At 34.0% G+C, this 57,671-nt stretch carries 48 protein-coding genes, 1 tRNA gene and 1 other RNA gene (1 of these 50 running past the window's edge); 38 read left to right on the top strand and 12 right to left on the bottom strand.

Features of this window, described 5'->3' with window-relative positions:
- Nucleotides 1–1,638, bottom strand: partial view of a S9 family peptidase gene (locus R2782_RS00290; protein WP_371266043.1) — the 5' portion only. The gene continues 423 nt to the left of window position 1, outside the view; the window shows 1,638 of its 2,061 coding nt (coding positions 1–1,638); its start codon is at nt 1,636–1,638; the stop codon falls past the left edge of the window.
- Between the two features lie 141 nt (nt 1,639–1,779).
- Here R2782_RS00290 and R2782_RS00285 point away from each other — a divergent pair, with 141 nt between their 5' ends.
- Together R2782_RS00285 and R2782_RS00280 are read left to right on the top strand one after the other, a co-directional pair.
- On the top strand, nt 1,780–2,106 hold the full coding sequence (locus R2782_RS00285) for a YbaB/EbfC family nucleoid-associated protein (protein ID WP_371266042.1): 327 nt from the start codon (nt 1,780–1,782) through the stop codon (nt 2,104–2,106).
- Between the two features lie 22 nt (nt 2,107–2,128).
- On the top strand, nt 2,129–2,515 hold the full coding sequence (locus R2782_RS00280) for an RDD family protein (RefSeq protein WP_371266041.1): 387 nt from the start codon (nt 2,129–2,131) through the stop codon (nt 2,513–2,515).
- Nucleotides 2,516–2,556: 41 nt separating this feature from the next.
- Here R2782_RS00280 and R2782_RS00275 read toward each other — a convergent pair whose 3' ends face one another.
- Entirely contained in the window at nt 2,557–3,582 is a 1,026-nt protein-coding gene (locus tag R2782_RS00275) for a low specificity L-threonine aldolase (RefSeq protein ID WP_371266040.1), read from the bottom strand.
- Nucleotides 3,583–3,694: 112 nt separating this feature from the next.
- Here R2782_RS00275 and prfB point away from each other — a divergent pair.
- Together prfB and R2782_RS00265 are read left to right on the top strand one after the other, a co-directional pair.
- A protein-coding gene (gene prfB / locus R2782_RS00270; RefSeq protein WP_371266039.1) for a peptide chain release factor 2 occupies nt 3,695–4,790 on the top strand; the annotation gives its coding sequence in 2 pieces (ribosomal slippage) (nt 3,695–3,757 and nt 3,759–4,790; 1,095 coding nt in all).
- Between the two features lie 163 nt (nt 4,791–4,953).
- The gene (locus tag R2782_RS00265) at nt 4,954–5,880 is read left to right on the top strand and encodes an AraC family transcriptional regulator (protein WP_371266038.1); all 927 of its coding nucleotides are present in this window, start codon (nt 4,954–4,956) and stop codon (nt 5,878–5,880) included.
- A 5-nt stretch (nt 5,881–5,885) separates the two neighbouring features.
- Here R2782_RS00265 and R2782_RS00260 read toward each other — a convergent pair whose 3' ends face one another.
- Both R2782_RS00260 and R2782_RS00255 read right to left on the bottom strand, forming a co-directional pair.
- Nucleotides 5,886–6,266 (bottom strand): DUF779 domain-containing protein, encoded by a 381-nt coding sequence (locus R2782_RS00260; protein WP_371266037.1) that lies wholly within the window; start codon nt 6,264–6,266, stop codon nt 5,886–5,888.
- Between the two features lie 75 nt (nt 6,267–6,341).
- The gene (locus tag R2782_RS00255) at nt 6,342–7,844 is read right to left on the bottom strand and encodes an aldehyde dehydrogenase family protein (RefSeq protein ID WP_371266036.1); all 1,503 of its coding nucleotides are present in this window, start codon (nt 7,842–7,844) and stop codon (nt 6,342–6,344) included.
- Nucleotides 7,845–8,096: 252 nt separating this feature from the next.
- Between R2782_RS00255 and R2782_RS00250 the strand changes: the two genes are divergently transcribed.
- The 3 genes from R2782_RS00250 to R2782_RS00240 all read left to right on the top strand — a co-directional run bounded on the left by R2782_RS00250 (nt 8,097) and on the right by R2782_RS00240 (nt 13,140).
- Complete coding sequence (locus tag R2782_RS00250) at nt 8,097–9,725, top strand: acyl-CoA carboxylase subunit beta (RefSeq protein WP_371266035.1); 1,629 nt, start codon at nt 8,097–8,099, stop codon at nt 9,723–9,725.
- Nucleotides 9,726–9,772: 47 nt separating this feature from the next.
- The gene (locus tag R2782_RS00245) at nt 9,773–11,443 is read left to right on the top strand and encodes a pseudouridine synthase (protein ID WP_371266034.1); all 1,671 of its coding nucleotides are present in this window, start codon (nt 9,773–9,775) and stop codon (nt 11,441–11,443) included.
- 647 nt (nt 11,444–12,090) lie between these two features.
- Entirely contained in the window at nt 12,091–13,140 is a 1,050-nt protein-coding gene (locus tag R2782_RS00240; RefSeq protein WP_371266033.1) for a hypothetical protein, read from the top strand.
- Nucleotides 13,141–13,229: 89 nt separating this feature from the next.
- On the opposite strand, the gene R2782_RS00235 is transcribed toward R2782_RS00240, so the two are convergent.
- Nucleotides 13,230–13,829, bottom strand: coding sequence for a transposase (locus R2782_RS00235; protein WP_371266032.1), 600 nt, complete (start codon nt 13,827–13,829; stop codon nt 13,230–13,232).
- Nucleotides 13,830–14,311: 482 nt separating this feature from the next.
- Here R2782_RS00235 and R2782_RS00230 point away from each other — a divergent pair, with 482 nt between their 5' ends.
- From R2782_RS00230 to R2782_RS00215, 4 genes are all read left to right on the top strand, one after another.
- Nucleotides 14,312–17,092 (top strand): hypothetical protein, encoded by a 2,781-nt coding sequence (locus R2782_RS00230; protein WP_371266031.1) that lies wholly within the window; start codon nt 14,312–14,314, stop codon nt 17,090–17,092.
- 199 nt (nt 17,093–17,291) lie between these two features.
- Complete coding sequence (locus tag R2782_RS00225) at nt 17,292–17,936, top strand: trans-aconitate 2-methyltransferase (RefSeq protein WP_371266030.1); 645 nt, start codon at nt 17,292–17,294, stop codon at nt 17,934–17,936.
- Between the two features lie 111 nt (nt 17,937–18,047).
- Nucleotides 18,048–18,662, top strand: coding sequence for a trans-aconitate 2-methyltransferase (locus R2782_RS00220; protein ID WP_371266029.1), 615 nt, complete (start codon nt 18,048–18,050; stop codon nt 18,660–18,662).
- Between the two features lie 120 nt (nt 18,663–18,782).
- Nucleotides 18,783–20,072 (top strand): T9SS type A sorting domain-containing protein, encoded by a 1,290-nt coding sequence (locus R2782_RS00215; protein WP_371266028.1) that lies wholly within the window; start codon nt 18,783–18,785, stop codon nt 20,070–20,072.
- Between the two features lie 215 nt (nt 20,073–20,287).
- Here the strand turns inward: R2782_RS00215 and ffs are convergent.
- Nucleotides 20,288–20,386, bottom strand: an RNA gene (ffs, locus tag R2782_RS00210) — signal recognition particle sRNA small type.
- A gap of 87 nt (nt 20,387–20,473) precedes the next feature.
- Here ffs and R2782_RS00205 point away from each other — a divergent pair.
- On the top strand, nt 20,474–21,547 hold the full coding sequence (locus R2782_RS00205) for a glutaminyl-peptide cyclotransferase (protein WP_371266027.1): 1,074 nt from the start codon (nt 20,474–20,476) through the stop codon (nt 21,545–21,547).
- A 29-nt stretch (nt 21,548–21,576) separates the two neighbouring features.
- On the opposite strand, the gene R2782_RS00200 is transcribed toward R2782_RS00205, so the two are convergent.
- Nucleotides 21,577–21,909, bottom strand: a complete 333-nt coding sequence (locus R2782_RS00200; RefSeq protein WP_371266026.1) for a tRNA-binding protein — start codon at nt 21,907–21,909, stop codon at nt 21,577–21,579.
- Between the two features lie 94 nt (nt 21,910–22,003).
- Here R2782_RS00200 and R2782_RS00195 point away from each other — a divergent pair, with 94 nt between their 5' ends.
- From R2782_RS00195 to R2782_RS00185, 3 genes are read left to right on the top strand one after another with little or no spacing between them, the layout of a single operon-like run.
- Complete coding sequence (locus tag R2782_RS00195; RefSeq protein WP_371266025.1) at nt 22,004–22,561, top strand: thioredoxin family protein; 558 nt, start codon at nt 22,004–22,006, stop codon at nt 22,559–22,561.
- Nucleotides 22,562–23,977 carry a glycogen synthase gene (locus tag R2782_RS00190; RefSeq protein WP_371266023.1) on the top strand — a complete coding sequence of 472 codons (1,416 nt, stop codon included), beginning with the start codon at nt 22,562–22,564 and terminating at the stop codon, nt 23,975–23,977.
- Nucleotides 23,978–23,981: 4 nt separating this feature from the next.
- The gene (locus tag R2782_RS00185) at nt 23,982–25,256 is read left to right on the top strand and encodes a glucose-1-phosphate adenylyltransferase (protein ID WP_371266021.1); all 1,275 of its coding nucleotides are present in this window, start codon (nt 23,982–23,984) and stop codon (nt 25,254–25,256) included.
- A gap of 84 nt (nt 25,257–25,340) precedes the next feature.
- Here the strand turns inward: R2782_RS00185 and R2782_RS00180 are convergent, their stop codons facing one another.
- Entirely contained in the window at nt 25,341–26,612 is a 1,272-nt protein-coding gene (locus R2782_RS00180) for a dicarboxylate/amino acid:cation symporter (RefSeq protein WP_371266020.1), read from the bottom strand.
- A complete protein-coding gene (gene aroC, locus R2782_RS00175; protein ID WP_371266019.1) occupies nt 26,609–27,679 on the bottom strand; it encodes a chorismate synthase in 1,071 nt (356 codons plus the stop codon). The genes R2782_RS00180 and aroC overlap by 4 nt, the downstream gene beginning before the upstream one ends.
- Nucleotides 27,680–27,840: 161 nt before the next feature.
- Between aroC and R2782_RS00170 the strand changes: the two genes are divergently transcribed.
- Together R2782_RS00170 and R2782_RS00165 are read left to right on the top strand one after the other, a co-directional pair.
- Nucleotides 27,841–28,671 (top strand): UDP-2,3-diacylglucosamine diphosphatase, encoded by an 831-nt coding sequence (locus tag R2782_RS00170; protein ID WP_371266018.1) that lies wholly within the window; start codon nt 27,841–27,843, stop codon nt 28,669–28,671.
- 97 nt (nt 28,672–28,768) lie between these two features.
- Nucleotides 28,769–29,263, top strand: a complete 495-nt coding sequence (locus tag R2782_RS00165) for a hypothetical protein (RefSeq protein ID WP_371266017.1) — start codon at nt 28,769–28,771, stop codon at nt 29,261–29,263.
- Nucleotides 29,264–29,300: 37 nt separating this feature from the next.
- Here the strand turns inward: R2782_RS00165 and R2782_RS00160 are convergent, their stop codons facing one another.
- The 3 genes from R2782_RS00160 to R2782_RS00150 all read right to left on the bottom strand — a co-directional run bounded on the left by R2782_RS00160 (nt 29,301) and on the right by R2782_RS00150 (nt 31,418).
- Nucleotides 29,301–29,723 carry a protease complex subunit PrcB family protein gene (locus tag R2782_RS00160; RefSeq protein ID WP_371266016.1) on the bottom strand — a complete coding sequence of 141 codons (423 nt, stop codon included), beginning with the start codon at nt 29,721–29,723 and terminating at the stop codon, nt 29,301–29,303.
- 1 nt (nt 29,724) lies between these two features.
- Nucleotides 29,725–30,873, bottom strand: coding sequence for an N-acetyl-alpha-D-glucosaminyl L-malate synthase BshA (gene bshA / locus R2782_RS00155; protein WP_371266015.1), 1,149 nt, complete (start codon nt 30,871–30,873; stop codon nt 29,725–29,727).
- Between the two features lie 83 nt (nt 30,874–30,956).
- The gene (locus R2782_RS00150) at nt 30,957–31,418 is read right to left on the bottom strand and encodes an Lrp/AsnC family transcriptional regulator (protein WP_371266014.1); all 462 of its coding nucleotides are present in this window, start codon (nt 31,416–31,418) and stop codon (nt 30,957–30,959) included.
- 160 nt (nt 31,419–31,578) lie between these two features.
- Here R2782_RS00150 and R2782_RS00145 point away from each other — a divergent pair, with 160 nt between their 5' ends.
- The 21 genes from R2782_RS00145 to R2782_RS00045 form a co-directional block, all read left to right on the top strand.
- Complete coding sequence (locus tag R2782_RS00145) at nt 31,579–32,805, top strand: aminotransferase class I/II-fold pyridoxal phosphate-dependent enzyme (protein WP_371266013.1); 1,227 nt, start codon at nt 31,579–31,581, stop codon at nt 32,803–32,805.
- A gap of 91 nt (nt 32,806–32,896) precedes the next feature.
- Entirely contained in the window at nt 32,897–34,378 is a 1,482-nt protein-coding gene (nhaC, locus tag R2782_RS00140; protein WP_371266012.1) for a Na+/H+ antiporter NhaC, read from the top strand.
- A gap of 282 nt (nt 34,379–34,660) precedes the next feature.
- Nucleotides 34,661–35,299 carry a peroxiredoxin gene (locus R2782_RS00135; RefSeq protein WP_371266011.1) on the top strand — a complete coding sequence of 213 codons (639 nt, stop codon included), beginning with the start codon at nt 34,661–34,663 and terminating at the stop codon, nt 35,297–35,299.
- Nucleotides 35,300–35,327: 28 nt separating this feature from the next.
- On the top strand, nt 35,328–35,642 hold the full coding sequence (locus R2782_RS00130; RefSeq protein WP_371266010.1) for a thioredoxin family protein: 315 nt from the start codon (nt 35,328–35,330) through the stop codon (nt 35,640–35,642).
- Nucleotides 35,642–35,899, top strand: a complete 258-nt coding sequence (locus tag R2782_RS00125; protein WP_371266009.1) for a hypothetical protein — start codon at nt 35,642–35,644, stop codon at nt 35,897–35,899. The genes R2782_RS00130 and R2782_RS00125 overlap by 1 nt, the downstream gene beginning before the upstream one ends.
- Nucleotides 35,900–36,011: 112 nt before the next feature.
- Nucleotides 36,012–36,509, top strand: a complete 498-nt coding sequence (gene tpx / locus R2782_RS00120) for a thiol peroxidase (protein ID WP_371266008.1) — start codon at nt 36,012–36,014, stop codon at nt 36,507–36,509.
- Between the two features lie 6 nt (nt 36,510–36,515).
- On the top strand, nt 36,516–36,899 hold the full coding sequence (locus R2782_RS00115; protein WP_371266007.1) for a diacylglycerol kinase family protein: 384 nt from the start codon (nt 36,516–36,518) through the stop codon (nt 36,897–36,899).
- Nucleotides 36,900–36,946: 47 nt separating this feature from the next.
- The gene (locus tag R2782_RS00110; RefSeq protein WP_371266006.1) at nt 36,947–39,400 is read left to right on the top strand and encodes a DNA translocase FtsK; all 2,454 of its coding nucleotides are present in this window, start codon (nt 36,947–36,949) and stop codon (nt 39,398–39,400) included.
- Between the two features lies 1 nt (nt 39,401).
- A complete protein-coding gene (locus tag R2782_RS00105; RefSeq protein ID WP_371266005.1) occupies nt 39,402–40,043 on the top strand; it encodes an outer membrane lipoprotein carrier protein LolA in 642 nt (213 codons plus the stop codon).
- Nucleotides 40,044–40,050: 7 nt separating this feature from the next.
- Entirely contained in the window at nt 40,051–41,514 is a 1,464-nt protein-coding gene (locus R2782_RS00100) for an LptF/LptG family permease (protein WP_371266004.1), read from the top strand.
- Nucleotides 41,515–41,520: 6 nt separating this feature from the next.
- A complete protein-coding gene (gene ribB / locus R2782_RS00095; protein WP_371266003.1) occupies nt 41,521–42,651 on the top strand; it encodes a 3,4-dihydroxy-2-butanone-4-phosphate synthase in 1,131 nt (376 codons plus the stop codon).
- Nucleotides 42,652–42,820: 169 nt separating this feature from the next.
- Nucleotides 42,821–42,905, top strand: a tRNA-Ser gene (locus R2782_RS00090).
- Nucleotides 42,906–43,168: 263 nt separating this feature from the next.
- On the top strand, nt 43,169–44,410 hold the full coding sequence (locus R2782_RS00085) for a site-specific integrase (RefSeq protein WP_072780933.1): 1,242 nt from the start codon (nt 43,169–43,171) through the stop codon (nt 44,408–44,410).
- Nucleotides 44,411–44,453: 43 nt separating this feature from the next.
- A complete protein-coding gene (locus R2782_RS00080) occupies nt 44,454–44,780 on the top strand; it encodes a DUF6660 family protein (protein WP_227658696.1) in 327 nt (108 codons plus the stop codon).
- A 97-nt stretch (nt 44,781–44,877) separates the two neighbouring features.
- Nucleotides 44,878–49,194 (top strand): CusA/CzcA family heavy metal efflux RND transporter, encoded by a 4,317-nt coding sequence (locus tag R2782_RS00075; RefSeq protein ID WP_371266002.1) that lies wholly within the window; start codon nt 44,878–44,880, stop codon nt 49,192–49,194.
- An 11-nt stretch (nt 49,195–49,205) separates the two neighbouring features.
- The gene (locus tag R2782_RS00070) at nt 49,206–50,474 is read left to right on the top strand and encodes an efflux RND transporter periplasmic adaptor subunit (protein WP_371266001.1); all 1,269 of its coding nucleotides are present in this window, start codon (nt 49,206–49,208) and stop codon (nt 50,472–50,474) included.
- Nucleotides 50,475–50,496: 22 nt separating this feature from the next.
- A complete protein-coding gene (locus tag R2782_RS00065) occupies nt 50,497–50,862 on the top strand; it encodes a DUF3703 domain-containing protein (protein WP_072780921.1) in 366 nt (121 codons plus the stop codon).
- 6 nt (nt 50,863–50,868) lie between these two features.
- Nucleotides 50,869–52,860: a heavy metal translocating P-type ATPase gene (locus R2782_RS00060; protein ID WP_109569979.1), complete on the top strand. Its 1,992-nt coding sequence runs from the start codon at nt 50,869–50,871 to the stop codon at nt 52,858–52,860.
- Nucleotides 52,861–52,932: 72 nt separating this feature from the next.
- Entirely contained in the window at nt 52,933–53,289 is a 357-nt protein-coding gene (locus tag R2782_RS00055; protein WP_371266000.1) for a hypothetical protein, read from the top strand.
- A 186-nt stretch (nt 53,290–53,475) separates the two neighbouring features.
- Nucleotides 53,476–53,817: a heavy-metal-associated domain-containing protein gene (locus R2782_RS00050; protein WP_072780912.1), complete on the top strand. Its 342-nt coding sequence runs from the start codon at nt 53,476–53,478 to the stop codon at nt 53,815–53,817.
- Nucleotides 53,818–53,943: 126 nt separating this feature from the next.
- The coding region (locus R2782_RS00045) for an efflux RND transporter permease subunit (RefSeq protein WP_371265999.1) at nt 53,944–57,671 on the top strand (3,728 nt) is incomplete at its 3' end.

Below are 57,671 nucleotides of genomic sequence, written 5' to 3'. Positions count from 1 at the left end.
AGCTCCCATCAATAAACCACCCGCAGAACCGCCTTGTGCATATAAATGTTTGGAACTTGTATATTTCTGATCAATCATAAATTTTGAACAGTCAATAAAATCCGTAAATGTATTTTTCTTTTTTAACAATTTTCCGTCTTCATACCATTGTCTGCCCATATCTTCTCCCCCACGAATGTGTGCAATAGCATAAATAAATCCTCTGTCTAACAAGCTTAAAATAGTGGAGTCAAAATTTGGTTCCATTGAATAACCATACGAACCATAAGCATATAACAACAAGGGGTTGTTTCCGTCTTTTTGAATTCCTTTGCGGTACACTACGGATATCGGTATTTGTGTACCATCAGCAGCTGTAGCCCAAACTCGCTCTTCTTCGTAATTGTTTTTATCAAATTTTCCACCCAATACCTCATACTCTTTTTTGATTTCTTTGGTTTTGGTTTTCATGTTAAAATCAATCACTGAATAAGGAGTGGACAACGATTGATAACCAAAACGTAATACTTCAGTATCAAAATCAACATTCGTTCCAATTTCAACGGAATAAGTCTCAATTTCAAAAGGTAAATAATAATCCCCACTCTTGTCCCATGGCATAATTCTAATCTTATTTAAACCATTCGAACGCTCTTCTACCACCAAATAATTCTTGAAAATTTCGATTCCTTCTATCAACACTTTTTCATTATGTGAAATTACATCAATCCAATTCGAAGAAGCAGTTGCATTATCCGGTGTTTTCATCACCTTAAAATTTGTTGCTTTGTCTTTATTGGTTACAATATAAAAGTGGTCATTATAATGCGAAATGTTATATTCCAATCCTCTCACACGCGGTTGAAACACTTTGAATTTTCCATTTGGTTCATTCGCATTTAAGGTTTGAAATTCAGATGTCAAGGTACTGGTACTGCCAATCACAATAAATTTTTTCGATTTTGTTTTGGCTACATATACGGTGAATGTATCATCTTTTTCATGATATACCATCGCATCGTTTTTAGCATCCGTTCCTAATACATGTTTGTGAATCTTATCCGAACGCAACGTTTTTTTATCTTTTGTAGAGTAAAATAAAGTCTTATTATCATTTGCCCAAACCGATTCCCCATTTACATTCGGAATTTTATCCTCTAAAATTTCGCCGGTTTCTAAATTTTTTACTTGTAAAGTATAAATTCTTCTTCCCGTTTCATCGGTTGCATAAGAAACTAATTTATTGTCTTCACTTACATTAATACCGGTGAGTTTAAAATAGGCTTTGCCTTTGGCCAATTCATTGCAGTCAAACATAATCTCTTCTTTGGCCGTCAAACTTCCTTTTTTTCTTGAAAAAATGGGATATTCTTTTCCTTTTTCAAAACGGGTAATGTAATAATAGTCATTATAAAAATAAGGGACCGACTCATCGTCCTCCTTTATCCGGGCTTTCATTTCATCAAATAATTGTTGTTTGAAGTCCTTGGTATGAGTCGTCATTTCTTCATAATACCTATTCTCGTCTTTTAGGTACTGAATAACTTCCTCATTTTCAGGGTCGTTTAACCAATAATAAGAATCCTTTCGTTTGTCACCATGTTTTTCTAAAACGGTATCTTTTTTGGCCGCCATTGGCGGTACAAGGCTATCTGACATAGTTGTCTCTTTTTTAGTACAAGAAAATGCAAAAATAATGCAAATTATACTTAAGCTAACTCTAAAATTCATAATAAAATTATTACTCAAATCTATGCAATATACTACATTTGCAATTCATTTAATTTAAAAATTATTAACATGTTTGGAGACCTAATGGGAATGATGGGTAAACTGAAAGAAACCCAACAAAAAATAGAAGAGACTAAAAAACGTTTAGACCACATTTTAATTGATGAACAAAGCAATGATGGGCTTTTTAAGGTGACGTTAACTGCAAATCGAACTGTAAAATCGATTGAAATTGATCCTTCACTTCTGGAAGATAAAGAACAATTGGAGGACTATTTTATTTTGGTTATGAACAAAGCTATTCAAAAAGCAACCAATGTAAATGAAGCAGAATTAGCTGCCGTTGCCAAAGAAGGGATGCCGAATATTCCGGGATTGGATAGGTTCAACATATAAATTAATACATAAACTAACACCAATGGAAAGAGTGTATCCGACTATTCTTGAAAGAATAAAATCGACTACAATTGATACAATTATTATTATTGCATTCATGTATTTCGGATCAGAAATATTGAATTCATTTGAAAATGTTCCGAACTATGTCAGAATGATATTATTTGTGGGGATTTTATTGTATGAACCGATTTTAACCGTTTTTGGTGCAACCATAGGGAATGAAAAAATGGATATTCGTGTAAGATGTAGCACAAATCACGCAAAAAAAATTAATTTCTTCCAAGCTGTTATTCGGTTCATTTTTAAATTTTCACTCGGCTGGTTATCCTTTATCACGTTTTTTTTTAGTAATAAAAGCAGAACGATTCATGATTATATTAGTGGTAGTATAATGGTGAGAGTCTAATAGAAAAATATGTTATAGCAATTTCTCAAAATTGATTCCCCTTAAAAAACCATCTTCTCCAACGCTTCCATGACATACGAATGCATCACTTCTTTATAATCCAAATGGGTCACCATTCTCAATTTCCCTTTGCCTAACGAACTGATGGAAATGTTTTTCTGTTTTAATTTTTCAATGACCAATTCGTCTTTGATGTGCGGTAAAACAGAAAAAATCACAATATTCGTCTCTACTTCTTCCACCGATTGTACCCAATTGGTTTTGGATAACACTTCTCCTAATTCCTTTGCTCGTCTATGATCTTCTGCCAATCGCTCAATGTTGTGTTCCATCGCATAAAGTGCCGCCGCTGCCAAATAACCAGCCTGTCGCATGCCGCCACCCAATACTTTTCGAATGCGTAAGGCTTTAGGATAATCCTTTTCACTCATCAACAAAACGGAACCAATTGGTGCTCCCATCCCTTTGGAAAAACAAACTGAAATGGTGTCAAACAGAATCCCGAATTGCAACGGGTCTTGGTTTTTGGCTACTAAGGCATTCCACAACCTGGCTCCGTCCAAGTGGTATTTTAATCCGTGACGGTCGCATACTTTACGAATGGCAATTAAATCTTCTATTTCATAACAGGCTCCTCCTCCTTTGTTGGTCGTATTTTCCAAAGAAACCAATGTGGTCAACGGACTGTGGTAAAAATCCGGCGGATTGATGGCGGCTTCCACTTGGTCTGCCGTAATCATCCCGCGATGACCTTCCAACAAACGGCAGGAAACTCCACTGTTAAAGGAAACTCCTCCCCCTTCATAGTTAAAAATATGGGCATATTTATCGGCAATCAATTGCTCTCCCGGTTGGGTGTGTAATTTAATAGCCGTTTGATTCGCCATCGTTCCGGAAGGAAAAAACAAGGCTTTTTCCATCCCAAAAAAAGCAGCCGTATAGGCTTCTAATTCATTAACCGTAGGGTCGTGTTTAAATACATCATCACCCACTTTTGCCGTAAACATCGCCCTTAACATGTCTAAAGAAGGCTTGGTTACGGTATCACTTATTAAATTTATTTCCATTGCACATTATATTATCAGGTGGCAGAAAGTAATCTCTAGCACATTATGTTTTTCAGATTAGGACAACTCACATCTTGTCGTTACATTTGCAAAAAACAAAACTACGATAATTATGACAAATACCGAACAAATTAAAGGTATTGTAGAACGCCTTGGTGCGTTGAGGAGGTATCTTTGACATCGATAAGAAGTTAATTGAAATTACCAACGAAGAAGAAAAAACCTTCGACCCTACCTTTTGGAACAACCCAAAAGAAGCTGAAATCGTGGTTCGCGACTTGCGTTCCAAGAAAAAATGGGTAGAAGATTACCAAAAAGCAGTCAATTTATCGGAAGAATTACAATTGGTTTTTGAGTTTTACAAAGAAGGCGATGCTACTGAAGCTGAAGTAGATACCGTTTTTGAGCAAACCAATACCTTAATTGAAAACCTTGAGTTCAAAAACATGCTTTCTGAGGAAGGCGACAACCTGAGTGCCGTTTTACAAATCACAGCCGGAGCCGGTGGTACGGAAAGTTGTGATTGGGCTTCGATGCTCATGCGAATGTACCTCATGTGGGCGGAAAAAGAAGGTTATAAAGTAAAAGAATTGAACTTTCAGGAAGGCGATGTAGCCGGAATCAAAACCGTAACCCTTGAAATTGAAGGTGATTATGCGTTTGGTTACCTCAAAGGGGAAAATGGTGTGCATCGATTGGTGCGTATTTCGCCGTTTGACAGTAATGCCAAACGCCATACTTCTTTTGCTTCCGTATATGTTTATCCTTCAGTAGATGATACGATTGAAATTGAAATCAATCCGGCTGACTTAGAAATCATTACCTCTCGTTCGAGTGGTGCGGGTGGACAAAATGTGAACAAAGTAGAAACGAAAGTACAGTTGTTTCACAAACCAACCGGCATTCAAATTCAATGTTCTGAAACGCGTTCGCAACAAGACAACCGTCAACGGGCGATGCAAATGCTTCGTTCTCAATTATACGAAATTGAGTTGAACAAACGAATGGCTCAAAGAGCCGACATCGAAGCCGGAAAAATGAAAATTGAATGGGGTTCACAAATCCGAAACTATGTGATGCATCCCTATAAATTAGTCAAAGACGTTCGAACCGCTCACGAAACCAGTGATGTGGAAGGCGTTATGAACGGTGAAATTGATGCCTTTTTAAAAGCCTATTTAATGATGATGGGACAGAAAGAAGAATAAAAATATTAGTTTACTTTATACATAAATAAGTTTGTATGTTTGAACATACCCCAAAAGTTAGACTCTGTTTGGGGTATTTTTTTACGAACTAAAATCAAGTTAAAAAAATCAGAACCCCAGATGACTTTGAATATTTTTTAGTAATTTTAAACAAATATTCAACATGAACCAGTCTAAAGTCACGCTCCATACCCCAGCTTTAACACATGAAAAATCACTTAAAACGTTAGTAGAAAACAGAACTGTTTATTCCTTGAATAACTGCGAGTTAAACTTATTTGAAACCTATGAAAAAAGTATTAAAGTTCCTCTGAAGTTTAATGATTTGGTGGTCACCAGTATGTTGCGGGGCAAAAAAGTAATGCACCTTTTTGAAGACCCTGAGTTTGATTATTTACCGGGCGAAACAGTCATCATTCCGTCAAATGTTGAAATGAAAATTGATTTTCCGGAGGCTACGCAACACAATCCAACGCAGTGTTTGGCCTTGGCTATCGATCAATTTAAAATCAAAGAAACCCTCGATTTTTTAAATGAGCGTTACCCAAAAGAGGGTAATCAGCATTTTTGGAAATTGGATTATGAAAACTATTTCTTTTATAACAATTTAGACCTGGCTTCAACAATCAACAAACTCATCAAAGAGTGTATGAGTACATCGATTACCAAAGATGCTTTGGCAGATTTGACCTTACAAGAACTGTTGGTTCGAATCATTCAATCACAAACAGTCAAAGCCATCAATAATAATCAACTAATTGACAGCAATAATCCCATTGCGATTGTGGTGGAATACATTCGGCAAAACATTCAAAACGCTATAAGTCTGAAAGAATTAAGTGATAAAGCCTGTATGAGCACCACCTCTTTTTATCGCTATTTTAAACGTGAACTAGGCATGACTCCCATTGAGTTTATCCTCAATGAAAAAATTAAGTTTGCAAAAAATTTATTGAATAACCCTAGAATCAATATTTCTGAGGTTTCTTATGCCACCGGGTTTGAAGATGCCAATTACTTTATTCGGGTGTTTAAAAAGTATGAAGGTGTAACACCCAAACAATACCAACTGATGAATGTGAATGGCTAAATTAATTATTCGTTACGTTTTATATCGTCCAAATTAGCCGCTTCTTCTTCCGTAAACAAACGATAATTGACTTTAAAGGTTTTACCGTAAGGAGTTTCCAACGAAAAACCGCCTGCTCCTATTCCATCGGTTACATCTAAGGTAAAATGAGCGTGTTTCCAGTATTCAAATAAATCTTTGTCTACCCAAAATTCAAAACCGCTTACCGTTCCAATACAAACATCACCATAGCGAAGGTAAAATCCGCCTTTTTCAAAGCATTGGGGCTGGGTTCCTTCACAACATCCACCGGCTTGATAAAACATTAAAGCTCCGAATTTTTCTTGTAGCATCGCAATTAATTTCAATGCTTTGTCGGTAGCGTCCAATCGTTTGATTTTTTCCATAGCGGTAAAGTTAAAAGCCACGAATTCTAAAATATCATTCGTGAATTCGTGGCTATGTTAGTATTTAGGTTATTTTTAGAAAAATCCTAATTTATTTTTGTTGTAAGAGATTAACATATTTTTGGATTGACGATAATGACCCAACATCATTTTGTGATTTTCTCTGCCAATTCCGGATTGTTTATAACCTCCAAACGGAGCTCCTGCCGGATAGGCATGGTATTGGTTCACCCATACTCTACCTGCTTGAATGGCTCTTGGCACTTGATATAATTCATGAGCATCGCGTGTCCATACGCCAGCTCCTAAGCCATACATAGTGTCGTTGGCAATGGAGATAGCTTCTTCTGTATTTTTGAAAGTAGTCACCGCCAAAACCGGTCCGAAAATCTCTTCTTGAAAGATTCTCATCTTATTGTGACCTTTGAATAATGTTGGTTGAATATAATATCCTCCTTCCATTTCACCACCCAAGTGATTTACTTCTCCACCGCATAACAATTCTGCTCCTTCTTCTTTACCTAATTGAATGTACGACAAAATTTTGTCTTTTTGAATTTGCGACGCTTGTGCTCCCATCATCACGGTTGGATCAAACGGATTTCCGGTTTTGATGGCTTTTACTCTCGCAATCACTTTCTCTATGAAGGCATCATAAATAGATTCGTGAATCAATAATCGAGACGGACAAGTACAGACTTCTCCCTGATTCAAAGCAAATAAAGCGACTCCTTCTAAAGCTTTATCCAAAAATTCATCATCGGCATCCATTACTGAAGGGAAAAAGATATTCGGTGATTTTCCACCTAATTCCAGCGTAACCGGAATAATGTTTTCGGTGGCATATTGCATCACCAAACGTCCGGTTGCCGTTGAACCGGTAAACGCTGCTTTGGCTACTTTTGGATTGGTAACTAATGTTCTGCCTAATTCCGCTCCAAAACCATTCACGATATTTACTACACCTGCAGGGATTAAGTCTTCAATCAACTCCATCAATACCATAATGGAAATCGGAGTGCTCTCTGCCGGTTTTAACACCACGCAATTTCCGGCTGCTAAGGCTGGAGCGAGTTTCCATACGGCCATTAAAATAGGGAAATTCCAAGGAATAATTTGAGCCACAACCCCAATTGGTTCATGAACAATAATGGAAACAGTATCTTTGTCTAATTCGCTGATAGAACCTTCTTCTGCCCGAATCACGCCGGCAAAATAACGAAAATGGTCTATTGCCAAAGGTAAATCTGCCGCCATAGTTTCTCTAATGGCTTTACCGTTATCTAAGGTTTCTACTGCAGCTAAATGCTGTAAATTAGCCTCCATACGGTCGGCTATTTTATTTAAGATAATACTTCGCTCAGTCGCAGAGGTTTGCCCCCAACTTTTGAATGCTGTGTGAGCCGAATCAACAGCCAATTCAATATCCATCTTGGACGAATGAGCTGCCTTAGACATTAATTTTCCATCAACTGGTGATAGCACTTCAAAATATTGTCCGGTAGAAGGCGGTGTCCATTTTCCGTTAATGTAGTTATCGTACTTTTCTTTTAATTGGGGTCTTGCTATTACACTCATAATCTGTTATTTTTTAGTTTACTCAAAATTACAAGTAACCTTTTGCTTAAAATAGCACATTTTTGGCAAATGATAGCACAAAATTGATATATCGCAATTTTAACACTTAAAAAATATCACTTACATATTATTTAGCTATAAATTTTAAATAATTATCAAAACATTCTGATTCTTATTTCTCTTATCAAAAACAAATTTCCTACTTCTAAAACGTTTTCGTATTTTAGCGTCCAAATAAAAAACGGGTACTCCATGGATTTAAACTTCAACAAAAACGAAGACCACAATAAACTTTTATTAGCCGAATTAAAACGTCGTTTTGCTCAAGTGAAATTGGGCGGTGGCGAAAAAAGAATCAAAAAACTGCATGCCGAAGGCAAAATGACTGCTCGGGAACGCATTGATTATTTGTTGGATGATAAAGCGAAAAGTATTGAAATCGGAGCATTTGCCGGAGAAGGAATGTATAAGGAACACGGTGGTTGTCCTTCGGGTGGTGTAGTGGTAAAAATCGGATACATCAAAGGAAAACAATGTATTGTGGTGGCCAATGATGCGACCGTAAAAGCCGGTGCCTGGTTTCCGATAACGGGAAAAAAGAACTTACGGGCACAGGAAATAGCCATTGAAAACCGTTTGCCTATCATTTATTTAGTGGACAGTGCCGGGGTGTATTTGCCTATGCAAGACGAGATATTTCCTGACAAAGAACACTTTGGACGCATTTTTAGGAACAATGCTATCATGAGCAGTATGGGAATTACCCAAATTGCTGCCGTAATGGGAAGTTGTGTTGCGGGAGGTGCTTATTTACCCATAATGAGCGACGAAGCTATGATTGTTGATAAAACCGGAAGTATCTTTTTGGCCGGAAGTTATTTGGTGAAAGCCGCTATTGGTGAAAACATTGATAATGAAACCTTGGGCGGAGCTACCACGCACTGCGAAATTTCAGGCGTAACGGATTATAAAGCCAAAGACGATAAAGATGCGTTGGACCGTATCAAAAGCATTGTAAGTAAAATTGGCGACTATGACAAAGCCGGTTTCAATCGCGTTAAAGCGGAAAAACCTGCCTTGAAAGAAAGTGATATTTACGGAATTATTCCGAAATCAAGAGCGGACCAATATGACATGATGGAAATCATCAAACGCTTAGTTGATAATTCGGAAATGGATACGTACAAAGAGGGTTACGGGCAATCCATCATTACCTGTTATGCACGAATTGATGGTTGGGCGGTTGGCATTGTGGCCAATCAACGCACCGTTTCCAAAACCAAAAAGGGAGAAATTCAGTTTGGTGGTGTAATTTATTCGGATTCGGCAGACAAAGCGACGCGTTTTATAGCAAATTGTAATCAGAAGAAAATTCCATTGGTTTTCCTGCAAGACGTGACCGGATTTATGGTTGGTAGTAAATCGGAACATGGCGGCATCATTAAAGACGGTGCCAAAATGGTCAATGCGGTTTCCAATTCGGTGGTGCCGAAATTCACGGTAGTTATCGGAAATTCGTATGGAGCCGGCAATTACGCCATGTGTGGAAAAGCGTACGACCCACGATTAATCTTTGCTTGGCCAAGTGCAGAATTAGCTGTAATGGGTGGCACACAAGCCGCGAAAGTATTGATGCAAATTGAAGCTTCTTCTTTGAAATCCAAAGGCGAAGTAGTAGATGAAGCCAAAGAAAAAGAGTTATTCGATAAAATTAAAGCCCGTTACGACGAGCAAGTTTCTCCCTATTATGCGGCATCGCGTTTGTGGACGGATGCCATTATAGATCCTTTAGAAACCAGAACATGGATATCCATGGGAATTGAAGCCGCAAACCACGCTCCGATTGAAAAGAAATTTAATTTAGGTGTGATACAGGTGTAAAAGTAAAAAAACATCTATTTTATAGTTGGTTTTTTTAGCTTTGCACCATGACGCAGCCTTCTCACTTTATTCCGTTTCAACACGATGTATCCGCTATTGCCTTGCCGGAAAAATTCACCTTTCCGTTTTACTACGAACCACATGAACTGAGTAAAATAGCCGCTTCCGAATTGCAAGACTACTTGAACACTCAAACCGATTGGGAACACAATTTCGGATTAAAAGAAGGGCAGCAAGGGTTAGTCATCGGGAAAATGTTTGGCGTATTGGTCGTGCAAAAACCAACCGGAGAAGTAGGTTATCTTGCTGCATTTTCCGGAAAGTTGGCCGATAGCAACGAACACCGTCATTTTGTGCCGCCTGTGTTTGATATGCTCCAACAAGACGGCTTTTTTAAACAAGAAGAAAAAATCCTGAATGCCTACAACCGCGATATTGAAGCCTTAGAAAACGATGCGAAATACCTCGCTTGTCAACAAGCTTTGTCCACTACTCTTTTGCAAGCCGAACACGACAAAGCCGAAAAGAAAGAACAAAGTCGCCTGAATAAAATCCGTCGGGATGTCTTGCGGGTGAAAGCGGAACAGGAATTAGCCTTTGACGATTACAAAGCCCTGCAAAAAAGCTTGAGCAAAGAAAGCCAGCAGGAAAGCATACAGCTAAAGCAAATGAACCATTATTGGAAAACGGAAATCGAGAAAGCTCAACAAAAAGTAGCGGTTTTTGAAGCCCGTTTGCAACAATTGAAAGACGAACGCAAAGCCAAATCGGCGGCGTTGCAACAAAAATTGTTTCAGCAGTATGCGTTTTTGAATCCGTTGGGTGAAACGAAGAGTTTAGGAGCTATTTTTGAAGACAATCCACCGGCGAGTGCGGGTGAATGTGCAGCACCGAAATTGTTGCAGTATGCTTATTTACATCAATTACAACCCATTGCCTTGGCTGAATTTTGGTGGGGACAATCGCCAAAGTCGGAAATACGGAAACACGGGCATTTTTATCCGGCTTGCACGGGCAAATGCAAACCCATTTTGGCCCACATGTTGGTAGGATTGAACGTGGACGACAATCCGTTGTTGCAGAATCCGGCGGAAGACAAGGAGTTGACGTTTTTATATGACGACGCCTATTTATCGGTGGTGCATAAACCCGCCGAGTTTTTATCGGTGCCCGGCAAAGCGATACAGGATTCGGTGTATTGGCGTTACAAAGAAAAATTTCCCGATGCCACCGGCCCGTTGATTGTGCATCGGTTAGACATGTCCACCTCCGGGATTTTGTTGCTGGCAAAAAGCACGGAAATCTATTTGCAGTTGCAGGCTCAATTCATGAAACGCACGGTGCAAAAACGCTATGTAGCCTTATTGAACGGCAGGATTGAACACGACCGTGGCGAGATCAATTTACCCTTACGCGTAGATTTGGACAACCGCCCAAACCAGTTGGTGTGTTACCAATACGGCAAACCCGCCAAAACGCAATGGGAAGTGGTGGAACGCCGGGAGCATACCACCTTGGTACACTTCTGCCCCATCACGGGCCGCACGCACCAGTTGCGGGTACACGCCGCCCACCCCGAAGGCCTCAACGCCCCAATTGTAGGCGATGATTTATACGGCATCAAAGCCGACCGCCTCTATTTGCATGCGGAACGCTTACGGTTTTGGCATCCGGTTTTGGGGAAGGAGATGGAGATTGTGGATGGGGTTGGGTTTTGATTTTCATAAGAAAAGACTTGATTATTAGTTGAAAAAGTGAAAAAAGTTATATAAATTTGAAGATATATACAAGTTAGGCAAAATGTAAAAAAAAAATGAAAGCGAAACTAAATGCAGTTCACGATAATGATTTGGAAGCACTTCTAATAAAACTGAATCTGCTTGACAAAATAAAGAGTGGGGAATTAAAATGTAAATTCACTCAAGTTTTTTAACTTCATTTTGAATATATTCACAGCTATTCCTGCTAAATTTTTTTTAAAACTTCTACCTCACTATCACTTCCAATATATCTCATTGAACAACAAGCTATTGTTTTAACTTTTCCATTTTGCGAGTATTGCGAATGTTTCATTTTTTCTTTGGTATTTATTGAATGTGCAATATGCTTACTTCTCATATCTATAAAATATTTGTGAGCTTTTTTTATTTCCTGTTTATCATCATGAAAATTGAAAATTTCAGGAGTCAATCAAACCTAATTCCACTTGCAAAACATCTTGCATAAGTAATAAGCATTGATTTCCACATTGAGTTTGTCAATATCGAATGTTCATCGAATAATAAGAAACATGATTTCAAAAAAAATCAAGTTCTAAATCAATTAAATTTATATAAAATCATTTTTGTGATTTGTGATTTCAAGAATGAATATAATTTATAAACTTGAAAATAAAAAACAAATCTTAAAAAATATGATAACGCTTTTTCAAATTATAGTTGCAATTGTTTTGTTTTTTATAACTAATATTATTGGAAAATTCGCCCCCACTAATTTAAATTATTTTCAGATTTCTAGTTTTTTGGAAACAGATGAAGCACCAGCCTTTAATTTTTCATTTCGAATATTGACTCCTGTTGTATTCATAATTCTTTTGAGTGCTTTATTATATTCATTTAACTTGGATGATTATGTAATAGACATTTACTTTGTTAGTATTTATTATGTTACATTTAGAGGAATTTTTAATATTATTATCTCACGCACCCTCTTAATTAATTGGAAGAAGCAATTTTTTTACGCAGTTTGCATAGTTGGACTTTCATTTTTTTTATATCAAAAAATAATCATTACAAAAAAAAATTTACTTCCTGATTTTTCTAATATTGCAAATGAACTTTGGATTATAATTTTGATTTTTCTTTATAATTTAGTTAACAACATTCAACTTCCAAATGTTGATGCAGAAAAAAGAAAATTTAATTATATAAAAAACACATTCTATAATTTAAAGAAAAATTATGGAGAAATTGTAGATTCATTCTCTACAAATATTCGTTTTCAACAGATTGCTTATTCAATGATGATTTATGAAAATTTTAATAGACCAAAATTATTTAGAATTATTGAAAACATTTTTAGTTTATTTAAAAAAGAAGGAACATATGGAATTATGCAAGTGAGGTCAAATAAAATTCTAAATGATAATGAAAGTGTTAGACAAGGAATGATAATTTTAATGGAAAATTTAAATAATTATAAAATAGAGTTTCAAAAAAAAATAGAAAATATCAATGAAGAAAATGTCTATTATAATAGTAGTCATTACTTAGACCAAGATTTTCAAAGAAAACTAATCAGAAGCTATAATCATTGTGACGATTACACAGATGAAATATTTGAATTAGTCTATTATTTAAATGAAAATCTATACGAAAATAATGAAGATAATAATAAACTATTTTTGAATTTATAGCATACTTGCCAGCCCAGCTCTCCTAAGTCTTCTTTGATAGCACCTGCTCTGCGAATGTCTGTGACTTCGCAGCAAATTACTTCCTATTTTTAATACAAATCATACCGCTGCACATTGTTTACCTTCTTCACATCTACAATCGGATTATCTGCTTTTTCGACAAAGACCAAGCCAACATCATTCACATAATTGGAAGCACTTGAATACAAATAATGTGAAGCTTTTTCGACTAATCCGGCACGTACAGGATTCAAATGAATATAATCTAATTTTGACCACATAAACGGATTGGTATAAATTTCTTCCGGATGATTGCCATACTGCCAGAATTGATAAACTTTATTTCTGGAATGGCTTTGGGTTGCCATTTGAAAACGTTCTAACATCCATTCCCTTCTGCTTTCCGGGTCTGATTGTATTTTGCTTAAAATTGTTTTGGCTGTATATTTCTTAAAATCACGAATCAAATCAGATAACTTTCCATCACTGGATTGAACAACCAAATGAATGTGATTGCTCATTATCACATAGCCATACAAAACCATAGCTTTATTTTTGATGCAATAATCTAAAGAAGCAATGACCTCATCTCGGTATATTTTTCTTGAAAATACATCTATCCAATCTACTACTGTTAAGGTTAGAAAATGAGGTAGTTTTTGATTTCTTATGACATAACCTTCTTCCATATTTATTCATTTCATCAAATATAATAAAAATTGGAATTGTATATTTGCTGCGAAGTCACAGACATTCGCAGAGCATGTGCTAACTTTGGATAAGGAAGACATTCATATAGAAACGTGGAAACTTCGGATAGTGAGTTATGAATCGGTAATGGTTAATGGGTTTTAGGTAATCTAGCTCCTATAACTATTCTTTGATAGTACCTACTCTGCGAATGTCTGTGACTTCGCAGCGAATAACTCCTATTATGTGTTTTTTCGTGATGAAAGAGCCTAAATAATACCTCCTATTCGTACAATGATTTAAGTGTTAATTATCACCTACAATTAAGCCGTTTTAAATTTTTTTTATCTCAAAAATACACGTCAAAAAAAGATTTAAAAACAGGCAGATTTATTTTTAAACAGAAATGATTTTGTATTGTGAAATAAATTAAATTTGTGTAGCTATTTAACTGATATACATAAATTTAAAATGGGATTTTATGAAAAACTTTACTTTCATTTTCATATTGTTTTTAAGTATTAAAACAATTGCTCAAGTGGGTATTAATACCACTTCTCCCAATTCTCAACTGGACATTCGTTCAACCAATCAGGCAGCACCATCAAATACAGATGGTATTTTAATTCCTAAGGTAGATGTTTTTCCGGCTACTAACCCAACCGCTACTCAACAAAGTATGTTGGTTTATTTAACAACGGCTACCGTTTTTTCAGGAAATCCGAAACCGATAGGATTTTATTACTGGGACAACGTTACCACCGATTGGATTGGCATAGCCTCTTCGACCAACGGTGATCACGATTGGTATGAAGAAGGAACAACTACCCCACCCAATGCCATCACGGATGATATGTATCATTCCGGAAATGTTGCCATTGGAAAAAATACCGCCGATTATCCATTGGATGTTAATTCCTCTACTGCCAGAATCAATTTTTACAATAATTCCACTTATTCGGGAGCTTTACCAGCACAAGGTATCTACAACAATATGGTGTTGAACTCAACCAGTGATAAATATGGTCTTTTTAATTCAATCACATCAAGTAGTTTAGGTAGCATGTATGGTGTTTATAATCTTTTAAGTAATAATCAGAATGTTGCTCTGGCAGGAACAGATAATCAAGTATATGGCGATGGAACTTTGGCACATATAGGAACTAGAAATCAACTTACAGGAACATCAGCCGGTTTACGAATTGGTTCAGGAAATTACATCACTGTTGATGGCGATGGCGATAAAATTGGAACGGTAAATGTTATTAATGGAGCAGGTTCAGTATTAGCTAATAAAATAGGTACACTTAATCGGTTATCCGGAACATCAGACAGTAATCAGTATGGAACGAGTAATGAAATATTAAACAACGGAAACGGAAATCAAATTGCTACCTATAACTCGTTAGAAGGAACAGGCACTGGTTTTAAATATGGTGTTTCAAATAATTTTATAACCAATACAAACGGGGATAAATTTGGCTTTAATAATAATTTTTTTAGCAATACCAATTTTAGTAATCTCGGATTGCATAATTACTTTAACTCTAATTCCATAGCAAACCAATACGGCACCTATAATGATTTTTTATCCGGTGCAGGAAATTTATATGGAAAATACGATCATTTTACCGCAAATGGAAACGGAGATTGGTATGGAAATGAAGTTGTATTTCAAGGAAACGGTAACGGAAACTGGTATGGATATGATGTAAATTTTGAATACTTTACCATAACCGGAACTGGTGACAGATATGGATTTAGATCTGTCATCCCACCTGGTACATTAGGTACAAATTTTTACGGACTTTATTCCTATACCGGAAATTTAACATCAGGTTATGCAGCCTATTTATCAGGACGTGTTTCAATTGGCAGTGATACAACAACCGGCACACATTATATCTTGCCACTATCACGCGGCACCAATGGACAAATTATGCAAACAGATGCTGTTGGTAACGTAACGTGGCAAAATCCCGGCACAGCATTGAATAATGTTGCATGGCTTACTACCGGAAATACGGGCATCAATGGTGGCAATACAACTACTGCTGGAACAAATTTTATCGGAACAACAAACAATCAAAATTTAGATATTCGAACAAACAATACGTATCGTGCTCGTTTTAGCAATTTGGGCGAATTTTTTGTAGGAACTTTAAATACCACAATTACAGGTGATTTAGCAAATGTAGTATCCAATACAACTTTTCCGTGGGCAGTGAATGGTTACTCTAATAATAATGGTTCAGGCGTCTTTGGTGCTATCACCGGTGGATCAACTGTATTTGCGGCAATACAAGGAGAAAATAGTAGTACCGCAGCTACCGGTGCAGGTGTGAGAGGTCTCTCCATTACTCCTATCGCCGGAACCGGTTTTGGTGCACCAAACACAGGCGTAAATGGAAATGCTACCACAAGTGGAGCTTATAAATATGGCGTTTATGGTAGCGGTGGTTCTTCACTGAGAACCGGTGGTGTGATGGGTTATGATTATGGCTTAGCAATTGGTGCACTTGGTTATTATGCTGCTAACGGAAATGATTATTCTGTATACGGATTTGGTCAAGCCCATCAGAATGGTCTTATCACCGGTAGATTTTCGAATGCAATGAACGAAAAAAACACCAACATCGGACTAGGAATCTATGGCGGAGTTATGGGAGGTTGGGTTCGTGGTATGAAGTATGGTTTTCATACTAAAGGCGAAACCTACAGTTTATATGTAGATGGAAGCAGCTATGTAAATAAACCACTAACCTACTTAATTCATTCTGAAGACAGCCAAAAAGTACCCGCATTTATGAGCACTTCAATGCAACCTGAAATAACCGCTAATGGCAAAACCAATCTTCAAAACGGTAAGGTTTTTGTTTCGTTTGATAAAAATTTTAGTAAACTCATTGCTGATGTTGAAGAAATGATAATAACAGCAACTCCTCAAGGAAAATCAAATGGTGTTTACATTGATGAAGTTACCAAAGAAGGCTTTTGGATTATTGAAAATAATGATGGTATTTCGAATACTAAAATCGCATGGATTGCTATTACTAAGATTAAAGGAGAAGAAAATCCGAAAATTCCAACGGATTTATTATCCAATGATTTTGATAAAAAAATGAATAATGTCATGTTCAACGATAATAACACCACTGACGAGCCACAAAGTTTATGGTGGGACGGAACACAAATACGATGGAGTAAGCTCTCTGATACAAAAGTTGATACAGAAACCAAAAAACTTTCAAGACCTCGATAGACTAAAAAAGCTAACCAAATTAAACGGTTAGCTTTTTTTAATGACCTTTTATTTTTATTGAACCAGAGGAATGCGATTCTTAATTTTAATACTATTTATCTTTATTGCTTTTTAAATTATTTGTATAATGTTATCTTTGATTTAGCTTTGTTTGTATGGGACAAACACGATTAGTTTATTCAAATAGTAATCTTTAACAATGGATTCATATCAAGAAACATTTGCAACTTGGAATAAAGTAGCTTCTCGGTATCAAGAACTTTTTATGCCTCTTGATTTGTACAACGAGACGTATGATTTTATTTGCCATTCTATGCCAAAAGACAATTCGAAGCTATTGGAAATTGGTTGTGGTCCGGGAAACATTACAAAATACCTTTTATCTAAAAGACCTGATTTTTATATTTACGGCATTGACATCGCTCCCAATATGATAGAACTTGCTCGTAAGAATAATCCATCAGCCCAATTTTCTGTTATGGATTGTAGGCAGATTGACACACTTCAAACCACTTACGATGCAATTATTTGCGGTTTTTGTCTACCCTATTTATCACAAGAGGATACTGGAAAGTTCATCCATGATTGTGCTGCTTTACTTCATGAAAGTGGGTTAATTTATATTAGCTTTGTAGAAGGCAACCCCGACCAGTCCGGCTTTCAAGTAGGAAGCACTGGCGACAGAGCTTATTTTTATTTCCACAGATTAGACAAAATCATACAACATTTGGAACAAAATAAGTTAGAACAGATAAAAGTAGTTCATGTTAACTATAAAAAGACTGAAAACGAAATGGAGATGCATACAATTGTTACCGCAAAGAAAATAGCAATAGCAAAATAACTTGTTATTACTTGTTTGTAAACTAACAATTTATCCTAGGTTTAGTTCTCATTTACAGTTGGAGAAGAATTATAGTTCATAGGTTTTAATAATTAATAGTACAAAGTTAACATGCATACAGACAAAAAAAACCATTGGGAAAAAGTCTATCTAACCAAAACTCCGGAACAGGTAAGTTGGACTCAGGCAGTACCAAAAACATCGCTTAGGTTTATACATACTTTTCAACTTGATAAATCGGCTAAGATTATTGATATAGGTGGCGGAGATAGTAAGTTGGTCGATTATCTTCTTGATGAAGGGTTTAGAAATATTACAGTGTTGGACATCTCTGCAACATCATTGGAAAGAGCAAAATTACGTTTAGGTAGTCGTGCAAAAAAGGTGAATTGGATTGTAAGTGACATACTAGCCTTTGAACCACAAGAAGAGTACGATGTTTGGCACGACAGAGCTGCCTTTCATTTTTTAACAACTAAAGAAGAAATAATAAAATATGCTGAAATCGCAAAGAAAGCTGTAAAAGGATATATGTCGATAGGTACTTTTTCTGAAAAGGGACCTACAAAATGTAGCGGACTTTCTATTACGCAATACAATGCAAATGATTTAACAACTGTATTTAAAAACGGTTTTGTAAAAACCGAATGTTTTACAGAAGAGCATACAACGCCCTTTGAGACCAAACAACACTTTCTGTTTTGTGGTTTCAAAAGACATAAATAATTGATTTTTTATTGTATTTTTTTTGTAAAAAATTAATAATCAACAAAATAAGGTATTTGCCTTATTGATTAAGTGGATTGTAGTTTTGAAATTTGATTATCAATTCTAACAATCCAAATCATGAAAAAAATTACTTTATTTATTGTCGCTTTTTGCTGTTCTACTTCATACAGTCAATGGCAGTCAACAAATACACCGGGCGGAAATTTTGACGCCGTGTATGCTATGGAATTCCACGGCAATCGTTTATACGCTTCCAAAGGTACCCCCGGTTTTATTAAATCTGACAATGGTGGTAGCACTTGGGAAAATGTAGGTCAAACAGAGTTTACTACCAGTTCGATAGGAAAATATGTCAGTCACATCAAAAGTGCTGAGGATATACTTTATGTAGCTCTATTCAATCCCACTTATTCATCGTCCATGCTTTATAAATCAACAGACAACGGTCAAACATTTGTGACCGATACCATTGCGTTGCCTAAAACAAGTAATAATGAAATCGTTAATATCGACCGTATTTATTATCACAATAATCGTATTATTTTAGATGTAGCCAATCTGGGTAATTGGAGTAAAAATGTTGCCGATTCAGAATGGGTCCGAAACAATAACACCAACACAGAATATGCTGATTTATTTGGATTTATCAACGGAAAACAATTTTCTTGGGGAAATTATCATCTCTATAAGTCAGAAGATGATGGAGAAACGTGGAGTCAATGTCCTGATGCAGGTGTTTCCTCCTTTTTTACCACTACCCTTTTGTATGTTGATGAAACGATTAATCGAATTTATGTGACCGGTAGAAGTGTAACCACACAACAATATAAGATGTTGTACTCCGATGATGAGGGTAATACATGGAGCGAATTGGTTATTGCTCCTTTTTTAGCAAACAATTGGTTAAATATGCCACAAACCGTTCAAGCAATGTTTGCTCAAGGTGATTACATTCAGTTAGCTTTAGAAAATAATAATACCAATTCAGAACCGGATATTTTAATCAGCACAAATGGAGGTGAAACTTTTACACCCGACATAGTTGGTTTGGATGTTGTTCAATTTGGTACGGTGACTGCTCGAAATTTTATACCCAAGGATGATAACTTGTTTATGTGTCTGAACTTTAGACAAATATATAAAAAGCAATATTCATCTTTAAGTGTTTCTGATGTTAATAGTAATATACCAGTTTTCTCTATTGCTCCCAACCCTGTTCGAGAGAAATTATATGTTAACCATTCTGAACGGATTAGTAAAAGTGAAATTTTCAACGTTAATGGTCAATTAATTAAACATCAAAACAGTACTTTTGAAAATATATCTTGGAGTCTGAAAGGATTATTTATTCTAAAAATAACTGATATAAACGGGAATGCCAACATACAAAAATTCCTGGCAGAATAATTACTGAATTATTAAGTTAAAAATTTTTACCGTAAAGTCTAGTGATTTTTTACGGTATTTTTATTTTCGTTAAGACTTGAATTGAAGAAACCTGGATAAATCAAAAATTCATAATGAGATTATTAGCATAATTATACCAAAAAATCAGTAGATTAATGAAATTGTATTTAAGAGAATATTAGGAAGTGAATAAAACAGAAATGTTTTGGAATAAAAAATGGCAAGCGACCTACATCGCACCGCTACAACCGCATACCTTTGCTGTGTTCCCACCCTGGAGGAGTTTGCAGGAGCTGGTCGTGTAGGACTTGCCGGTGCAAATATACAATCTTTTTATGTTTTTACAAGCGATATAGTTCAATTCAAATTCTTATATTTGTGAATATTATTGCAAATTTCTAATGAAAAAATATAACTTATTATCGTTCACAATTTTAGCTATATTACTTTTGAGTTGTGAAGATTCAAAAAAAAATAATTCAGATCTATTTCAGTTAAATACAACCTCTTCAAAGGCTCAATTTACAACCGACGAAAAAGCAGTGTTAAGTATTTCAAATAGTAAAAACAAAGAAATAGACAGTGTTGTTTTTTTTGCAAATGATAAAAAAATAGGTACTGTAGAGGGAGTTAAAAATATAGATTTTCAATTATCGGATGAGAAGTTGGGTTATCAAAACCTTAAAGCTTTAGTATATTTTGAGAATGAGTATGCAGAAGTTACCCATCGCATTGAGTTAATTTCAAAAATTGAGCCTAAATTATTACCTTACACCTTAGTAAATACATACCCACACGACAGCAAAGCTTATACACAAGGATTAGAATTTCATCGAGATACTTTGTACGAAGGAACGGGAAATGGTGCCGGAAACGCAACAGGAATTAAAGGTATTTCCAGCTTGAGAAAAACAAATTATAAAACCGGAGCTATTTATAAAAAAGTAGAATATCCGGAAATTATTTTTGGTGAAGGAATCACAATTTTGAATAACAAGGTATATCAACTCACTTGGCAAAATGGTTTTGGATTTATTTATGATGCTGATAATTTTAACGAAATTAAACGTTTTAACTACTCTAAACGTATTCAAGGTTGGGGATTATGTAACGATGGCAAACTTTTATATCAGTCTGATGGAACTGAAAAAATTTATTGTTTAAATCCGGAAACTATGCAAATTGAGAGTAGTATAAATGTATATTCTGGAGCCAACAAAATCAAATCGGTTAATGAGTTAGAATGGATTGACGGAAAAATTTATGGCAATATTTATCAAAAAGATGCCATTGCTGTAATTAATCCAAAGAATGGAGCAGTTGAATCAGTTATCTATTTAGGCGATTTAAAAAAATTAGTCACCCAACATCCTGATATTGATGTTTTAAACGGTATTGCTTACAATCCTAAAAGCAAAACTATTTTTGTAACAGGTAAGAACTGGGATAAATTATTTGAAATTAAAATAGATTGATACGTTGATAACAGTTGCCATTTTAAAAGCTAACTGATTTTTAAACCGTTTTCCACTTTTTTATCAGAAGTCAGCAGAACAACGTCGTTGTTTTCTCCCAATGAACCTAGTACAAGACATTCACTCATAAACTTTCCTATTTGCTTTTTGGGAAAGTTGATAACGGCTATAATTTGTTTGCCTATTAATTCTTCTTTATCGTATCGTTTGGTGATTTGTGCCGAAGTTTTTTTAATTCCAATTTCTAAGCCAAAATCAATAACTAACTGATAAGCAGGTTTTCTAGCCTCCGGGAAATCGTTTACAGCCACAATTGTCCCAACTCGCATTTCTACTTTTTCAAATTCTTCCCAACTAAGCATAACAAATTATTCTTAAAAAATTAAACTCAAAAATAGGAATATGAAACTAAAAATACGTAACTTTAAGCATTAACTTAAAAATAAAAGCCGAAGAATGAGCAGAACAGAATCAAACATGATTTCTTTGGGTACAAATGCTACTGATTTTCATTTAAAAGACACCAATTCAAACAATTTTTTTACGTTTTCAGATTGCAAAGGCGAAAAAGGAACATTAGTTTTTTTTATTTGTAACCATTGTCCGTTTGTACATCATGTGATTGATGAGGTTATCTTAGTAGCCAACGATTACCGTGTGCAAGGAATAGGTATAGTAGCAATTTCAAGTAATGATGTTGAACAATTCCCGCAAGATAGTCCGGAGTTAATGACCGAATTTGCGTTTGTTAATAATTTTGAGTTTCCGTATCTATATGATGAAAATCAGGAAGTTGCTAAAGCCTTCGGTGCCGCTTGTACACCGGATTTTTTTCTATTTGACAGTCAGGATAAATTAGTTTACCGAGGCCAATTAGACGATTCACGACCAGGCAACGGTATTCCGCTGAGTGGAAGTGATTTACGTGGAGCGATTGACAGTTTGTTATATAACAGAACTGTGAATCCAAATCAGAAACCGAGTATAGGTTGTAACATTAAATGGAAAAACTAAATGGAAATTATTCATATCAGTGCCGAGTGTTATCCGGTAGCAAAAGTGGGCGGACTTGCAGATGTGGTGGGAGCATTACCAAAATATCTAAATAAATTAGGTCATAGTGCCAAGGTAGTTGTACCGGGATATGATAATGCCTTTTCAAAAGAGAACCAATTTGACTTAGTGCACAAAGGTCAATTACGTTTAGGATGGTTTACCTTTACATATTCTATTTTAAAAGAAGCAACTGATAAATTAGGATTTGAATTATTTTTAATTGCCATTCCGGATTTATTTGATCGTCCAAATGTTTACTCTTATGAAGATGATACAGAGCGATTTACTGCTTTTCAAGTTGCTTTTTTAAATTGGTTAACTGAAACAAATCAGATGCCGGACATTATTCATTGCCATGATCACCATACCGGATTGATTCCCTTTATGATATCGCATGCACCAATTTATGGACATTTAAAAGGTATTCCTACAGTATTAACAATTCATAACGGGCAATATCAAGGTTGGTTTGACTTTGATAAACTACATTATTTACCTAAAGTGGAAACATCCCGATTAGGGTTTTTAGAATGGAATGGTGTCATCAATCCACTTGCATCGGCTGTAAAATGTGCTTGGAAAGTAACCACTGTTTCGCCAAGTTATTTGAATGAAATGAGCGAAAAAGCAAATGGAATTGAAAATTTATTACGTTTCGAAAGACCAAAAAGTTTAGGTATTTTAAACGGAATTGACAATGATGTTTGGAACCCAGAAACGGATCCAATGTTGACACATCATTACAATAGTAAAACGTTAAAAAAAGGAAAGAAAAACAATAAAGCTATTTTGTGTGAACAATTTAATTTAGATAGCAACAAACCGCTTTTTACTTTTATTGGTCGATTGGTTTATGAAAAAGGAGCAGATTTATTGCCTGAAATTTGCAGTATTGCATTAAGTAGAAATCCAAACGAAATTAATATTTTGATTTTAGGTTCAGGAGATCCTAAAATTGAACATAGCTTGTCGCAATTGACTCATTTTTACGATGGAAATTACAATGCATTTATTGGTTATAATGAAAAATTGGCTCATATTATTTATGCCGGAGCTGATTATTTACTAATGCCTTCGCGTGTTGAACCTTGTGGTTTAAATCAATTGTATGCGTTGCGTTACGGAACAATTCCAATCGTAAGAAGAACAGGAGGATTAAGCGATACAGTAATAGATATTGGTGATGGTGGGTTTGGAATCTGCCATGATCAAACAAGTGTTTTTGATGTGAATTATTCGATTACCAGAGGGATTGATTTATATAATGATACCAAACTTTTTGATACGACCCGAAAAAAGATAATGCAAATTGACCATTCATGGGAGAGTGTTGCACATGAATATTTAACCGTTTACCAATCGTTAAAAAGATAAATAAATGAAAAAAGAAGTATTAGCCATTATTTTAGGAGGCGGACAAGGATCTCGCTTATCTCCTTTGACTGAAACCCGATCAAAACCTGCAGTTCCAATTGCCGGAAAATACCGTTTAGTTGATATTCCTATTTCCAATTGTATCAATTCCGATATCAAACGAATGTTTGTGTTAACACAATTTAATTCCGCATCGTTAAATCAACACATCAAGAATACCTATCATTTCAGTTATTTTAGTTCTGCTTTTGTAGATATTTTGGCAGCAGAGCAAACTCCTGATAACCCAACTTGGTTTCAAGGTACTGCCGATGCTGTTCGTCAATGTATGCAGCATTTTCTTAATCATGAGTTTGACTATGCTTTGATATTATCCGGTGATCAATTATACCAAATGGATTTCAATAAAATGTTAGAGGCACATCAAAACAGTGACGCAAAAATAACAATAGCTACTTTGCCGGTTTCCGCAAAGGAGGCTCCGGAATTTGGTATATTAAAAACTGATGAGCAAAGTGTTATCACTTCTTTTATTGAAAAACCGGCCCCAGAATTATTACCGCAATGGACATCGGAAGTAAGTGATGAAATGAAAAAAGAAGGAAGACATTATTTGGCTTCAATGGGTATCTACATCTTTAATCGTGAACTTTTGATTGAATTAATGAAAAACCCGGATACAAAAGATTTTGGAAAAGAAATTATTCCACAGTCTATTGGTAATCAAAAAGTGTTAAGTTATCAATACGAAGGATATTGGACAGATATTGGGAATATTGATTCCTTTTTTGAAGCCAATTTAGGACTAACGGATGACATTCCTAAATTTAATTTATTTGATAATAACAGTAAAATTTACACCCGTGCTCGTGTACTACCTCCTGGTAAAATACTTGGTAAAACAACAATAGAGCAATCGATTATTGCTGAAGGATGTATTTTAAATGCTGCAGTTATTGAACACTCCGTTGTGGGAATTCGTTCACGGGTGGATGAGGAAACTATTATAAAAAACTCCTATATAATGGGTAGCGATTATTATCAAAACTTAGACGAGTTGAATAATAATATAGCTCATAATATTAAAAATATAGGCATTGGAAAACGATGTTATATTAATAATACTATAGTTGATAAAAATTGTAGAATTGGAAATGATGTTCACTTGAACGGTGGAAAACATTTAACCGACATCAATACGCCATTATATACAATTAAAGAAGGTATTATTGTCGTTAAAAAAGGAGCAATTATTCCGGATGGATTTAGAATAGAATAGCGAAGAGATTGTTAATGAAAAAGGTTTATCAAATTGTATTGATAAACCTTTCTTTATTCAATTTAAATAGAATGTTTTTTACCCTTAATCGTTGGTTTGATGTAACTTCCCAACTGAGCTTGCAACGACCGTTGCTACTGTTGCATCACTCGTAACATTAACCACCGTTCTGCACATATCCAACGGTCTGTCAATGGCAAAAATCAAGGCTAATCCTGCTTCAGGAATTCCGGCTTGACCTAAAACAATAACGAGCATCACCATTCCGGCACTAGGAACAGCAGCAGAACCAATTGAAGCCAAAGTTGCCGTAACTACAATCATTAATTGAGTTTGTAAATCCAACGAAATTCCCATCGCTTGGGCAATAAAAACAGCTGCAACGGCTTGATATAAACTCGTTCCATCCATATTTACGGTAGCACCCAACGGTAAAACAAAACTAGATACTTCTTCGTCCACACCTACATGTTCGGTTACTCGTTCCATCGTAACCGGCAAAGTGGCAGCACTTGAACTTGTGGAGAAAGCCAACAATTGAGCCGGAGAAATTGCTTTAAAAAACTTTACAGGAGCGTATTTTGCCAAAACCATCAGTAACGTAGGGTATAATACAAAAACCATTAGTGCCAGTCCGATTACTACGGTTAATGCATAAATTAGCAAAGCATTTAAGGTAGAAAAATCAGGTATTTCAACCATTAAAGCCGCCATTAAAGCAAAGACACCAATGGGGGCTCCAAGCATGATTATATCTATTATCTTTAAAATAACATCATTCAATCCTTTAAAGAAATCAACCACCGGTTTTGCCTTGTTTTCATCGATTAAAATTAAACCGATACCCAGTAAAATAACAAAAAGAATTACTTGTAACATTGATGCGTTATCTGTCATTGCTTTAAAAAAATTGTCGGGTACTACATCCACCAAAGGCTGCAATGGACCACTATTTTTTGCTTTTTCAGCTAACTCAATTTTTTGAGCGGCATCACCTGCAAAGTTTTCTAACAAACTTTTACGTGATTCATCGTTAATATAATCACCCGGTTTAATTAAATTAGCTAAAACCAAACCGATTGAAACGGCACAAACTGTAGAGAATAAATACAGAGCCACCGTTCTTCCACCCAATTTAGAGAGTTTTGTAATATCTTTTAAATCAGAAAGCCCCACAATAAGTGAAACAACAATTAAGGGAACCGCAATCATTTTGAGTAAATTAATAAAAATTGTACCGAAAGGTTTTATCCAATCGACTACAATTTCTTTCATTTCCATGTTTTTCATCACATACCCAAATACCAAACCAAGTATCATTCCGATGAGTATTTTCCAATGTAAGGCTAGTTTCATAACTGCTGTATATTTGTTTTTTGTAATAAGTAAAAATCGGCTAACACAATGGCTGCCATTGCTTCCACAATGGGAACAGCCCTAGGGACAACGCAGGGATCATGACGTCCCTTTCCTTCCAAATCTATACTATTACCTTGTTTATCAATTGTAGATTGTTTTTGCATAATCGTGGCAACAGGCTTAAAGGCAACTCTGAAATAAATATCCATACCGTTTGATATTCCACCTTGAATTCCCCCAGACATATTGGTTTGTGTTGTTCCGTTTGGCTTAAATAAATCATTGTGCTCACTTCCTTTCATACGGGCTCCACAAAAACCACTGCCCAGTTCAAATCCCTTCACGGCATTGATTGATAACATCGCTTTACCTAATTCAGCATGTAATTTATCAAACACGGGTTCACCCAAACCAATGGGAACATTTTGTATTACACAGGTAATCGTTCCGCCAATCGTATCACCTTCTTTTCGAATAGAACGAATTAGGTCTTCCATTTTGGCAGCAGTAGCTTCATCGGGGCAACGAACAGCATTACTTTCAATTTTTGAAAAATCTAAATCCTGATAGGGTTTATCAATAAAAACATCACCAACTGAAGAGACAAAAGCATTAATTTTTATATCAGAGAGCACTTGTTTTGCAATAGCTCCGGCTACTACTCTACTGGCTGTTTCACGAGCAGAACTTCTTCCTCCGCCTCGATAATCCCTGATGCCGTATTTTTTTTCATAGGTAAAATCGGCATGGCTAGGTCGAAATGCAGTCTCTAAATGACTGTAATCGTTGGATTTTTGATTAGTATTTGGAATAATAAAACCGATTGGAGTTCCTGTTGTTTTTCCCTCAAAAATACCGGATAGAAACTGAACTTCATCGGCTTCTTTCCGCTGGGTGACAATCGCAGATTGACCGGGTTTTCGTCGATTCATTTCTAATAGAATAGCTTCAAAATCTAACTCAATTCCAGGAGGACAACCGTCTATAATTCCGCCCAAAGCTTCGCCATGTGATTCTCCAAAAGTGGTGAGTTTGAATAAAGTTCCGTAACTGTTTCCTGCCATTCTGTTTAAGATGTTTCAACAAAAATAAGGTATTTCAATAAAAAAGTATAATTAAATTCAAATTGAATTCACAATAACATAATATGGTTGATTGATTCGTTAACTTTTTGATAAAATTACCTCAAAAAAATGTCTGTTAATTTGTAAAACCTCATTTATGTATGCTTAAAAAACGAAAAGTTGAAGTGGTGGTCATTTCCGATGCACACCTTGGTACATTTGGATGCCATGCCAAAGAACTGAATTATTATTTATCAACAATAAAGCCCAAAATATTGATTCTAAATGGTGATATTATTGATATTTGGCAGTTTCGAAAATCATATTTTCCTAAGTCTCATCTAAAAGTAATCAAAAAAATAATTGATTTAGCTTCTAAAGGAACGGAAGTGTATTATATTACTGGAAATCACGATGAAATGCTACGAAAATTCAGTGACACCAAAATTGGGAATTTCTCCATTCTGGATAAGTTAGTTTTAGAATTAGATGATAAAAAAGCATGGATTTTTCATGGTGATGTATTTGATGCTTCAGTTCAACATTCTAAATGGATTGCCAAATTAGGCGGTTGGGGATACGACATGTTGATATTAGCCAATCGTTCTATTAATTGGATGCTTCAAAAAATGGGGAAAGAGCCTTATTCCTTTTCAAAAAAAATAAAGGCTAATGTAAAAAAAGCAGTGAAATTTATCTCCGATTTTGAAGTTACAGCCTCAGAATTAGCCATTGAAAACAACTATGATTATGTTATTTGCGGTCATATTCACGAGCCCAAAATGATTAGAAAAGTCAATAAAAGAGGAACAACATTTTACCTAAATTCCGGTGATTGGGTAGAAAACCTGACTGCTCTGGAGTATAACAAAAAAAGATGGAAACTATATCGATATGATAAGGATTCCAACATGATTGAGGAAGATTTTTTTGAAATGGAAACAAAATTAAGTGAACAACTTATTGCTTCACTACTTTTTACTAGAAAATAATTATTGAACTCACACAATTAACAGACTTTAACTTGTTAATAATACGATTTTCTCAAAGTCTACGTTATATTTGTGCAAAACTTCAATAAACAAAGAAATGAAAAAAGTAATTTTATCAGTGTTCATGGTTTTTGGTTTTATTATGAGTGCTAATGCTCAGGAAATTTCCAAAAATGCAATTGGTTTACGGTTAGGTGATAACGATGGTTTTGGTGGAGAAATATCTTACCAGAGAGGATTGTCTGACAGTAATCGATTGGAATTTGATTTAGGTTGGCGAAACAGTAAAGATTGGGATGGTTACAAATTAGTTGGATTGTACCAATGGGTTTGGAATATTGAGGGTGGTTTTAATTGGTATGCCGGAGCCGGAGCCGGTATTGGGAGTTGGAAACATGACTTCGGACCTAATAATTCAAACAGTGAAAGCGGCACTTATGTTTTGGCAGCAGGTGATATTGGTGTTGAATACAATTTTGATTTTCCGTTGTTACTGTCATTAGACTTTAGACCTGAGTTTTACTTTGGTGATGGTTACCGTAACGATAATTTTGGTCCGGATATCGCTTTAGGTGTTCGCTACCAATTCTAAATTATCATAAAAAACGTCCCTCTTTGGGACGTTTTTTTTATTGTATAATGATGTTTTTTTTCGAATTAATTTTAACTATACATATAGGATACGTCATTACAGTGGTAGCAAGACCTTTGGGGCCATTCTCTTTAATAGCTATAATGATATCATTTTCTGTTTCTTCAATATTTTCAATTGAAAATGAATAACCTCCATAGTTTTTCTCTCCCATATTCAATAGTAAAAAATTACTGGTTTGAATGTCTGTAGCTTTGACTTTGTTCTTCAAATCAGGATCATTTAAAAGCATTTTGAACTCTTTTTGTTCCGATATAATTTCAAAAAAACGAAAATTGGCTCCACCCTGTTCAGATTGCTTTAAAATTTCATAGAGTGGTGGTTTTTCATTAGAATTCTTTTGTGTAGAACAAGAGAACAATACTACGCAAACAGTTATTGTTGTAATTATTTTTTTCATCTTAGTTTGAAATAGAATTATATTGATTTTTGATTGCCTTTTCATATACAGCTTCATATAATGGGAGTATGTTAGCAATATCAAATTGTTGAGCCACAGAAAAAGCATTCTTTTTAAAGATAGTTAACGTATTGTCATCCGTTAATATTTTGATTGCATTTTTTGCCATCGAATCAATATCGCCAACATTACTTAGATAACCTGAAAAACCATCCCGATTTACTTCCGGCAGTCCACCGGTGTTGGTAGAGATAACAGGAACTTTACAAGCCATGGCTTCTAAAGCAGCTAAACCAAAACTTTCCGTTTCAGAAGGAAGTAAGAATAAATCGGTAAAGCATAATATTTTATCAATTTCATTGCTGTTTCCAAAAAAGATTACTTTGTTAGCAATACCTAACTCTTCACATAATAGTTCTGCTTTTTCTTTTTCCGGCCCTTCGCCTACCATCATTAATTTTGCAGGAATTTGTTGCTGAATTTTATTAAAAACATGAATTATATCCGGAATACGTTTTACTTTTCTAAAATTACTAATGTGTGTGATGATACGTTCATTATCTTTTGCCATCAATGATCGGTAGCAGGGAGTTCCCTCTTCTACTTTAGCCTTATTAATTTCTATAAAATTGGGAATAACCTCAATTTCTTGAGTAATTGCAAAATGTTTATAGGTATCTTCTTTTAAACTTTTTGAAACCGAAGTAACCACATCTGATTGATTTATGCTAAATGTTACAGCAGATTTGTAAAAAGGATGTTTTCCGACCAATGTAATATCAGTTCCGTGCAAAGTCGTTACCATAGGAATAAAAATACCTTCTGCTTTCAACATTTGTTTTGCCATATAACCGGCATAGGCATGTGGTATGGCATAATGCACATGTAAAAGTTCAATTTTATGCAATTTCACCATGTCCACTAGTTTACTGGAAAGAGCCAATTCATAAGGTTGATAATGAAAAAGAGGATATTCGGGAACATTAACTTCGTGATAATGTAAATTTGGATTAAGCAAAGCTAGGCGAACCGGTTGCTTATAGGTGATAAAATGAATTTCATGACCGCGTTGAGCCAATTCTAATCCTAATTCTGTGGCCACTACTCCACTTCCACCAAAAGTCGGATAACAAACTATTGCTATTTTCATGTAAAAAAATTAGTATAACAAAGTTACACCCTTTCGCATTTACGAGTGGTAATAAATCGTTAAAAAATTAATTTTTTAAATTTTCACACGAGTTCATATTGTGTAGTGTTTTTTAATTCTGATATCATGAAGGAGCTGTGTGTGCTGCCAATATGTCTTAAATTGGTTAGTTTGGTTACCATGAACTCGCGGTATTCTTCCATCCCGCTAACACAAATTTTAAGAATATAGTCGTAATCACCGCTCACGTGAAAACATTCTAATACTTCTGTCAATTGAGTTACTTCTTCTTCAAAAGTGGTAAGGTATTCTTTAGTATGTTGGATTAATTTAATATGGCAAAAAACAACAAAACTCTTTCCAATTTTTGCTCTATCCAATAAAGCAACATAATTTCGAATAACTCCCTCTCTTTCAAGCTTTTTTATTCTTTCATATACAGCGGTTACAGAAAGATTGAGTTTTGTTGAAAGATCTTTTGTTGTTTTTTTACTGTCTTCCTGCAAAAGCATGAGAAGTTTTTTGTCAATTAAATCAAATTCCATAGTTTAAAATTTTCTGTGATTATTCTCATATACAAACCAAATATAAATTAATTATCTGTATTATTTAAATTATGTAGTAAAAAAAACTAAATTTAGATATATATATTGATTTTTTTACAGCATTATATTTAATTTGTAATGAATTATAACTGTAAAAGACATGCAAAATAATCAATTTAATCCTGCTGATCATATTCAAGACTTACAATATTTTGGAGAATTTGGAGGTGTTAATCCATCTATTTCCGATAGTTCAACCTATACCTTTCTCTCTGCCAAAACCATGTTTGACACGTTTGAAGGAAATGCTGAAGGCTGTTATTTGTATTCGCGTCATTCTTCTCCTATGAATCTATATTTAGGCGAAGCTTTAGCTGCCATGGAAGGAACAGAAAGTGCCAATGTTGCTGCTTCCGGAATGGGTGCTATCACACCTGTATTAATGCAATTGTGTGCTGCCGGAGATGAAATTGTTTCTAGCAGAACCATCTACGGAGGAACGTATGCTTTCATGAAAAACATGTTGCCAAAATGGAACATCAAAACCAACTTTGTAGACATTACTAAATTGGATGTTGTTGAAGCAGCTATTACAAACAATACCAAAGTTTTATATTGTGAAACCGTGAGTAATCCTTTATTAGAAGTTGCAGATATCGAAAGCTTAGCTAAATTGGCCAAAAAACACAATATTAAATTGGTTGTTGATAATACTTTTTCGCCACTTTCTGTTGCTCCTGCAAAATTAGGAGCTGATGTGGTAATTCATAGTTTGACTAAATTCATCAATGGAAGTAGCGATACTGTTGGTGGTGTGATTTGTGCTTCACAAGAATTTATTAATGATTTAAAAAATGTGAATAACGGGGCAAGTATGTTACTCGGACCAACGATGGATAGCCTTCGTTCTGCAAGTATATTAAAGAATTTACGAACGCTTCATATTCGAATGAAACAACACAGTCACAATGCAAGTTATTTAGCTGAAAAATTTGAAAAAGATGGTTTGAAAGTTGTTTATCCGGGTTTAAAAAGTCATCCGAGTCACGAAATTTATTCTAAAATGATTAACAATGAATATGGTTTTGGCGGAATGATGACGATTGATGTGGGTTCCCTCGACAAAGCCAATGAACTAATGGAATTAATGCAAAATAGAAACTTAGGTTATTTAGCGGTAAGTTTAGGGTTTTACAAAACGTTATTCAGTGCTCCGGGAACTTCTACTTCATCAGAAATTCCGCTGGACGAACAAAAGGAAATGGGTTTAACAGATGGTTTAATTCGCTTTTCCATTGGTTTAGATAACGATATTGAACGAACGTATCAAATGATGAAAGCGTGTATGAAAGAAATAGGCGTTTTGAAAGAACTTCAAGAAGTATAAAAATAACTTTAATCCGACTTTACTGAGTCGGATTTTTTTATTTAAGATTAAATAATGATTTTTTTATATCTTGCATCCACAAACAAAATACATGGAAAGTCAAGACATCAAACCACTCAATCCTAAAGACGAACAGCTTATTGAAAATAAGAATCTATCACTTTTTGAAGCACTTTTACCTATCTTTTTGTTAATTGCTATTTTGGCTTATAATGTATATGCTTATGGCGATAGTGCTACATCCGGTCCGAATCAATTTGCGTTAATTATAGGTGCAGCCATTGCTGCTGTTGTGGGTTTTAGAAACAAAGTTTCGTATTCTGCAATGATGGAAGACATTTCTAAAAATGTAAAATCAACTTCTGGTGCCATTCTAATTTTATTGATGGTTGGAGCACTTTCTGGAACTTGGTTGTTGAGTGGTGTTATTCCGACTATGATATATTACGGACTTCAAATTCTTCATCCTGCGGTATTTCTTCCTGCTTGTGTGGTAATTTGTGCTGTGATTTCAATTGCAACCGGAAGTTCATGGACAACATCCGCAACAGTAGGTATCGCTCTTATTGGTATAGGAAGCACTATCGGAATGCCTTTAGGAATGGTTGCCGGAGCTGTTGTTTCGGGAGCCTATTTTGGAGACAAGCTTTCTCCGCTTTCAGACACAACCAACCTTGCTCCGGCAATGGCAGGTACTGATTTATTTACACACATACGATACATGATTTTAACCACTGTTCCTACAATGGTTTTAACGCTTGTTATCTTTATATTTTTGGGTTTATCACAAACAACATCCGGTATTAGTGATAATACTGAGACGCTTCATTCGATTAAAGAAACTTTCTCGATAAGCCCTTGGCTCTTTTTGGTTCCGATTATAGTTATCGTATTAATCGTTAAGAAAACGGAGCCATTAGTAGCTTTACTAATAGGTACATTGTTAGGTGGTTTTTTTGCCTTGATCTTTCAGCCCGAATTGGTTGCTAAAATTGGAGGTAGCGATAAATTGTCATTTATTTCAGGTTATAAAGGAGTTATGAATGCCATAACTGTTGAAACATCCATTGAAACAACAAATGAAATGCTTTCCAACCTATTTTCTTCTAAAGGCATGAAAGGAATGTTGGGTACCATTTGGCTAATTTTATGTGCGATGGTTTTTGGGGGTGTCATGGAAGCAATTGGAGCTTTAACCCGAATTACCGATTCATTATTAAAATTGTTTCATACTACATTTGGTTTGTTTGCCAGTACCGTTGCGAGTTGTTTGGCATTAAACTTAACTGCTTCTGATCAATATTTAGCAATCGTTGTTCCCGGTAAAATGTTTTCTAAAGCATATGCAGACAAAGGTTTAGCACCAGAAAATTTAAGTAGAACGTTAGAAGATTCCGGTACGGTAACCTCTGTACTTATCCCTTGGAATACTTGTGGTGCCTATCAAGCAGGTGTGTTAGGTGTTTCTACATGGTCCTACCTACCCTACGCTTTTTTCAACATTATTAGTCCGTTTATGACGTTGTTATATGCTGCTTTTAATATTAAGATTAAACAACTTACTTCAAAATAAGATTTACTTATACTAAGTTTTAAAAACTGCTATTATTGGCAGTTTTTTTATTTTAATTCAACTTTAACATTTATCAACTCAATAAAATTTTAATACGAAAATTACAGTATGTGAAAAAATAGAATATTAAATTTAGATAGTGCTTAAAAATAGAAGATATCTTTATTTAATATCAATAAAATCAATAGGTTCATTGTGATTTTGAATGACATTTATCATTATTGGATTTGCTTATTTAACTTAAATTTGCATCAGATTTTAACAATTAAATATATTACAATTATGTCATTAGTAGGTAAAAAATTCCCTAACATTACAGTTGATGCAATTTCAGAAATGGGAGACAATTTGAGAATCAATGTGTTGGATGAAGCGGTTAAAAATAACCAAAAAGTAATCTTATTTTGGTATCCAAAAGATTTCACATTTGTTTGTCCAACTGAATTACACGCTTTTCAAACAGCTTTACCTGAATTCGAAAAAAGAAATACTATTGTCATTGGTGCTTCTTGTGACACAAATGAAGTTCATTTTGCTTGGTTAAACACAGCTAAAAATAACGGAGGGATTGAAGGTGTTACTTATCCTTTAATTGCAGATACTACGAGAAATTTATCATCTGCATTAGGAATTTTGGATATTGAAGCCGGTGAATATAATGAAGATACAGAAAGTTATTTAATTGCAGGTTCTAATGTAACCTACAGAGCTACTTATTTAATTGATGAAACAGGAAAAATTTTCCACGAAAGTGTAAACGATATGCCCTTAGGAAGAAATGTAAATGAATATTTGCGTTTAATTGATGCTTACACACATGTTCAAACCAAAGGCGAAGTTTGTCCGGCCAATTGGGAAGAAGGAAAAGAAGCAATGGCTGCGGATCGTTTGAGCACTGCTGCTTATTTAAGTCAAAACTAAAAATTCTCAAATCTAAACTCTAAATTCTATGTTAATCGATTTAACGGAAGATACACTTCACAATTTAGTGAATCAAAACAGCAAAGTTGTTGTTCAATATTCAGCCTCTTGGTGTGGTAATTGCCGAATAATGAAACCGAAATTTAAAAAATTAGCTTCAGAGAACGACGGAATTACATTTGTATTAGTGGATGCAGAAAATTCGCCTGAGTCAAGAAAATTAGCCAATGTTTCTAATTTACCAACATTTGCCACTTTTGTAAATGGTGAATTAGTTAACCAAACCCAAACCAACAAAGCTGAAGTTTTAGCTGAATTGGTTTCAGAAATTTCAGTTAACTAATGAAATTACCCGTCATTAAGCAGTTAACTCAATTTATTGAGGAAAACGACCAAGATTATCTTGTAGAAACTATCGAAGTTTTAGAAGCTATAACGGAAATTCCTTCATTAAAAGATGAAGAATTGGATGTAATCGGTGAGTTAATTTCTAATATGTACGGAGCTTTAGAAGTGCATAAATCTATACAAAATGGAATGGCAAAAAAAGAAGCTCTAAATAGCTTTATGCAACGTGTGTTGGGTTCAATAGACAAATAATTTCCATACAAATACCTTTCAAAGACGCTTCTTTCGGGAAGCGTTTTTTTGTATTTTGAATAGGTAACTTTGGTAAATAATTCCTATTTTTGGAATCTTAAACAATAAAAAAATGGCAACAATAACCTTAGGAGGAAATCCTATTCATACCAGTGGTGAATTACCAAAAGTAGGTTCAAAAGCACCTGACTTTCAATTAGTAAAAACCGATTTATCAGTTACTTCATTACTTGATTTTGAAGGCAGTCGATTAGTTTTAAATATATTTCCAAGTATTGATACAGGTGTTTGTGCCACTTCGGTTAGAACATTTAACCAAAAAGCATCAGCGTTAGTAAATACAAAAGTGCTATGTATATCACGTGATTTGCCATTTGCTCAAAAACGATTTTGTGGTGCTGAAGGTATTGAAAATGTTGAAAATTTATCCGACTTTAAAACCGGTAGTTTTGGTGAAAATTATGGTTTAACTATTACAGACGGACCATTGGCAGGTCTTCACTCTAGAGTTGTAATTGTTGTGAATGAAAATGGTATTATTACCTACGCAGAGCAAGTGCCTGAAATAGCTCAAGAGCCAGATTATGAAAAAGCTTTGGCTATTTTATAAATTTATATGGAATTCCAAAAAGATACTAGTCTTATAACAGGACGCTTGAAAAGTGTGGTGTACGCTTTAAAAGGTGCTTTTAAACTTTTATCCACAGAACATAGTGTAATGGTTCAGTTTTCAATAGGCGTTTTTATGACAATCGCAGGATTTTACTTTCATATTTCCAAAAATGAATGGCTAATACAAACATTATGTATTGGTTTGGTATTATCTATTGAAGGTTTGAATACTGCTATTGAAAAAGTGGCCGATTTTATTCATCCAAATTATCATGAGAAGATAGGCTTTATCAAAGATATAGCAGCCGGTGCAGTATTTTTTGCAGCTTTTACAGCAATTATTGTTGGCTTAATAATTTATGTTCCTTATCTTGTTAGTTTAAATTGAAAATAATATAAAAATAGTTACTTTTACAACAAATTACACAGAAGTTAATGGCAAAAACATCTTCGTCAAATTCTTCCAAAAAAGAAGCAGAAGCTAAATCAGATACCCAGAAAACAATCAAATTTACAAAACAACATCGTTTTTTGTTTGGTTGTTTTTTAGTACTTTTTTCAGTAGCCTTATTTTTGTCCATGGTATCATTTTTTATTTATTGGCAAGAAGATCAAAGTGCTGTAAGCAGTTTAAGTAATCGTTCTGTAGAAGTAAAAAATTGGTTGGGTAAGGTTGGTGCTTACTTTGCCGATTTATTTCTTTACAAAGGTTTTGGTATTGCATCATTCCTTTTAGTAAGATTGTTTTTTATTTCCGGTATTTATTTGATTTTAAGTATACCATTAAAAAAATTAAAAAATCTATGGTTTTGGGATTTGTTTGCGATGGTTAACTTTTCTCTAATGTTTGGTTTTTTTTCGGATTATATACCTGAATTGGGAGGAATTGTTGGATTTGAGATGAATTCATATATTCAGGACTTCATGGGAAAACCGGGAACACTTCTCATATTGGTTTTTAGTTTACTAATTTATTTAATATTTAAAGTGAACGTTTCACCTGAGACATTTCAAAAATTATTTGAACGAAAGAAAAAAGAAATTAAAGATGACTTAGAAGAAGCTGCAGCCATCAATCCATTTGACCAACCTATTGAAAATAAAAATTTACAAGAAGTTCCTGAGGAAGGTGTAATTTCAATCAAGAAATCGGTTTCAACTTTTGAAATAAACAAGGATTCTCTCAAACCTACAATAGAAAATGCTTCTGAAATTAATTTAGAACCAAAGGTCAAAACACTAGAACCTAATCCGCAACCCGTTTCAAGAGAGCCGGAAATTATAAAAACAGAAGACGAGCAATTTGTAATAGAAAAAGCTCCTGAAGAAGAACAAATTGGCGAAAATTTGGCCGAAAAGTTGGTGTCAGACTTTGGTGAATTTGATCCAACTTTGGAATTGTCTAAATACAAATTCCCAACTATAGATTTACTAAAAGATTATGGTTCGGGCGGAATTACGATTAACCAAGAGGAACTGGAAGAGAATAAAAATAAAATTGTAGAAACCCTCAGAAATTATAAAATAGATATCGCTCAAATAAAAGCAACAGTCGGTCCGTCTGTAACGCTTTATGAAATTGTCCCAGAAGCCGGTATTCGTATTTCAAAAATTAAAAGTCTAGAAGATGATATTGCCTTATCACTTTCTGCACTTGGTATTCGAATCATTGCTCCTATTCCCGGAAAAGGAACGATAGGTATTGAGGTACCTAACAAAAACCCAACTATGGTTCCGATGAAAACGGTTATAGGTTCTACTCGTTTTCAGGAAGCCGAAATGGAATTACCAATTGCATTGGGTAAAACCATCTCCAACGAAACCTTTGTAGTGGATTTGGCTAAAATGCCTCACCTATTAATGGCCGGTGCAACCGGACAGGGAAAGTCCGTAGGTTTAAACGCTGTATTAACATCTCTTTTATACAAAAAACATCCGGCAGAGGTCAAATTTGTTTTGGTTGATCCCAAAAAAGTTGAACTTACGCTTTTTAATAAAATTGAACGACATTATTTGGCTAAATTACCCGATACGGAAGATGCTATTATTACCGATAATACAAAAGTAATTAACACATTAAATTCGCTTTGTATTGAAATGGATAACCGTTACTCTTTGCTAAAAGATGCAATGGTTAGGAACATTAAGGAATACAATGAAAAATTTAAAGCCAGAAAATTAAACCCTAATGATGGGCATCGTTTTTTACCCTACATTGTTTTGGTTGTTGATGAATTTGCCGATTTAATTATGACTGCCGGAAAAGAGGTTGAAACTCCAATTGCCCGGCTAGCTCAATTGGCTCGTGCAATCGGTATACATTTGATTATTGCAACCCAGCGACCGTCAGTTAATGTTATTACCGGATTAATTAAAGCCAACTTCCCGGCTCGAATAGCTTTTAGAGTAACATCAAAAATTGATTCTCGAACTATTTTAGATACACAAGGTGCAGACCAACTAATTGGTCGTGGTGATATGCTTTATACAAACGGAAACGACCTAGTTCGTGTACAATGTGCTTTTGTTGATACACCTGAAGTGGAACGCATTACTGAATTCATTGGTTCGCAAAAGGCCTACCCCAATGCATACCTTTTACCAGAATATATTGGTGAAGAAAATGGCACAATGCTTGATATAGATATATCTGAACGCGATTCAATGTTTAGAGAAGCTGCCGAGGTGATTGTAACCGCACAACAAGGTTCTGCCTCGCTTTTACAGCGAAAATTAAAATTAGGTTACAATCGAGCTGGGAGATTGATAGATCAATTAGAAGCAGCCGGAATAGTAGGCCCTTTTGAAGGTAGTAAAGCCAGATCGGTGAATATCCCTGATTTGAATTCGTTAAACGAATTTTTTAATAACGAACAAAATAACATATAAAATGAAAAAAATTATCTGTGTTTCATTTCTGTTTTTATCTTTCATTAATGCTCAAGCCCAAGAAAAAAAGGCAAAAGATTTATTAGATGAAGTGACAGCTAAGGTAAAAAGCTATGAGAACATTATTATTGATTTTAAATACACCCTTCAAAATACAAAAGAAAACATTAATCAAGACAGTAAAGGAAGTGTAATTTTAAAAGGAAATTTATACTACCTGAATTTTATGGGAATGACCAAGATTTTTGATGGAAAAAAGACATACACCATTGTTCCTGAAGATGAAGAGGTCACTATTTCTAAGTTTGACGAACAAGATGAAAATGCAATAACACCCTCAAAAATGTTGACTTTTTTCAATCAAGGGTATAAATATTATTGGGATATTTCACAAAATATTAAAGGAAGAAAAATCCAGTATATTAAGCTAGTTCCTATTAGCTCAAAAGACCAACGTAAAGAAATTTTGTTAGGGATTGACGAGCAAACCAAACACATCTATAATTTAATTGAAGTAGGTAAAAAAGGAACAAAAACAACACTCATTGTTAATTCTTTCAAAACCAATCAACCATTATCAAAAAATCAGTTTATCTTTGACGAAAGTAAATTCAAAAATTACTACATCAATAGATTAGACTAATTGTAGGGTGAAAATTCTTGACCGCTATATCCTAACTTCATTCTTAAGTACATTTGCTTCGGTATTTGTTATTCTCTTTTTTATCTTTATTTTACAAGGAATATGGCTTTTTATTGCCGACTTGGCAGGAAAAGATTTAGATACCTTTTTGATTATTAAATTCCTTACTTTTTATTCTCCTAAAGTTGTTCCCTTAGTTTTACCGCTATCCGTTTTGTTAGCGTCTATCATGACTTTTGGAAATTTTGCCGAAAACTATGAATTTGCCGCGATGAAATCTTCAGGTATCTCGCTTAGAAGAGCCATGCATTCTTTGTCTCTGTTTATATTTGGACTGAGTTTTGTAGCTTTTCTATTTGCTAATAATATCATCCCACAAGCAGAATATAAGTTTATTAATCTTCGAAAAAGCATTGTGCAGCAAAAACCTTCCATGGCAATTGCCGAAGGACAATTTAGTACAGTGGGTAGTTATACAATCAAAGTAGCAGATAAATATGGTGACAATGATAATCTCCTCCGTGATGTAACTATACATAAATTATCAAATCTTGGAGTAGGTACAAATGTTGTTATCAAAGCTAATCGAGGAGAATTAATCAGTAATGAAAACTCTAATTTTTTACAGTTGATTTTGTATGACGGTAATTATTATGAAGATGTTCCCGTTAAAAATTATACTGAAAAAAAGAAAGTTCCTTTTGCTAAAAGTGCGTTTAAAAAATATATCATCAATTTTGATTTAACTCCGCTCCAAAAAACTGATTTTGATACAGAACAAATTTCGAATACCAACAATATGCTCAATGTTGGCGAATTAAAATATACTCTTGATTCGTTGAAAAACAACCACAAAAAAGATATTGTTTCGTATACTGAAAATATTAAGCAACGCTATGTTACCTTTTATTCTCATCAAAAGCCCATCACAAATAAAGACAGTATAGCAAAAAATGAAAAAGTAAAAAAAGAAACAAATGCTGATTTACTTAATCTTCTTTTACCGCACCAAATCAACGGAGTTTTAGATATTGCAAAAGCAAATGTTTCAAATACAAAATTTTCAATTGAGGGTTCTAAATTTGAGTTAGAAAGTAAGGCAAAAAATATTAATAATCATTGGCTTGCATTGTTTGATAAATTTGTAATTGCTTACGCTTGTTTGTTAATGTTTTTTATTGGAGCTCCCATTGGAGCCATTATTCGTAAAGGTGGATTAGGTTTGCCTATAGTTTTTGCAATGGTTATTTTTATTGTTTATCATTTTATTAATGTATTCGGTAAAAAATTAGCCCAAGAAGATGGAATAACCCCTTTCTTAGGTGCTTGGATGTCATCTATTTTACTAACTCCCTTTGCCATTTTGCTCACTTACAGAGCTACGAATGACATTGGTCTCGTTAACATGGATGCCATTTTACAGCCATTTTTTTCATTATTTAAAAAACGTTCATCCGAACAGAATTCATAGTATATCATGTCGCAAAAAATACAGCTAAATACAATTGAAGAAGCCATAGAGGATATCCGTCAAGGAAAAGTAATCATTGTGGTAGATGATGAAGATAGAGAAAATGAAGGTGATTTTTTGGCTGCCGCCGAAAAAGTCACACCAGATATGATTAATTTTATGGCTACTCATGGTCGCGGACTTATTTGTGCTCCATTAACGGAAAGAAGGTGTGTAGAATTAGAACTTCGCACTATGGTGAATAACAACACCGATCATATGGAAACAGCCTTTACTGTTTCTGTTGATTTAAAAGGTAACGGTGTAACAACCGGAATTTCTGCTGCAGACAGAGCTAAAACAATTCTGGCTTTGGTAAATGAAGACACTAAACCTTACGATTTGGCAAGACCCGGACACATTTTTCCGCTCATCGCTAAACAAGGAGGAGTTTTACGCAGAACCGGTCATACTGAGGCCGCTATTGATTTTGCTAGGCTTGCAGGCTTTTCTCCCGCAGGTGTGATTTGTGAAATTATGAACGAAGATGGTTCAATGTCTCGTTTACCTCAATTAGTTGAAGTTGCCAAGAAATTTAATCTTAAATTGGTTTCAATTGAAGATTTAGTAGCTTATAGAATGCAACACGATAGTTTAATTCAAAAGAAAGAAGATTTTGAAATCTCTACTCGTTTTGGTTCTTACCGTATGAGAGCGTATTTACAAACAACTAATAAACATGTGCATATAGCTCTAACAAAGGGTAGCTGGAATAATGGCGATGCTGTTTTAACTCGGATTAATTCGAAACAAGTTAATAATGATATTTTAGAAACCCTAACTAACGATTCAGAAAAACGATTGGAAAATATGTTCAACCGTATTAATGAAGAAGGTAAAGGAGCGATCATTTTTATCAATCAAGAGATTCCATCTATTGAATTACTCAATCGTATTGGAGAACTGAAAATTTTACAAGATGAAGGAAAAATGAAAGCACCGCCTATTAAAATGGATGCAAAAGATTTTGGTATTGGAGCACAAATCTTACATGATTTGGATATTTCCAAAATTAGATTGCTTTCCAATTCTGAGCAAACCAAAAGAGTTGGAATAATCGGTTATGGATTGGAAATAATGGAATATGTTAATTATTAATTTGTTATTCTACTGTTTTTTTACATTTTCTTTTCTTCTAAATGTTAGAAAATGAAACAATTAGTTGATACTTTCATAAACGTATATTTTTTTAGTAAAAAAAGGTTTGTTTAAAACAAAAATCATTCTATATTTGCACTCGCAATCACAAAAACGCTTGTGATTTATTGGAGAAATGGCAGAGTGGTCGATTGCGGCAGTCTTGAAAACTGTTGACTGTAACAGGTCCGGGGGTTCGAATCCCTCTTTCTCCGCGAGCTGAAAAGCAAACGGTACTAAAACCCGCTAAATTCAATGATTTAGCGGGTTTTTTCTTTTAAGTCTATACCAAATTATTCATTAAATCTCAAAGTTTAGGTGTCTTTCAAGGTGTCACTAAAAAATTAGAATTTCAAGTGACTCCTCGCAACGAAAACACCACTACTACAAGGTGTTCAATAACATATTCAAAAAATGTACATCTTGTGTGTAGTTATTAAATCGAATAAATTTAATACTAACTTTAAGGTCACCAACAATGAACACAGCAGTAGCAATTCTCTTCTACATCAAGAGAGCAAAAGTTAACAATTTAGGAGTTTGTCCAATCTACACCAGAGTAACGGTCAATGCTAAACGATTTGAGTTTAGTACCAACAAATACATTAATCCCGATAAATGGTCCTCAGAAGGTAGCAAAGTAAAAGGCACTAATGAAGAAGCTAGAACAATCAATAGTCATCTTGATTATCTAAAAAATCAAGTTTTAGAAGCAGAGAAGAAACTATTCAAAAAAGACATTAGTATAACTTCAGAGAATTTAAAAAATGAATTATTTGGTTTTTCCGAAACCAAGCGTATGCTCGTTCCCATCTTCCAAGACCATAACAACAAAATAAAAGAATTGGTTGGAAAAGAATACGCTCCAGGAACACTGGAACGCTACACTACTTCATTGAAACATACTATCGAGTTCATGCAATGGAAATACAACGTTTCTGATATCGATATTACAAAGATAGATCATGCCTTTATAACCGATTATGAATTTTGGTTACGAAGCGTAAGAAACTGCGCTAATAATACAGCGGTGAAATACATCAAAAACTTCAATAAAATTATCAAGATATGTTTGGCCAATGATTGGTTGGATAAAAATCCATTTGCAAACTACAAATCCAAAGTCAAAGAAGTAGAACGTGTGTACCTCAACGAAGACGAGATTCAAACTATAATAGAAAAAGACTTTAAAACAGAGCGATTATCTTTAGTTCGCGATATTTTCCTTTTCAGCTGCTTTACAGGTTTAGCCTATATAGATGTCAAAAACTTAACGAAGTCGCATATAAGCTACGGTATTGATGGCGAGCAATGGATTTTTACTCACAGACAAAAAACAGAATCAGCTTCAAAAATCCCAATACTTCCGGTGACACAAATTATTATCGATAAATATGAAAATCATCCACAATGTTTAAATGAAGATAAACTACTCCCTATCCTGTCCAACCAAAAAATGAATGCCTATCTAAAAGAAATAGCCGGTGTTTGTGAAATCGAAAAAGAACTAACCTTTCACATTGCCCGACATACATTTGCAACTACAGTAACGCTTACAAATGGTGTTCCTATTGAAAGCGTAAGTAAAATGCTGGGGCATAAAAATTTGAGAACTACTCAACATTACGCTAAAGTATTGGATAGAAAAGTAAGTGAGGATATGAAAATTTTGAAAGATAAATTTAGTTCTAGTTTTAAGTTGAATAGTAAAGAAGCATAAAAAAAAGTAAAAATTAAAAATTAATTTTACTACTTTTACAGCTGTGAAATTTTTAAACTACATATTATCTCTGTATTTAGTAGTACTTTCATGTTTGCCATGTGCAGATGTGGAAGCAACTAGTTTTACGCACACTTCTAGTAAAATAGACACAAACCACGAAAATCATTCACACGATAAGGAAAATGACGCTTGTTCTCCTTTTTGTGTTTGTAATTGTTGCAGACAAAGTGTTTTATCTTATGTTCCTACAATAGTTTTTAATTTTCATACTCCAACAGTAGAAATTCAAACGCTAAACTCCATTTACAAATCTAATTTGTATTCCAATTTCTTTGGGAGTATTTGGCAACCACCTCAAATAGTATAATGAAGCCCGAGTAATTTCGGGTTAGAAACTTGTGTTTTTACCACAAATTATGGCAAATTTTTAATTTGCTAATTTCTAATTCATTATAATATTTTCAATGTTAGACAAAATCATACAATTCAGTATAAAGAACAAATTCGTTATACTACTTTTTACACTTGTGTTAGTAGCTTGGGGAAGCTATTCAATAAAACAATTACCACTTGACGCATTACCAGATGTTACTAATAATCAAGTGCAAATTATTACAAATGCACCTACTTTAGCCAGTCAAGAAATTGAGCAACTCATTACATATCCATTAGAGCAATCTTTAAAAACAATTCCAAAAGTTATAGAACTGCGAAGTATTTCTCGTTTTGGACTTTCTGTTGTTACTGTTGTTTTTAAAGATGATGTAGATATTTATTGGGCAAGGAATCAAATTTTTCAACGAATAAGTCAAGCCAAAGAAAATATCCCAGCTTATGCAGGTTCTCCAGAAATGGCTCCCATTTCAACTGGTTTAGGAGAAATATTTCAATACGATGTATATGCTAAAAAAGGATATGAAGATAAATACGATGCAATCAAATTAAGAACTATCCAAGATTGGATTATCATTCCACAATTACAAGGGATTGAAGGTGTTGCAGAAGTTGCTACTTGGGGTGGTAAATTAAAACAGTTTGAAATAGCTGTTAAACCAAATACTTTAAAGAGTTTAGATGTAACCATAACTGAAATTTTTGAAGCTTTAGAAAAAAACAACCAGAATACTGGGGGTGCATATATAGAAAAAGATCAAATGACCTACTTTATTCGTGGTGTAGGTATGGCAACCGGAAGTAAGGATTTAGAAAATGTTGTTGTAAAAAACAGAAACGGTGCACCTGTTTTAATTCGTGATGTAGCTTCAGTTAATGAAGGATATGCTATGCGATATGGAGCAGCTACAAAAGATGGTAAAGGTGAAATTGTTTGTGGAATGGCATTAATGCTAAAAGGAGAAAATTCTAAAGCAGTTGTAGAACGAGTGAAAGAAAAAATGGCTCAAATCAACAAAACACTTCCTGAAGGAGTCGTTGCAGAAGCTTTTATCGACCGTGGGAAATTAGTAGATAGTGCCATTGGAACAGTTACTAAAAATTTATTAGAAGGTGCATTAATCGTAATTTTTGTATTGATTTTATTTTTAGGAAATCTTCGTGCAGGACTAATCGTAGCTTCGGTAATTCCGTTGTCAATGCTATTTGCAGTTATTTTGATGAATCATTTTGGTGTTAGTGGAAACTTAATGAGTTTAGGTGCTATCGATTTTGGAATTATTGTCGATGGTGCAGTAATTATTGTGGAAGCCACAATGCATCATTTACAAAAACTCAAGAGACAAAAGAACTTAACCCAATTAGAAATGGATAGTGAAGTATATAAATCTGCTTCCAAAATTCGTAATAGTGCAGCATTTGGAGAAATAATAATTTTAATTGTGTATTTACCAATATTAGCATTAGTTGGAACCGAAGGTAAAATGTTCAAGCCAATGGCAATGACGGTAGGATTTGCAGTAATTGGAGCTTTCGTACTTTCTTTAACTTATGTACCTATGATGAGTGCAATGTTCTTATCTAAAAACACCGAGCATAAAGAAAACTTTAGCGATAAAATGATGGCATGGTTTGAAAAAATATACACTCCATTTTTAGACAAAGCATTACAAATCAAAAAAGTAGTTTTAGGAATTGCTGTCGGATTATTTGTATTGGCATTAGTAGTTTTCCAAAATATGGGAGGTGAATTTATACCTACAATCGAAGAAGGAGATTTAGCTATTAATGCAACGATAATGACAGGAAGTTCATTAACGCAGATGATTGAAACAACTACTAAATACGAAAAAATTCTAAAAGCAAAATTTCCAGAAATTAAAACTATTGTTACAAAAATTGGTAGTGGTGAAATACCAACAGACCCAATGCCTATTGAAAGTGGTGATTTAATTATTGTTTTAAAAGATAAATCAGAATGGACTTCTGCTGATAATTGGGAAGATTTAGCCAATCTAATGAAAGAAGAAATGGAAGTTATTCCTGGTGCTAATATTGAAGTTTCCCAACCCATACAAATGCGTTTTAACGAATTAATGACGGGTAGTAGAAGTGATATTGCTATAAAGATTTTTGGGGATGATTTGGAAATATTAGATGTAAAAGCTAAAGAATTAATTTCAAAAGTCAATAAAATTGAAGGTGTGGGTGATTTAAAAGCCGATAAAGTAACAGGTTTACCACAAATTACAATAAAATATGATTATGATAAAATAGCTTTATATGGACTAAATATAACAGACGTAAATAAGATAGTCAGAGCTTCTTTTGCAGGTGAAAGTGCAGGTAAAATTTATGAAGAAAGCAAACGTTTTGATGTTGTAGTTAGAATGAATGCTGAAAATCGTAGTGATATTTCAGATGTTTCAAACCTATTTATTCCATTACCAAGCGGCCAACAAGTTCCACTGTATCAAGTAGCTTCTGTGGAATACGAACAAGGCCCTGTTCAAGTATCTCGTGAAAATGGAAAACGTAGAATAACTGTGGGTTTAAATGTTCGTGGTCGTGATGTAAAAAGTGTAGTCGAAGAAATTCAACAAAAATTAGAAAACAATTATAAACTTCCAGCAGGATATTACATCACTTATGGTGGTCAATTTGAAAATTTAGTAGAAGCTAACAAACGACTTTCTGTAGCCTTACCAATTGCATTGGCATTAATCATGGTATTGTTATTCTTCACATTCCATAGCATGAAACAAGCTTTATTAATTTTTACAGCTATTCCATTATCAGCTATAGGTGGTGTTTTTGCTTTATGGTTGAGAGGAATGCCTTTTAGTATTTCAGCAGGTATTGGTTTCATTGCTTTATTCGGTATTGCAGTACTAAATGGAATTGTACTAATCTCCTATTTCAACCAATTAAAATCAGAAGGAATTACAGACCCATTACAACGCGTTTTAATTGGAACTAAAACCAGACTTAGACCTGTATTAATGACAGCTGCTGTTGCTTCTTTAGGGTTTTTACCAATGGCTTTATCAACAAGTGGTGGTGCGGAAGTGCAAAAACCATTAGCAACCGTTGTTATCGGTGGCTTATTTTCTGCAACCTTACTAACCTTAATCGTTCTACCTATTCTTTATTTATTAGTTGAGAAAGGTTTTAAAAAAAGAAAAAAAATGTCAAATTCAATCATGACCCTAATCGTATTATTTATTAGTACGTTTTCATTTGCTCAAAACAGCAAACCCATAACTTTAGAACAAGCTATTACAATGGCTAAAACCAATAATATGGATTTAAAAATTGCCGATAAGGAAATTGAAAAACAAACAGTTCTTAAGAAAACAGCTTTTCAAGCAGATCCTTTGCAAATTGAATACATGGGTGGACAATACAATAGTGTAGATTATGATAATAATGTAAGTATTCAGCAATATTTTCCAATTGGTGGAAATACAAAAGCAAACAGACAGCTTCAGGAAGAATTAGCAAAATTGGCTGAAAAACGAAAGGCTTTATCTGAATATGAAATTGAAAAAGCGGTAACTATTGCTTACTATCAATATTTATATGGTATTTCAATCCAAAAGCTAAATGACGAATTGTATGATGTGTATTCAAAATTTCTAAAAAATGCAGAACTTCGTTTTAAAACAGGTGAAAGCGGAAACATAGAAGTAATTAGTGCAAAAGCTAAAGTAAAGGAAATAGAAACCTTAAAAGAACAAATGCTTCTTGATTTAGTAATCTACCAAAAACAGTTACAGTATTTTATACAGACAAATGAAGATATACTTCCAGAGAGTACAACTCCTTTAAAATATATACATGCAGCTGCTTTAAATGAAAATAAGGTAGAAACATTAGTAAGTGATTATTATACCCAACAAGCAACGGTTTTTGAAAAAGAATCAAATGCTTTTAAGAAATCTAGAGCACCAAAATTAGGCTTGGGTTACTTTGGTCAAACATTAAACAAAGAATCTTATTTTCAAGGATTTACTGTTGGTTTGCAAATTCCTTTGTTTAGCGGTGCAAATACAGCTCGTGCTAAAGCTTCTGAAATAAGTATGTCGCAATCGCAATTAGAATTTGATAAAACAAAATTAACTTTAAAACTGCAAAAAGAACAATTAGTAAACCAATTTTCTAAACAAGAAAAAGCAATTCAATATTTTGAAAAAGAAGGGTTAAAATATGCAGAACAGATAATCACTACTGCTCAAAAAAGTTATGCCAATGGCGATATGAGTTACTGGTCTTACATCAGTTTCTTAAATCAAGCCATTGATATTAAAAAGCAAAATATCGAAGCAGTAAACGCTTACAATCAAAGTGCTATTCAAATGCAATTTCCATCTTTCAATAACAATTAATACTCACGATAATGATCAATATATCTTTAAAACCAAATTATAAAATAGGTTCAATTTTTAAAATATTTCTTCTTTCTTCTTTCCTTTTGATTCTAAACTCATGTGGAGAAAAGAAAACAGAAGAAGAACATGAAGAAGAAAAATCGGAAACAGAAGTTGCATTAACAACAGCTCAATTCGAAACCGTGGGCATTGAAATGGGTAGTATTGAAATGAAAAACCTCAATACAATCATCAAAGCCAATGGTTACACAACTGTTCCACCTCAAAACCGAGCAGATGTTTCAACCTTAATTGGTGGAGTGGTAAAAGACATCTTTGTATTAGAAGGTACTTATGTAGCAAAAGGAAAAACTTTGGCTACACTTCAAAACCTTCAAGTGGCAGAAATACAAGAAGATTACAATGCTGCTGTAGCAAATATTGAATATTTACAATTAGAATACAATCGTCAAAAAACTTTGAGTGAAGAAGATGTAAATCCTCGCAAAGTATTTCAAGAAGTAAAAGCTAAATTGGCAACTGAAAGAGCAAGAGCACAAGCAGCCAAAAACAAATTACAAGCATTAAATGTAAGTCTATCAGGGAACTCTTCTATCATTCCTATCATTGCTCCTATAAGTGGTTATGTGGGTAAAATAGGCATTACAAAAGGAGCTTTTGCAGACACAGGAATTACTCTTTTTGAAGTAATTGACAACAAACAAATGCACCTCGATTTGAACGTTTTTGAAAAAGACATGAGTAAAATTTCTATTGGTCAAGAAGTTGATTTCGTACTAACCAATCAATCGAATAAAGTCATTAAAGGAAAAATATTTGGTATTAACAAATCCTTTTCAAACGAAAGTAAATCGGTTGCAGTACATGCCAAGATTAATGAAAATGACACAAAAGATTTAATTTCTGGAATGTATGTGGCAGCTAATATTAACATTACAAATCAAACGGTTCAAGCATTACCTAAAGACGCAATTGTAAGAAACGGAGATAAATATTATATTTATATGCAAGAAGAACATACAGAAGAAACTCCAAAAGCAAAAAAAGAAGCACACGTTCATAAAGAAGGAGAAGCACATAATCATGACGAAGAAGCTACCGAAAAAGAACACGACGAAGTACACTTTAAAGCAATTGAAGTAGTTCCTGGAACAACCGATTTAGGATATACTGAAGTTAAATTAGTAGATGAAATTCAAACAAATGCAAAAATAGTTGTAAAAGGAGCATTCTATTTATTAGCAGCTTCAAAAGGTGGTGGAGAACACGTTCATTAATAATTTATAACAAAAAATAGAGATGAAAGTAAATACCAATATGCCTACAAAATTGAAACCTTTTTATAATGCTGAACTAGAATTAGCAAAAAATAATTTTAAGGAAAATAATTTACAAAAGTCTTGGTTTCATTTAGAAAGAGCACACATAATCGGACAAAAATATCCGTATGAACATACATTTGTCCATTGGAAAATGTTACAGTTTGGATTTAAAATTAAAAATGCCAAAGAAATTTTTGGTCAAATACCAAGATTACTAGTAGGTGGTGTAAAATCATTTGTGGGTCACATTCCTGTCGGAAATACAGGTGGTGCAAATGTTCCACCATTAAGAGCAATGGAAATTCCTGAAGACATTCAAAAAATATTAAATGTAAACACTTAGATTACTATGACAGATAAAAAATCACACCAAATAGAAGACGTTGCAGAATGCTGTAGAATTGAAGAAAAAATCAATAAAGCAGAAGAGGAACATGCAGAAGATGATGGACATGATCATGACCATACTTCTAAAGAAAAATCTACCTTCCAATTATTTTTACCAGCAATAATAAGTTTCGGCTTATTATTGTTGGCCATTGGTTTTGATAATTATTTTACCCAATCTTGGTTTGTGGGTTGGGTTAGAATAGTTTGGTATGTTGCAGCCTATATACCAGTCGGACTCCCAGTTATAAAAGAAGCCATACAAAGTATTCGTAAAAGTGATGTATTCTCTGAATTTTTACTAATGTCTATTGCTACTATAGGGGCTTTTGCTATTGGTGAATATCCTGAAGGTGTAGCGGTAATGCTATTTTATGCCATTGGAGAAATTTTTCAATCATTGGCAGTACAAAGAGCCAAAAGAAATATAAAATCATTATTAGATCAAAGACCTGACGAAGTTACTATTATAGAGAATAATGTAGCTAAAACCATTAAAGCATCAACGGCTAAAATCGGAGATATAATCCAACTTAAAGCTGGGGAAAAATTAGGTTTAGATGGAGAATTAGTATCAGATAAAGCTTCCTTCAATACAGCAGCTCTTACGGGAGAAAGTAAACCAGATTCAAAACTAAAAGGAGAAACAGTTTTAGCAGGAATGATTAATTTGAATTCGGTTTCTCAAGTTAAAGTAACAACAGCTTATACAGATAGTAAATTATCAAAAATTCTGGAAATGGTGCAAGAAGCAACATCTAAAAAAGCTCCAACCGAATTATTCATTAGAAAATTTGCTAAAATCTACACACCTATTGTGGTGTTTTTAGCAATTGGAATATGTTTAGTGCCAATGCTTTTTGTAGAAAATTATGTTTTTAACGATTGGTTGTATAGAGCTTTAATTTTCTTGGTAATTTCATGTCCTTGTGCATTAGTTATTAGTATTCCATTAGGATATTTTGGTGGAATTGGAGCAGCTTCTAAAAACGGAATCCTTTTCAAAGGAAGTAATTTTTTAGACGTAATGGCTTCTATTCAAAACGTAGTGATGGACAAAACAGGAACCATGACAGAAGGTGTTTTTAAAGTACAAGAAGTAGTTTTTAAATCGGAATTTGACCAAAAAGAAATACTTCAATTAGTAAACGCTATTGAAAGCCAAAGTACACATCCAGTAGCTACAGCTATTCATGATTTTGTTGGAGAAATAGATAGTAAAATCAGTCTTAAGGAAGTTAAAGAAATAGCTGGACACGGTTTAAAAGCTAGTGCAAATGGTAAAGAACTTTTAGTGGGAAACTTTAAATTAATGGATAAGTTTTCTATTAAATATGATATTGATCCATCAAGTATTGTGTATACACTGATTGCAGTGGCGTATGATAATAAATTTGTCGGTTACTTAACCATTGCAGATAGTATAAAAGAAGATGCACAGCGAACTATCGATAAACTAAAAGTATTAGGAATCAAAACTACTATGTTAAGTGGAGATAAAAATAACGTGGTACAATTTGTGGCTCAAAAATTAGGAATTACAAATGCGTTTGGTGATTTATTACCAGAAGATAAAGTAAATAAAGTCAAAGAAATTATAGCTAAAAACCAAACAGTAGCTTTTGTAGGTGATGGTGTTAATGATGCACCAGTAGTCGCTTTAAGCAATGTGGGTATAGCAATGGGAGGTTTAGGTAGTGATGCAACAATTGAAACGGCTGATGTAGTAATTCAAGACGATAAACCTTCAAAAATTCCAATAGCAATAAACATTGGAAAACAAACCAAGAAAATTGTTTGGCAAAATATCACTTTAGCTTTTACAGTAAAAGCGATAGTTCTAATTCTAGGTGCTGGTGGTTTAGCTACGATGTGGGAAGCGGTTTTTGCCGATGTAGGAGTCGCTTTATTAGCAATATTAAACGCTGTTAGAATACAAAGAATGAAGTTTTGATTGTATTATTAACATTTTCTTTATAAAAATTAATTTATTTTGATTAACTTTGATGCGTTATTATAACAATAAATGAAAAAGTCATACATTATAACAATATTGCTTTTAGGTATATTTTTTATTCCTAACAGCTCTTTTGCATGTGGTAGTGACAATCAACAATCTTGTGAAAAAGAAGTTTCTACTTCTAATACAAAAGAAAAAAGCTGTTGTGACAACAGCATGGATGATGAAGGATGTAATGGAAGTTGCGGACACTCAAATTGCACAACAACTTCTTCTGTTAGTTTCATTGCTTTTTTCTTTAATGAAATAGAATTTACAAATAATAATTTTGATTTTTCTACAAGTAAAACAAAATTTTACCATACTGTAAACTTACCGTCAGATGGTTATTCTTCTATATGGCTTATACCTAAAATAAGCTAAATTTAAAATTTGACAGCCATACTTATGTCAAATTTATAGCATTTGCTATTTTTTATAACAGACTTTTGAATCTTAAATTATCATGTTTAACATGCTTATTTAATTTATCATAGCTGCTATTCAATTTAAATTTATTTCAAAAAATCATTCAAGAAAAATTCTTTTTGAATACTAAAATCATATAAAATGAAAAAATCATTAGTAAAAATAATGATAGCAATCACAGTATTGTTATCTACCACTATAAATGCACAAACAAAAAACACAAAAACGGAGGAAATTAAAGTTTCAGGGAATTGTGGAATGTGTAAAAAAACGATAGAAAAAGCAGGAAACATCAATGATATTGCTACAGTAGTATGGAACAAAGAAACTAAAATAGCAACAGTAACATACGATGAATCTAAAACAAATAAAGAAGAAATAGCAAAGCGTATAGCTATAGCTGGATATGATTCAGAACTTGCCAAAGCAAAAGATGAGGATTACGACAACCTTCCGGGTTGTTGTCAGTATGACCGCGAGTAATTGTGCTTTAATCAGTTGTAATTAACCTATTCCTCTAGAGCAAAAAAACTTTAGAGGAATATTGAAAACTTGATTGCCAAAATATTTGGTAAATAATATTTCTATGGTTATAAATTTTATATTCAGATGTTAAATAAAATAATTAAATATTTCCTTGAAAATAGATTAGTAACTGTTCTTATTCTGATGGTTCTAATTTTATGGGGTATTTCCACAGCTCCGTTTAACTGGAAAATACCTTTCCTTCCTTCTGATTCAGTTGCGGTTGATGCTATTCCAGATATTGGTGAAAATCAACAAATTGTTTTTACACAATGGCAAGGTAGATCACCACAGGATATTGAAGACCAAATCTCTTATCCTTTGACTACTTATTTATTAGGTATTCCAGGTGTAAAATCCATTAGAAGTAATTCTATTTTTGGTTTTTCAAGTATTTATATAATCTTCGATGATGATATTGAATTCTACTGGTCTAGATCCAGAATACTTGAAAAATTAAATTCATTACCTAATAGTTTATTACCTGAAAATGTAAAACCATCACTTGGACCAGATGCAACAGCATTAGGGCAAGTGTATTGGTACACAGTTGAAGGAAGAGATAAAGATGGAAATCCAACAGGTGGATGGGATTTACAAGAAATTAGAACAGCACAAGATTTCTATATTAAATATGGATTAAATGCTGTGCAAGGAGTTTCAGAAGTAGCATCTATCGGAGGTTTTGTAAAAGAGTACCAAATAGACGTTAATCCTGATGCATTAAAAGCTTACAATATTAGTTTGATGCAAGTAATGACTGCGGTACAAAAATCAAATAAAGATGTTGGTGCAAAAACTATTGAAATTAACCAGGCCGAATATTTAGTTAGAGGTCTTGGTTATGTGAAAAAAGTAGAAGACATTGAATTGGCTGTTGTTGCAGTTAAAGATAATGTTCCAATAAGAATAAAAGATATAGGTGTAGTTGCATTAGGACCCTCAACTAGAAGAGGAATTTTAGATAAAGGTGGTGCTGAAGTGGTTGGTGGTGTTGTCATTGCACGATATGGCTCTAATCCATTAGAAGTAATTAATGGTGTAAAATCTAAAATTAGTGAAATTGCATCTGGTTTACCTAAAAAAACATTAGCTAATGGTGTTGTAAGTCAATTAACAATTGTTCCTTTTTATGATCGAACAGATTTAATTCATGAAACAATAGGAACGTTAGAAACAGCACTTTCTCATGAAGTTCTAATCAGTATTATTGTTGTTTTGCTTTTAGTTTTTAATTTAAGAGCCTCTTTAATAATTTCCAGTTTATTACCCGTTGGTGTTTTAATGACTTTTATTGTCATGCGTTATGCTGGTGTAGATGCAAATGTTGTTGCATTATCCGGTATTGCTATTGCTATTGGAGTAATGGTAGATGTTGGAGTCGTCTTTGTCGAAAATATTATTAGACATCTCGAAATGCCACATAATGAAGGGGCAAAAGGGGCAAAACTTATGCAAGTAATTTATGAAGCAACTACTGAAGTTGTTTCTGCTATTACAACTGCTTTAGCAACTACGGTAGTTAGTTTTATTCCTGTTTTTGCAATGGAATCTGCCGAGGGTAAATTGTTTAGACCATTAGCATTTACTAAAACCTTTGCTCTATTAGGAGCTTTTGTACTTGGAATTGTAGTGCTTCCCTCTTTAGCTAATTATTTATTTGGGATAGATTATGATAAAAAAAGGGTAAAACGTTTCTGGTCATATGTATTTATTTCAGGAGGTATTTTATTAAGTATTTATTTCAAAATTTGGATTCCATTGGGATTAACTTTTATGGGAATGTATGACTTGTTCAGTCACAAAATTCCTCAAAAATTCCAAACCTATACAAAGCATTTTAATTTAGCAATAGTATTATTTATTGTTTCTTTTTTCCTTACGGAAGAATGGATGCCATTAGGCCCGCAAATAAGTATTATAGGTAATTATCTATTTGTAATTGTTTTGTTAGGAATAATAATAGGTGCACTCCTATATATTGTAAGTTCCTACGAAAAAGTACTTCGTTGGTGTTTAGAAAATAAGGGCAAATTCATGTTATTACCAATGATAACATTACTATTCGGTTTGTTGGTATGGATAGGTTTTGACAGTACATTCGGTTTTGTAGCTAAAGGATTTGATAAATTAGGTTGGAATATTAGAGAAACTAAAGTATGGTCAGTTCCTGCTCATACATTTCCGGGTATTGGTTCTGAATTTATGCCAACGCTTAACGAAGGAAGTTATTTGTTAATGCCAACATCAATGCCTCATGCAGGTGTAGAACAAAACAGAAAAGTGGTTGGTCAATTAGATATGATTTTGAATCATATTCCCGAAGTCGATATGGCTGTTGGTAAATTAGGACGTGTAGAAAGTGCTTTAGACCCTGCTCCTATTTCTATGTATGAAAATATTATCAATTATAAACCAGAATTCATTTTAGATCCTGATGGGCATCGAATGCGATTTAAGACAGACAATAAAGGACGTTTCATTACAAAATCTGGAGATAGTCTTTCACATGATGAGGCTTTAAAACAGGCTATTTCGATTAAAAACCTTATTCCAGATGATGATGGTACTTTCTATAGAAATTGGCGAGATATAATTCAATCACCAGATGATATTTGGAATGAAATTGTAAAAGCATCAAAGATACCTGGTGTTACATCAGCTCCTAAATTACAACCTATAGAAACACGTTTGGTAATGCTCCAAACCGGTATGAGAGCACCTATGGGAATAAAAGTTTTTGGACCCGATTTAAAAACTATTGAAGAATTTGGATTAGAATTAGAAGCCATTATTAAAGAAGTTCCTTCTGTAAAAAGCGAAGCTGTTTTTGCGGATAGAATCGTAGGAAAACCTTATTTACATTTAAATATTGATAGAGAAAAAATTGCTCGATTTGGCTTAAATATAGAAGATGTTCAACAAGCTATTGAAACAGCAATTGGAGGAATGAAAATTTCTTCAACTGTTGAAGGAAGAGAACGCTATCCTATAAGAGTTCGCTATCCTAGAGAATTAAGAGATAGCCCTGAAGCATTAGGAAAAATATTAATAGCTACTCCTACTGGCGCACAGATTCCGTTAGGTCAATTAGTTCAGTTTGAATATAAAAAAGGACCTCAAGCCATTAAAAGTGAAGATACTTTTCTGGTTGGTTTTGTCTTATTCGATAAAAATGATGGCTATGCCGAAGTTGATGTAGTAAATGATGCTCAAAAAGCAATTCAAACTAAAATTGATTCAGGCGAATTGGTAGTGCCTCAAGGTGTAAATTATAAATTTTCAGGAAGTTATGAAAATCAAATAAGAGCAATGAAAAGACTTTCAATTGTAATTCCTATTTGTTTAATCGTTATCTTTTTATTACTTTATTTTCAATTCAAGACTGTTATTGCATCGTCAATCCATTTCTCTGGAGTATTTGTTGCATTTGCAGGTGGATTTATAATGCTATGGTTATACGGACAAGATTGGTTCATGAATTTTGCTGTTGCAGATGTAAACATGCGCGATTTATTTCAAATGCATCCCATCAATTTAAGCGTTGCCGTTTGGGTAGGTTTTATTGCATTATTTGGTATCGCTACCGATGATGGAGTAATCATGGGCTCTTATATTCATCAAGTTTTTGAAGAGAAAAATCCTCAAACCATTACTGAAGTTCGAAATGCAGTAGTAGAAGCCGGTAAAATGAGAGTTAGACCTGCTGTTATGACAGCAGCGACAACAATTATTGCTTTGCTTCCTGTTTTAACCTCAACAGGGAAAGGTTCAGATATTATGATCCCAATGGCTATTCCAACTTTTGGAGG

Origin of the sequence: Flavobacterium sp. (genome assembly GCF_041392085.1) — a bacterium.
Lineage (GTDB): Bacteria > Bacteroidota > Bacteroidia > Flavobacteriales > Flavobacteriaceae > Flavobacterium.
The sequence above is the reverse complement of the archived record's forward strand: the minus strand, read 5'-3'. Positions and strand labels throughout refer to the sequence as shown.

Coding starts and splice junctions, on each gene's coding strand:
- R2782_RS00130 (WP_371266010.1), top strand. CDS start 35,328: ATGTTAATCGATTTAACGGAAGATACACTTCACAATTTAGTGAATCAA.
- R2782_RS00060 (WP_109569979.1), top strand. CDS start 50,869: ATGACAGATAAAAAATCACACCAAATAGAAGACGTTGCAGAATGCTGT.
- R2782_RS00250 (WP_371266035.1), top strand. CDS start 8,097: ATGGATTTAAACTTCAACAAAAACGAAGACCACAATAAACTTTTATTA.
- nhaC (WP_371266012.1), top strand. CDS start 32,897: ATGGAAAGTCAAGACATCAAACCACTCAATCCTAAAGACGAACAGCTT.
- aroC (WP_371266019.1), bottom strand. CDS start 27,679: ATGGCAGGAAACAGTTACGGAACTTTATTCAAACTCACCACTTTTGGA.
- bshA (WP_371266015.1), bottom strand. CDS start 30,873: ATGAAAATAGCAATAGTTTGTTATCCGACTTTTGGTGGAAGTGGAGTA.
- R2782_RS00275 (WP_371266040.1), bottom strand. CDS start 3,582: ATGGAAATAAATTTAATAAGTGATACCGTAACCAAGCCTTCTTTAGAC.
- R2782_RS00190 (WP_371266023.1), top strand. CDS start 22,562: ATGGAAATTATTCATATCAGTGCCGAGTGTTATCCGGTAGCAAAAGTG.
- R2782_RS00195 (WP_371266025.1), top strand. CDS start 22,004: ATGAGCAGAACAGAATCAAACATGATTTCTTTGGGTACAAATGCTACT.
- R2782_RS00255 (WP_371266036.1), bottom strand. CDS start 7,844: ATGAGTGTAATAGCAAGACCCCAATTAAAAGAAAAGTACGATAACTAC.
- R2782_RS00180 (WP_371266020.1), bottom strand. CDS start 26,612: ATGAAACTAGCCTTACATTGGAAAATACTCATCGGAATGATACTTGGT.
- R2782_RS00150 (WP_371266014.1), bottom strand. CDS start 31,418: ATGGAATTTGATTTAATTGACAAAAAACTTCTCATGCTTTTGCAGGAA.
- tpx (WP_371266008.1), top strand. CDS start 36,012: ATGGCAACAATAACCTTAGGAGGAAATCCTATTCATACCAGTGGTGAA.
- R2782_RS00105 (WP_371266005.1), top strand. CDS start 39,402: ATGAAAAAAATTATCTGTGTTTCATTTCTGTTTTTATCTTTCATTAAT.
- R2782_RS00230 (WP_371266031.1), top strand. CDS start 14,312: ATGAAAAACTTTACTTTCATTTTCATATTGTTTTTAAGTATTAAAACA.
- R2782_RS00240 (WP_371266033.1), top strand. CDS start 12,091: ATGAATATAATTTATAAACTTGAAAATAAAAAACAAATCTTAAAAAAT.
- R2782_RS00215 (WP_371266028.1), top strand. CDS start 18,783: ATGAAAAAAATTACTTTATTTATTGTCGCTTTTTGCTGTTCTACTTCA.
- R2782_RS00135 (WP_371266011.1), top strand. CDS start 34,661: ATGTCATTAGTAGGTAAAAAATTCCCTAACATTACAGTTGATGCAATT.
- ribB (WP_371266003.1), top strand. CDS start 41,521: ATGTCGCAAAAAATACAGCTAAATACAATTGAAGAAGCCATAGAGGAT.
- R2782_RS00280 (WP_371266041.1), top strand. CDS start 2,129: ATGGAAAGAGTGTATCCGACTATTCTTGAAAGAATAAAATCGACTACA.
- R2782_RS00075 (WP_371266002.1), top strand. CDS start 44,878: ATGTTAGACAAAATCATACAATTCAGTATAAAGAACAAATTCGTTATA.
- R2782_RS00070 (WP_371266001.1), top strand. CDS start 49,206: ATGATCAATATATCTTTAAAACCAAATTATAAAATAGGTTCAATTTTT.
- R2782_RS00235 (WP_371266032.1), bottom strand. CDS start 13,829: ATGGAAGAAGGTTATGTCATAAGAAATCAAAAACTACCTCATTTTCTA.
- R2782_RS00065 (WP_072780921.1), top strand. CDS start 50,497: ATGAAAGTAAATACCAATATGCCTACAAAATTGAAACCTTTTTATAAT.
- R2782_RS00145 (WP_371266013.1), top strand. CDS start 31,579: ATGCAAAATAATCAATTTAATCCTGCTGATCATATTCAAGACTTACAA.
- R2782_RS00055 (WP_371266000.1), top strand. CDS start 52,933: ATGAAAAAGTCATACATTATAACAATATTGCTTTTAGGTATATTTTTT.
- R2782_RS00160 (WP_371266016.1), bottom strand. CDS start 29,723: ATGAAAAAAATAATTACAACAATAACTGTTTGCGTAGTATTGTTCTCT.
- R2782_RS00085 (WP_072780933.1), top strand. CDS start 43,169: ATGAACACAGCAGTAGCAATTCTCTTCTACATCAAGAGAGCAAAAGTT.
- R2782_RS00245 (WP_371266034.1), top strand. CDS start 9,773: ATGACGCAGCCTTCTCACTTTATTCCGTTTCAACACGATGTATCCGCT.
- R2782_RS00185 (WP_371266021.1), top strand. CDS start 23,982: ATGAAAAAAGAAGTATTAGCCATTATTTTAGGAGGCGGACAAGGATCT.
- R2782_RS00115 (WP_371266007.1), top strand. CDS start 36,516: ATGGAATTCCAAAAAGATACTAGTCTTATAACAGGACGCTTGAAAAGT.
- R2782_RS00125 (WP_371266009.1), top strand. CDS start 35,642: ATGAAATTACCCGTCATTAAGCAGTTAACTCAATTTATTGAGGAAAAC.
- R2782_RS00265 (WP_371266038.1), top strand. CDS start 4,954: ATGAACCAGTCTAAAGTCACGCTCCATACCCCAGCTTTAACACATGAA.
- R2782_RS00220 (WP_371266029.1), top strand. CDS start 18,048: ATGCATACAGACAAAAAAAACCATTGGGAAAAAGTCTATCTAACCAAA.
- R2782_RS00205 (WP_371266027.1), top strand. CDS start 20,474: ATGAAAAAATATAACTTATTATCGTTCACAATTTTAGCTATATTACTT.
- R2782_RS00285 (WP_371266042.1), top strand. CDS start 1,780: ATGTTTGGAGACCTAATGGGAATGATGGGTAAACTGAAAGAAACCCAA.
- R2782_RS00260 (WP_371266037.1), bottom strand. CDS start 6,266: ATGGAAAAAATCAAACGATTGGACGCTACCGACAAAGCATTGAAATTA.
- R2782_RS00200 (WP_371266026.1), bottom strand. CDS start 21,909: ATGCTTAGTTGGGAAGAATTTGAAAAAGTAGAAATGCGAGTTGGGACA.
- R2782_RS00110 (WP_371266006.1), top strand. CDS start 36,947: ATGGCAAAAACATCTTCGTCAAATTCTTCCAAAAAAGAAGCAGAAGCT.
- R2782_RS00170 (WP_371266018.1), top strand. CDS start 27,841: ATGCTTAAAAAACGAAAAGTTGAAGTGGTGGTCATTTCCGATGCACAC.
- R2782_RS00225 (WP_371266030.1), top strand. CDS start 17,292: ATGGATTCATATCAAGAAACATTTGCAACTTGGAATAAAGTAGCTTCT.
- R2782_RS00165 (WP_371266017.1), top strand. CDS start 28,769: ATGAAAAAAGTAATTTTATCAGTGTTCATGGTTTTTGGTTTTATTATG.
- R2782_RS00050 (WP_072780912.1), top strand. CDS start 53,476: ATGAAAAAATCATTAGTAAAAATAATGATAGCAATCACAGTATTGTTA.